Here is a 45,651-nt window from a genome sequence, read left to right on the forward strand (position 1 = left end):
CGCGATCAACAACCTGTTTGACTGCTTCAGTTTTAAACTCTTCGGGATAACGCTTACCGCTCATGGGCACCTCTCTTTAAGCCATCTTAAATGACTCTGAGGTGTCTGTTAAACCCGTGGCGATTCAGTTGCCAGATCGTAATAGCCCTGAGTTGAAAAACGATAGGTTGCCAGCGTCAGATTGGTACCCGTCCGGGGGATGAATTTTGAATAGCTGAGTCTGTAGCTCTGTCCGGATGACGTTTTATGGCTATACTCCTGACCGTTCGGGTTGCTCGCGAAAGAAGCGTGCGACTGGGTGATATCCAGAGAAATCGCCCCGGCCTGCGTTCCTAATGCCATACCTGCCTGAGCAGCATAATAACCGTCGCTTTGTTGCCAGCCAGTATAGCCCGTCAGGTAATTTGACAGTCCGTGCTGCCAGGTTGCCTCATAAAACTCTGGTTTATCTCTAAGGTTGAGCTGGCGTAATTTACCCGCCGTAAAGGAAAAGCGGTACGACCCCGGTCTAATGAGCTGGGGCATCGCGGTATATGGGACCAGAAAAAAGTTTTCATTGCCATCTGCCTCCCGGACGGTCACTGTCAGGTCACCACCAAATCCTGTCGGATAAAGATCGTTAATGACGAATTCACCCGGGGATACGGTAGTTTCGTAAATAATGGCGCTGTTCTGGCGTACAATGACTTTCGCATTCGTTCTGGCCATCCCCCTGATTTCAGGTGCATAACCCCGCAGCGAAGCCGGATACATGCGCTCATCACTGGCAATTTGCATACCGGAAAAGGGCAGTGAGTCAAAAACCCTGCCTGTAGTATTAGACTGGCCGACAAGTAAGCGGCCTTTAATGAACGGAATATCCCGCTGCGCATACGAGTTCAGAGACTGATAATCCTTTTTCCCGTCATCTGACCAGGAATAAGAGCCATTATGACGGAAATACCATGCTCCGAGATTGAAACCGGTATTCAGCGAGGCAAACAACGATTTATAATCGTAATGACTGGACTGACTTGTCCAGGCGTTAAGGCCATAGCTGAGAAATGCAGCAGGTATACCGCTATCCCAGAGCTCCGGGTTCACGAAACCACGCGCAGAACGATGGACATATTTTTGCGGCAACGTAATATCCAGTACCTGCTCTCCGGCATCGAACTCGACCCTGGCATTGGGGATGCGAGATAAGATCTCGGTGCAGCCATCAGCATTTGGCAGTCGCACTGTGTCGGTCTCATTGATTCTTTCCCAGGCCAGAGGGATCGCTTTCAGTAATTCAGGCGTTATACAGACATAACCAGAGTTATCCGCCCGGGTTTTAATCTCGATATTTTCATTCCCTACTTCACTCCCATTTACCCGAATAGAGGCATAATATTTCCCGGGTAAAAGAAAACCGCGCTTTGAAAAGCGGCTGATATCGACGGGTTGATTGTTTTGTAACATCAGTACATCACTGATAAATTCAACGTCCCCGGTCCCGGGGTCAGGTATCACTTCTGACAGAGGATTCTCAGGCTGCGCTCCTGTGTGTTCCATTGCTTCAGTTGAATGCGATATACTGCAAAAACCCGCAACAGCTGCTGCAAGAAAGCTCTTGCGGAAATATTTATTATGGTTTTTCACGTTATATTCCCTGTCAAACAGACGTTATTGAACAGCAGCAGATTTCGCAGTGACTGCGCCATAATCATTGACGGCGTCAAAGTGAATCGTTTGTCCATGCCTTACCTGCAACGGAAACGACTCAGCATCAAAAGGTGCTATCATTTTCCCTTCGGTCTTTTTTCCATTCGCTTTTACGCCAGAAATAGATACATTCCAGGGCGTTTTATTGATGGCCTGTAATTTCCCGTCTACGGTTTTCCATTCGAGCTTATCCGGAGCTTCAATGGATTTCCCCTGAAGCGCCTGCGGCCGATAAAAAAGTTTTATCCGGGTACGAAAAGCGATTTGTAAAAAATTATCATCTTTCTTTGCACTGTTACGTGCTGGCACTTCAAGCACGTTAAGCCAGAATACTGACTCTTTATCTGAAGGCAGGTGTTTTCCGGTAAAACTGATCTGTAGTGTCTGACCTTTGCCGGGATCAACACGGTTTATCGGGGGCGTCACAATAAAGGGGGCAGTGCTGGTATCCGGAGATTTACTCATAACTCCATCATCAACCCAGCTCTGGATAAGTACGGGGGATTTACCATTATTATTAAGTTTCACACTGACAGAGCGCTCGCCCTGAGAGTAAATCACCCGGGTACCGGTAATAACAATACTGGCTTTCACGGGCGCGCTAAGCAGCACCAGAAAAAGTATGCATAGTGTCTGAATAAAAAAAAAGGTATGCTTCCGCTGCATAGGCATAAATCCACCCTCTCTGAAAGGGGGCCGAAGCCCCCTGATTAATAAAGTACGTTGAATTACATGTACTGAATGGAGTAAACCACCTGGCTGATAACTGTCCCGGCAGTGGTTGCAGCATCAGCAAAATACTCAACTGAATAAGGCAGATTTGCACTGCCGGATGAAACATCAACATAAGTTGTGTTGGCAGCCTGATTGCCGTTACCCGCCACAATGACACCTCCAGTAGCAGAGGACTCATCACGCAGCTGCAGGCTGACGCCGGTTGCCGTTCCGGTCTTATTCAGCAGATGTCCGCTGGCTAAATCCACGGTCGGACCTGCTTCAAAGAACGCGGAGGCGTTTTGCAGAGTGCCCTGGCAATTAGTCAGGGCAATATTAAATCCCGTACGCCCCGCGGTCTGGCCTGCAGTAGTCAACTGGTTGGTACCAACGGTAGGCAGAATAACCGTTGCATCTGCACCCTGTGTATCAACGACGGCATCACAGGTAGTGGCAGTCAGTTGACCATTAAAGGTAATGGTTCCTGTCGATGCAGCATTCGCAGAATTTACAGTTGCACCCAGAACAGCAAACAGCGTTAACGCAATAGCACTTTTTTTCATGTCTATATCCTTAGATCATATTTATACACGATAGAGTTGTAATAAGGAGATGTGAAAACATCCTTATCAAACCCCTTACTTAGAATGGTGAAAATCACCAGGCACTACAAAAAAACATAAAGCGTTGAGTTATTAATTTTCAGTATTAAGCACTTCATCTGTTCAAACAAATGAATTTTGGCAATAAACAAACAGAGGTAAACCATGGGACAGCGGTTATAGCATCCCTGTTCTAATTTCACTTAATGCTTTCACTACAAAATGAGCTTCCCCATCACCATTAACCAACATTTTCTGATAAGCAGAACGTTTATAATGACTAATTTTCTTAACCCCAGTTTTATACTTAAAGGAACTAAACTGGGCACCGGTTAAGTTAAAATAGTTGAAAATCACCTGTTCCTCTTTTTGAGTAAGAGATATGCCAGGCATAAAACTTACCCTCTCGTACTTCTTAATTACATCTAACATCCGCGTTGATGAAAGGCATCTGTTGATTACCAGGGCGCCTTTATAACAAACCGCCATTTCTCTTTTACCAAGGGTTCTCAGAGAAAAGATAATATTAGTTCTAAAACGTGCAGCGAAATTTCTGATGAGATTCAAGTCATCCACTGCCAGTATAATGATGCTTTTTTCATTATGGACATCATAAGGAATACCATCAGAAAAACATTCCTGCTGGTTTTGATCTACATAATGACGAAAAACATTCAGATTATTTTCATTCTTTAATAAAAACCCCAACCCATTAAGGTAAAAATAATCATCGGAGATGATAAAAACTGTTTTTTTTACTGTCATGGTATCCGTCCTGTCAGCGGTAGTGTTTTATAAAATCACAAAAAGCAGCTACGGATAAAGGTCGTGAAAAAAAATACCCTTGCATATGTATGATGCCAGCCTTTTCCAGAGCTTCTTTTTGATGTTGATTTTCCACTCCTTCCGCAACAATATGCACCCCGCACAGAGAGGATACTTTTACGATGCCATCAATTAACTTCCGGTAAATTAGTTCAAAGTTCTCTTTTATCTGCGTAACCGAGCGATCCAGTTTTAGAATTGAAACATTACTTACGCCAAAAAATTTCATTGCAGCAGTGTTTATCCCAGCATCATCAATAGCGAACTTCACTCCGATAGAATTATAGAATGTGATTGCATTCAGAATATCACTGGTCGCATCAGTAATATTTCTTTCCACTATCTCAAGCAGGATCACCACGTCTGTTTTGAAATAACTCTTAAACCTCACCACCGCATTTCTGATAGTTTGAGAACTTATCTGACCACAGGTGATATTCAGAGAAAAAACAAAGCCCGATGGGATTTCGCCTGCGCCGTCATTTTTCCTTAACAGTTCTGCCGTTTTCAGTAAAAGCTCTCTTGCATAAAAATCTGCACGCTCAGGCACCTCAAGTTCTTCGATATGCAGCTGATTAAGTATGTATCCTTTTTTTGTTTTTACTCTACAGAGGATTTCTGCTCCCACGATACAGTTATCATAAGTATTAATAACAGGCTGAAGGAAAGGCGTAACATCCATTTCACAATTGTAAGAACATTTCTTTTCAAGTGTATCATTCATTATCAGCATGTTTCATACCCTTCTTTTATCTGTATCGCAGTGTTTATCCTTACTTTCGTTTGCTTCAGCGTGTCCGTCTGCAATGAAACAATCATAACTCTGACTTCTAATTTTTTATATAATATATTGCAAAATATATAAATATCAGACAATTCATCTGAGTATATATGTATTATTAATTTTTTTATTCTTTTATATAGAAATAAGGCTCATCATTGAGAGAGTTTTAAAAACCATCAGAATGTATATAAAACATTCATGTCGGAAGGAGAATTCTATATTTTGATATGATATTTATTGTAAATAACAAAACACTATCATATTCGCGTGACAGATATGTTTAATATGCTAAACTCAGCGCCAAAATCAGTTTCACTATTTCATACAGGTAAAAGTGCCGCAGGTAAGACCTGAAGGATAAGGACAGGTTATGCTCTATATTTTCAATGAGAATATTGTTTATGATGACGCTCAGTGTTCTTTAACTAACTGTAAGAGTTATGACTCGATCCTTCTTCCAGCAACGGCCTCAAGGTTGCTGTCTTTGTTTATCAGATATCAGGGGTCAACTTTAACCCGTGAAGAAATCCTCAATTGCGTATGGGATGAGTACGGTTATAAAGCGTCCAACAATACACTTACACAATATGTATCGTTGATTAGAAAAAATTTTCAGTTACTTGGTGAAACAGCCGATATCATCATCACTATTCCACGTACCGGTTTTGTGATGAACAAAGATGTAGAAGTGAAAATGATCGAACCCGGAGCAGAAAAACAAGACCTGTTGCTTCCGGATACCCGTTCATTCAGTGATGATTTTCTAGCTGACACGGTCGAACAGGGGATGTCTCTTACAGAGACTAATACAGATACAGGCACTGAAGAGGACAGTACGACTTCCATTACAAAAAACAGTAAAAGATTAGTATGGTTTCATGGCCTTAATGCATTGTCATTAATCATGTTCTTACTTATTTGTTATCATATTCAGCTTAAAACTAATGAGATGAAAGTATCCAGGGTATACCAGGTCGGTACGATTGACAGCTGCCCTGTATATATGTTTTTCAGAAGTGCGCATGAACTGCTTCCCGTGAGACTCACCTTAACTGAAAATATAGCCAGAGAATCAATACCCTGCCTCCCAGGAAGTTTTTATATCTCTCAGCAGGAAGACAGCCTGATTTTTGGTGAGACAGGCCGTTTATTCATTAGCAGATGCAGTTATCAGGCTGGCAACAAGAAAAAGTTATCCAGTTGCAAGAGCGTATATAGCCATGAATAAAAAATATAAATTATTAACAATTACTTTATTTGTGTTTTTCTCAGGCATCCTTGTCACTATCAGTAACATGACTAAAAGTGGCAATGTTAACTGCTCTGGAACCTTACAAATGAATTCACCGGGCGATCAAGAGTTTCTCTTTAATGGAACCATCAGTGTGGTGATACGACCGGGTACTGAAAGTATTATCAGTATCTTTGGTACTTCGGTATCAGCAAGACAGCCTTCCCCCATCAATACGCATCTCGTTAATCGGGATATAACATTCACGGTCCTGAGCAGAAACAAAAGCGATTTTTACCTGAGTGATATGAAGACAACAGCTCACCCCGGGGACAGCATGACCGAGACAGAGGCCTCTGGGCTGCTTTTCGATATGTTTGATCTGGAAAACAACAGGCTTACCGTTCGAAGATATCTCAATACCTTTGTTTTTGGCGATGTTCCTCTTCCTTTATTTATTTGTGTGAAAAAAAGATAAAATTTTATATCCCTTTAATCGGTTCAAAATGAAATAAGGTGATTTTCGGACGACCATCTTAACGTTGGTGATATGCACATCTCACGGCAGAGTTCAAACCAGAATCCGGTCAACTGGTCCTGCTCCATAACTTTGCGGTACGACATAACGTATGTCTGTGCTAAATACACTGTGCATATCTTGCCGTTATTCTCGACCTGTTCACAACAGAACGGATAACAAACCAGGCGGGGAGACAAACCAAAGCGATTAGGCGTTTAAATAGAACTTCAGATTGCAACCAAACGAATCCGAAAAGAGATGGCGGGAGAATTTGAAATGGTGCCGATAATAGGAGTCGAACCTACGACCTTCGCATTACGAATGCGCTGCTCTACCAACTGAGCTATATCGGCCCTGAGAGACCGGTTACGAGCGTAACCACGGGGCAAAAGAGTAGATCTAACCGGGTGATGCGTCAATGCCCTTTTGAATCAAACGGCTATTTTTGCATCACCCGAGATTATTTACGCACGAATGGTATCATCACCGAAGCCGATCCACTTGTAGGTGGTCAGCGCTTCCAGCCCCATCGGACCGCGGGCATGCAGCTTCTGAGTGCTCACAGCCACCTCCGCGCCAAGACCAAACTGGCCGCCGTCGGTGAAGCGCGTCGAGGCATTCACGTAAACCGCAGACGAATCCACTTCATTCACAAAACGATCGGCATTGCGCAGGGTGCGCGTCAGGATCGCGTCAGAATGCTGGGTTCCGTGTTCACGAATGTGCGCAATAGCGTCATCGAGATCCGCAACTACCTTCACGTTCAGATCCAGCGACAAATACTCATCGTCGTACTGCTCCGCGTTAACCGGAACGACCTTTGCCGGACCGTCTTTCAGCAGGGCGAGAGCCTTCTCGTCCGCATGCAGCGTAACGCCACTTTCCGCCATCTGCTTGCTCAGCGCTGGCAGGAAGGTACTGGCGATGCCCTGATGCACCAGCAGCGTTTCCACCGTATTACAGGTGCTTGGACGCTGAGTTTTAGCGTTGACGATAATCTTCAGTGCAGGTTCGATCTCCGCGGTGTCATCCACCACGATATGGCATACGCCGATACCGCCGGTAATGACCGGAATGGTGGAATGCTCACGGCACAGCTTGTGCAGGCCCGCGCCGCCGCGTGGGATGAGCATGTCGATGTGTTTGTCCATGCGCAGCATCTCGTTGACCAGCGCGCGGTCGGGGCTTTCAATCGCCTGCACGGCAGCCGCCGGTAAGCCGCACTCCTCCAGCGCCTGCTGAATGACGTTCACCGTCGCGGCGTTGGTGCGCCAGGTCTCTTTCCCGCCACGCAGGATAGCGGCGTTACCGGTTTTCAGGCACAGGGAGGCAACATCCACCGTCACGTTTGGACGCGCTTCGTAAATCACACCGATGACGCCGAGTGGCACACGACGACGCTCAAGGCGTAACCCGCTGTCGAGCACCCCACCGTCAATCACCTGCCCTACCGGGTCGGCGAGGTTGCACACCTGACGGACGTCGTCGGCGATACCTTTCAAACGCGCCGGGGTCAATGCCAGACGGTCGAGCATCGCTTCGCTCAAGCCGTTGCGACGCGCTTCCAGCAGATCCTGCTCGTTGGCGAGCAAAATTTCCTGCGACTGGGATTCCAGATAATCAGCGATTTTTTCCAGCACGCGGTTTTTCTCGCGGCTGGAAAGGAGCGCCAGTTTATACGAGGCGGCTTTCGCGGCTGCGCCCATTTGTTCCAGCATGTTCTGGCTCCTTAACGAATAATCATGTCGTCGCGATGCACGGCAACCGGGCCATATTCATAGCCCAGGATGGCGTCGATCTGCTGGGAATGGTGGCCAGCAATCCGACGCAGCGCGTCGCTGTTATAACGGCTTACGCCATGAGCGATGTCGCGACCTTCAAGGTTACGGATTCGGATCACTTCACCACGCGAGAAGTTGCCTGTCACGCTTTTAATTCCTTTTGGAAGCAACGAGCTTCCTCTTTCCAGAATAGCGGCGGTCGCGCCTTCATCCACGGTCAATTCACCAGCCGGGGGCGCGCCAAAGATCCAGCGTTTGCGGTTTTCCAGCGGGGACGCCTGGGCGTGGAAGCGTGTGCCCACAGAGATGCCTTCCATCACATCACCTATCACGCCCGGACGGCTGCCCGCGGCAATGATGGTGTCGATACCGGCCCGGCACGCCACGTCCGCGGCCTGGAGCTTGGTGCCCATACCGCCTGTCCCAAGACCAGAAACGCTGTCTCCCGCAATGGCACGCAGCGCATCGTCAATGCCGTGAACGTCTTTGATCAGTTCTGCCTGTGGATTGGAACGCGGGTCAGCGGTAAACAGCCCCTGCTGATCGGTCAGAAGCAGCAGCTTATCGGCCCCTGCCAGGATCGCCGCCAGCGCAGAGAGGTTATCGTTGTCGCCTACTTTGATTTCAGCGGTGGCAACAGCGTCGTTTTCGTTGATGACCGGAACGATATGGTTATCCAGCAGCGCGCGCAGCGTATCGCGGGCGTTCAGGAAACGTTCCCTGTCTTCCATATCCGCACGCGTCAGCAGCATCTGCCCGACGTGAATGCCATAAATGGAGAACAGTTGTTCCCAGAGCTGTATGAGTCGGCTTTGTCCTACGGCGGCCAGCAGCTGTTTGGAGGCGATCGTCGCGGGGAGTTCGGGGTAGCCCAGGTGTTCACGCCCGGCGGCAATCGCCCCGGAGGTCACAATCACAATACGATGCCCTGCGGCATGCAACTGAGCGCACTGACGTACAAGCTCAACGATATGGGCACGATTAAGGCGGCGTGATCCGCCTGTTAACACACTGGTACCGAGTTTTACCACCAGCGTCTGGCTGTCACTCATGATTCTCTGCCGTTCAACAATAAGGGAAAATGATGTCAGTCAGACGTTTTAACAGGTGTCAGCCCCGTTGCCAACTGCCTTAGCACATCACCCGTCACTTTGTTGCGCGGGATCAGGAAGCGTAGCGGCAGATTTTGACAATTTTATTACCGAAAAATTAAAACATACTTTTTTAGACATATTCTTACTTTGTCATAAAACGTTCACCCACTAACGATAAAACCCTTCCTGTTTTTCACGGGGTAATAAGTTGAATCTTATTGCTCAGCGAATATTAGCGCGTTTTTATAAAATCAGGATTGAAAATGAAAAAGAGCACTCTGGCATTAGTGGTAATGGGCGTAGTTGCATCCACATCTGTTCACGCAGCAGAAGTTTATAATAAAAACGGTAATAAACTGGACGTGTACGGCAAAGTAAAAGCAATGCACTACCTCAGTGATGATGACGCGAAGGATGGTGACCAGACTTACGTTCGTTTTGGCTTTAAGGGTGAAACGCAGATTAACGATCAGCTGACGGGCTACGGACGTTGGGAAGCAGAGTTCGCGGGTAACAAAGCAGAAAGCGACTCTTCTCAAAAAACGCGCCTGGCATTTGCGGGTATTAAACTGAAAGATTTTGGTTCTTTTGATTACGGTCGTAACCTGGGTGCGCTGTATGACGTCGCCGCATACACCGATATGTTCCCCGAGTTCGGCGGTGACGGCCTGGCGCAGACCGATAACTTCATGACGAAACGCGCTTCCGGTCTGGCCACATACCGTAATACCGATTTCTTTGGCATGGTTGACGGTCTTAATATGACCCTGCAATATCAGGGTAAAAATGAAAACCGCGACGTGAAGAAGCAAAACGGTGACGGCTTCGGTACCTCCCTGAGCTATGACTTCGGCGGCAGCGATTTCTCTGTGATTGGTGCGTATGCCAGCTCCGATCGCACCAATGAGCAAAACCTTCAGGCACGCGGCGAAGGTAAAAAAGCAGAAGGCTGGGCGACCGGTCTGAAATATGATGCCAACGATATATATCTGGCCACTCTCTATTCTGAAACCCGCAATATGGCCCCTATTTCCGGTGGCTTTGCAAATAAAGCGCAAAACTTCGAAGTGGTTGCGCAATATCAGTTTGACTTTGGTCTGCGCCCATCTCTGGGTTACGTGCAGTCTAAAGGCAAAGATATCGAAGGCATCGGCGATGAAGATATCGTGAAATACATCGATGTAGGTGCGACCTATTATTTCAACAAAAACATGTCTGCGTTTGTTGATTATAAAATCAACCAGATCGATGACGATAATAAACTGGGCGTAAGCAGCGATGATATCGTTGCGCTGGGCATGACCTACCAGTTCTGATGTTGTGGTAATAAAAAAACCGGCGCTGAGCCGGTTTTTTTGTGCCCGGTGACGCTGTGCTTACCGGACCTACGGAGTAATACGTTTTTAGGCCGGGTAAGGCGTAGCCGCCACCCGGCGCTGTGACATCATCAGGCTCTCAGTTTCACCGCTTCGCTGGAAAAATCGTCCGCAGGCTCCAGCTTCAGATCCAGTGTTGCCAGCAGGTCGCGAGCTCTGCCGTGAAATTCTTTTAGCGTATGCTCCAGGCGATCGATCACTTCCTGATCTTTGATGCTCGTCGCCTGCCAGTGCCCGTCTTTATTAAACAGGCCAAACTGATAGCTATAGGTAAAACGGTTTTCCTGTGCTTCCATTTCCATCCACCAGCCCCAGAACTCACGTTTTTCGGGTGCAGGCTTCACGTTGACGCAAACAGCCAGGCAGTCGAAAAAAAAGCGATTCTCTTCACACTGCTCTTCTCGAATATACGGGCCAAGAGCCATGAACTTCTTAATCAGTCTACTTTTCGGGTGTCCACTCGGTAACGTCATTGCGATCTCCTTTTGTGAAGCACTGTTTTACCAAACCAACGAAATTTAGCAAACTATTAACACAATCTCTGCGTGATCCAGCGTGTGATCTCTTTAAGCGCTTTGTCAAAATTCTGGTACACCGGGCTGAAGGGTACCTCCAGCAATTTGCCATCCGAAGATGACGAGGTGATTAAGCGTGACTCCTCTTCCGGGCTAAATGGATCGTTCTTCCAGAAACCGGACATCATCGGGGTTGGGCAACGGCGGCCCAGCAAGCCCTGCGTTTTTAATGAATACCGATTAAGTTCAATGCGCAACGCTTCATCTGAAGCATCATGCATGCCAAGTCGGCTCGCCAGCACGTCCAGATACATTTCAGGAACGCTACCCTGACGCGCAGGCTCGCTTAGCAGTGCATGCACTACCGGACCAAGACAGGCGACGGCCTTCAGGCGGGAAGATTCAAGGTAGGCCAGCCGTACCGCGACGTTAGCGCCAAAGCGGAAGCCAAACGCACCTACCCGGGTATGGTCAACCCAGGGGATATTCTCCAGCGCTTTTAATGCATGCTGGTGCAGCAGGCTGGAATCTTGCGTAAGTTTCCATTTGGATGAAAAACCAATTGATGGCATATCGAGCGTCAGCATGGCGATCCCGTTTGGGGCAAAGTAGCGCTCATACAGGCTGTAATAATCAATTTGTAACGAATCCAGGCCGCCGCACATCAGAACCGTCGGGAACGGGCCTTCCCCCTCCGGCATATGCAGGAATCCAGTCACCGGGCTACCGCCGGGAATGGCGAACTCAATTTCACGCATCCGGCCAGGCAGCCGCTGGGCGGCCTCTTCATAAGCCCGGTTTGCCAGCGCCTGGGCCTGCTCCGCCAGTTCGTCTCCTTTCAGATGCGGGTATGCAGCGATGCTGTAAAGGTTTGCCGCATGCAGCCAGTGTTTGCCGCTGAGAGTGGCATCTTCTTCCTGGCCCGCTTTTTGCTGCCAGAGCATGGCCTGCTTTGACCATTCGTAGATCCAGTTCCCGCCACGGTAGCCCACCACCGTGTCGTAGAGATCGCTGTCGGTGCGCTCAGACTCGCTCATCACGATACGCGCCTGCACGTCGAGGATTTCGCGCGGGTCGATACCGCGCCAGATCCACATCAGGCGATTAATCATGCGGTACCAGTGGGGCACGTTTTTACCATCTAACGCTGACTGTACAGCAGGCATGGTCCCCGGATTAAACCGACGCACCAGCGTCGAGGTTTCAGGGTGCTTGAAACGGGGTTTGAAAAGAGTTTCGGTGAGATTCGCCTGCGCCATTGCGTTGCCTCCATGGATACATCACTTGGAGACCATTGTAACGCGTGGCAGGCCAAAAAGAACAACGCCCGGCATAACCGGGCGTGTAAAGTTACGTACTGAAATTAACGGCCAGAAATAGGCGGTACGAAGACCACGCCCATATCCCAAGGCTGTTCAATCCAGGTATCCTGAGGGATATCAATGACGTAATCATCAACCAGGGGACGACCCGCTGGTTTCGCGAAGATAGTGACGAAGTGCGCTTTTGGATACATTTCGCGGATAGCCACAGCGGTACCGCCGGTGTCCACCAGATCGTCGATAACGATAAAGCCTTCACCGTCGCCTTCCGCGCGCTTCAGCACTTTCAGCTCACGCTGGTTATCGTGGTCATAGCTGGAGATACATACGGTATCGACATGACGAATACCCAGCTCACGTGCCAGCAGCGCCCCCGGTACCAAACCGCCACGGCTGACGGCAATAATGCCTTTCCACTGTTCGGAAGGCATCAGACGCGCAGCCAGTTTGCGTGCGTGAATCTGCAACATGTCCCAGGTGACGACGTATTTTTCGCTCATGTGAAGTGTCCCAGCCTGTTTATATACGGCTTAAAAAAATGAGGGTGAACCAGGTTGCGCGAGATTATAGAGATCTGACGCACTAAAAACCAGTGTTACGCGCCATGAGCCTGAGTTTTTACATGCTTAATGCTACCAGCCACGGGAGAAAGTGGTATTCTCAGATGCATCTCGCAAGCCCGTCTTGTGGTAACGATTAACCTGCTAACCCAGTGACCTGCAACATTGTTTTGCAGCGCAACGACAAGGAGACCTATCGTGTCTGAACTGTCTCAATTATCTCCACAGCCGCTGTGGGATATTTTTGCCAAAATCTGCTCCATTCCGCACCCTTCCTATCACGAAGAACAGCTTGCCGAACATATTATGGGCTGGGCAAAGGAAAAAGGTCTGCACGCTGAGCGCGACCAGGTTGGCAATATTCTCATCCGCAAACCTGCCACCGCAGGTATGGAAAACCGTAAGCCAGTGGTATTGCAGGCGCACCTGGACATGGTTCCGCAGAAAAACAACGACACCGTTCACGACTTCACAAAAGACCCGATTCAGCCGTACATCGACGGTGAGTGGGTGAAGGCGCGCGGCACGACCCTGGGCGCAGATAACGGTATTGGTATGGCTTCCGCGCTGGCCGTGCTGGCTGACGACAGCGTTGAACACGGTCCGCTGGAAGTGCTGCTGACCATGACTGAAGAAGCGGGCATGGATGGCGCGTTCGGTCTCCAGGCAAACTGGCTGCAAGCGGACATTCTGATCAACACCGACTCCGAAGAAGAAGGTGAGATCTACATGGGCTGCGCGGGCGGGATCGATTTCATCTCTACCCTGCAGCTGTCCCGCGAAGCGATCCCTGCTGGATTCGAGACCTTTAAGCTGACGCTGAAAGGGCTGAAAGGCGGTCACTCCGGCGGCGATATCCACCTGGGCCTGGGCAACGCCAACAAACTGCTGGCGCGTTTCCTGGCGGGCCATGCCGCTGAACTGGATCTGCGTCTGGTGGACTTCAACGGCGGCACTCTGCGTAACGCGATCCCTCGCGAAGCCTTCGCGACCGTGGCGGTGCCTGCGGCGAAAGCGGATGAGCTGAAAAACCTCTCCAGCCTGTATCTGGATATCCTGAAAAACGAGCTGTCTGAGAAAGAGAAAAACCTGACGGTGGTACTGGAGTCCGTTACAACGGATAAAGCCGCGCTGACCGCACAGTCTCGTGACACGTTCGTCCAGTTGCTGAACGCAACGCCAAACGGCGTGATCCGCAATTCTGACGTCGCAAAAGGCGTGGTTGAAACCTCCCTGAACGTGGGCGTAGTGACCATGGGCGACGACAGCGCAGAGATCATTTGCCTGATCCGTTCCCTGATCGACAGCGGTAAAGAGTACGTTGTGAGCATGCTGGAATCTCTGGGTACCCTGGCGGGCGCGAAAACGTCTGCAAAAGGCAGCTACCCTGGCTGGCAGCCGGATGCAAGTTCTCCGGTCATGGCACTGGTGCGTGAAACCTATCAGAGACTGTTCAACAGCACCCCGAACATTCAGGTTATTCACGCGGGTCTGGAATGTGGTCTGTTCAAGAAACCGTATCCGGATATGGACATGGTCTCCATCGGGCCGACCATTACGGGGCCGCACTCCCCGGATGAGCAGGTTCACATTGAAAGCGTCGGTCACTACTGGACGCTGCTGACTGAGCTGCTGAAAGCAATCCCTGTTAAGTAATAAGCCGTTTGATGCCCGGTGGCGCTTCGCTTACCGGGCCTACGATTAGCCTAATCTACAGTCCCAGCACCAGCTGACGCTCCAGCTGCGGATCCAGCAAGGTGACGTGCAGCCCCACCAGCCTTACCCCTCGTCCGCCCCGCCGCTCTTCCCATGCCTTTTTTGCGGTCGCAATAAGATCCTCTTTGTTGAGGCGTGGCCAGACGTGCTCCTGCGTCGTCTGCTGAAAATCGTTAAATTTCAGTTTGATGCCCTGCCGGGCAATAAGCAGATCTGGTTTGACCTTCAGTAAGCGTCGTTCAAGCTCAGGATAGAGTTGTTCCGTAATAATGGTTTCACACTCTGTCCAGTCATGGATATCTTCGCTCAGCGTGCGTTCAACGCCGACCGATTTACGCAGCCGTTCGTTGTTCACATCCCGGTCATCAATGCCCTGACTGCGTTCCCACAGTACGCGGCCAAACTTACCAAAACGCTTAAGCAGCAGCGCCAGATCGCTGCGCTGAACGTCTTCACAGGTGCGTAGCCCCATACTTTCCAGCTTTGCGGCGGAGACTTTGCCCACGCCGGGGATTTTGCTGAGCGGCAGCGTCTTTAAAAACGCCGGAACCTCTTCCGGGGTGATGACGTACTGGCCGTTGGGCTTATTTAAATCGGAGGCGATTTTGGCGAGAAATTTTATCGGCGCGACGCCTGCCGATGCCGTCAGGTTCAGCTCGTTAAAAATAGTCTGGCGGATCTCCTGCGCCATCAGGGTGGCGGAGCCGTGGCAGTGCACGCTGTGGGTGACATCCAGATAGGCTTCATCCAGCGATAACGGTTCAATCAGAGAGGTGTAGCGGGAGAAGATCTCCCGAATGTGGCTCGATGCTTCTTTATAGGCATCAAAACGTCCGGGCAAAAGAGTGAGATGCGGGCACAGTTTCAGCGCCATCGCTGTCGGCATGGCGCTGCGCACACCGTATTTGCGAGCAGGATAGTTGGCGGTGCTGATGACACCGCGCTGAACCCGGCTGCCGCCAATGGCGATGGGAATATCCCGCAGCGCCGGGTTGTCACGCATCTCCACTGCGGCAAAAAAGCAGTCCATATCGACATGGATTATTTTGCGCATAGTAAGCCCTCACTCATTACTGGATAAGTATACAGTAAACAAATGAGGGTTGAGAAGTATGCGTGGGAATTGTCGGGTGGCGGCGTTGCCTTACCCGACATACAAAACTAAATAATGCGTTGCTGCTCGCGAGCCATCCGTTTTTTTCGCGCATCGCACGGTTCCGGACAATCGCACACTTTTTCCATTCCGATGGAAGATATACCTCCACAGCTGCCCTGGATGCTTTTACGCTTGATGATCCAGCCTAAGGACATCCCGAATATCACCAGTACAAACACCGCAAAGGTCGCCAGAAAGGTCAGCATAATCAACCTCCGAAATCATCGAGCATGATGTTCTCATCTTCCACGCCAAGATCTTTTAGCATCTTAATCACGGCAGCGTTCATCATTGGCGGGCCACACATATAAAACTCGCAATCTTCCGGTGCCGGGTGCTGTTTGAGGTAATTTTCATACAGCACGTTGTGGATGAAGCCCGTATAACCTGTCCAGTTATCTTCCGGCTGCGGATCGGATAACGCCACATGGAAGGTAAAGTTAGGGTTATCACGCGCCAGTTGTTCAAACTCATCGTCATAGAACATTTCGCGCAGTGAACGCGCCCCGTACCAGAAGCTGATCTTGCGCTTGCTGCCAAGGCGTTTGAGCTGGTCAAAGATATGCGAACGCATCGGCGCCATACCCGCACCGCCGCCGATAAAGACCATTTCCGCGTCGGTGTCTTTGGCAAAGAATTCGCCGAACGGGCCGGAAATCGTCACTTTGTCGCCAGGCTTGAGGGACCAGATATAGGACGACATGACGCCAGGGGGTGCATCAGGCACATTCGGCGGCGGCGTGGCGATACGCACGTTGAGCATAATAATGCCCTTCTCTTCCGGATAGTTAGCCATGGAATAAGCGCGAAGCGCGGGCTCTTTTACTTCGGAAACAAAGCGGAAGAGGTTAAATTTATCCCAGTCGGCCCGGTACTCCTCGGGCACGTCGAAGTCAGCATACGCCACGGTGTGTGCCGGACAATCAATCTGAATATACCCACCCGCACGGAACGGGACGCTCTCCCCTTCAGGAACGCGCAGCTTGAGCTCTTTAATGAACGTGGCTTTATTATCGTTAGAGATAACTTCGCACTCCCATTTTTTCACGCCGAAGATCTCCTCCGGCAGCTCAATCTTCATGTTCTGGCGCACAGCGACCTGACACGCCAGACGGCAGCCCTCTTTAGCTTCACGCTTCGTGATATGCGACAGTTCTGTTGGCAGAATATCACCGCCTCCCTCTTTCACCGTCACACGGCACTGTCCACAGGAGCCACCGCCGCCACAGGCAGACGAGACAAAAATCCCGTTGCCGGAGAGCGTATTAAGCAGCTTATCCCCTGCCGGGGTACGGATCTGATTCTGCGGATCGTCATTGATATCAATGATCACATCCCCGGAATTCACCAGCTTCGCACGCGCTGCCAGGATCAGCCCTGACAGCACCAGTACTATCAGCGTGAACATCACCACGCCAAGAATAATTTCCATCTTTTAGCCCTTATAGCTGCACACCGGAGAAGGACATAAAGCCCAACGCCATCAGGCCGGTGGTGATAAAGGTGATCCCTAAGCCACGAAGCCCCGCAGGTACGTTGGCATATTTCATTTTTTCACGGATCCCCGCCATGGTAACAATCGCCAGCATCCAGCCGATACCGGAACCGAAACCATACACAACCGATTCACTGAAGTTGTAATCGCGCTGAACCATAAATGAGACGCCGCCGAAAATGGCGCAGTTCACCGCGATTAGCGGCAGGAAGATCCCCAGTGCGTTGTACAGCGACGGGAAGTATTTATCGAGGATCATCTCCAGGATCTGAACAAGCGCCGCAATCACCCCGATAAAGGTGATGAAGTTCAGGAAGCTAAGATCAACGCCCTCCACCAGCGCGCCATCGCGAAGCACGAAGTTGAACACCAGGTTGTTAATCGGAACGGAAAGCCCCAGCACAACAGTGACCGCCACACCCAGACCGAATGCCGTCGATACCTTCTTAGAAACAGCAAGGAACGTACACATGCCCAGGAAGAAAGCGAGCGCCATGTTTTCAACAAACACCGCGCGCACAAATAAACTCAGGTAATGAGCCATCGTCGGTTACTCCTTTTCCTGCTGTTCAGGCTTCAGCGTACGAATCAGCCAGATCAGCAAACCGATAATGAAAAATGCGCTTGGTGCCAGCAGGAACAAACCGTTCGGCAGATACCAGCCGCCGTTCTGTACCGTATCCAGCACCGGAATGCCAAACAGTTTGCCGCTGCCAATAAGTTCGCGCAGGAAACCAACCGTCAACAGGATCACACCGTAACCCAGCCCGTTGCCGATACCGTCCATAAAGCTCGCCAGTGGCGGCATTTTCATCGCATAGGCTTCAGCGCGCCCCATCACGATACAGTTGGTGATAATCAGGCCGACAAACACCGAAAGCTGCTTCGAGGTTTCATAAGCGAAGGCGCGCAGAAGCTGATCAACCACGATCACCAGCGAGGCGATGATCGCCATCTGGACAATGATCCTCACGCTGTTGGGTATGTGGTGGCGGATCATTGAGATAAACATGCTGGAAAACGCTGTCACCAGCGTTACCGCCAGCGTCATGACCACCGCCGTTTCCAGCTTGGTGGTTACCGCCAGAGCCGAGCATACACCCAGCACCTGAAGCGTTATCGGGTTATTGGCTAAAAGTGGGCCAATCAGCACCTTTTTAACTTCTTTCAGTTCACCCGTATCAGCCATTGTTCAGCGCTCCTTCACGTACATTCTTCAGGAAGGGACCAAAGCCCAGTTCACCCATCCAGAAATCAAAGCTGTGCTGCACCCCATTAGAAGTGAGCGTGGCGCCGGAAAGGCCATCAACGGCAAATTCATCACCGGGACGCGCTCCTCCTTTCACCACCTTCAGCGCAGGCTGGCCGTTGTCATCGAGCACTTTTTTACCGACAAACTGTGCCCGCCAGTTAGGGTTCTCAACTTCGCCCCCCAGCCCTGGTGTTTCGCCCTGATCGTAATATGTAATGCCTTTGACCGTACGGCCATCGGTATCCAGCGCCACAAAGGCGTACATCATTGACCATAAACCGTTGCCATAGATGGGCAACACGATTTCCTGGATGCGCTTTTGCTCGTCGCGGACGAGGTAAATCTCCGCGACATTGCTGCGGCGCTTAATGCCTGCCGGATCCTGCGAGGCGTCAAGCATGGTGCTCATCTGCGGATCTTTTAGCGCCAGCGCCTGGTTATATTTCGCCGGGTCTTTATCCATTAACTCCCCGGTTTTTAAATCCACCAGCCGTGCGGTAATGCGTTCGGCAAACACCGCTGCGACGTCATCCTTCGTCATGCCTTCCTGCATCAGCCCGGCAACGGCAAGGATGTTACGCTGTTTATCCAGCGCACGTTGCTCCTGCTGTAGCGGTTTCAACCCAACGGCAGAACCGGCCACGACAATGGAACAGACCAGACACAGTACCAGCACCACCAGCAGCGTTTTGCTGATACTGTCGTTATTTTTGATCTCAGCCACGCGCCTTCCTCCGCTTAATGTTGGCGCGCACGACCAGATAGTCGAACAGCGGCGCAAACAGATTGGCAAACAGAATGGCCAACATCATCCCTTCCGGATAGGCCGGGTTGACCACGCGAATCAGTACACACATCACCCCAATGAGCGCGCCGTAGCACCATTTTCCTCTGTCGGTAAACGAAGCCGAGACGGGATCGGTGGCCATGAACATCATGCCAAACGCAAAGCCTCCCAGCACGAGGTGCCAGTACCACGGCATGGAGAACATCGGGTTAGTGTCTGAACCAATGAAATTGAAAAGCGTGGCGGTGAGGACCATCCCAAGCATGACGCCAGCGACAATGCGCCAGGACGCCACGCGGCCAAAGAGGATGATGGCTCCGCCGATCAAAATCATCAGGGTAGACACTTCACCGATGGAGCCTGGAATATTGCCAATAAACGCATCAAACCAGGTGACAGGCTGTCCGGTTGCATTGTTAACCAGCGTTTCGCCGCCGCCAGCCGCCCACTGTGAAAGTGGCGTCGCGCCGGAGAATCCGTCTGCTGCCGTCCACACCAGGTCGCCCGAGATTTGCGCCGGATAAGCAAAGAACAGGAACGCGCGCCCTGCCAGTGCCGGGTTGAGGAAGTTGCGTCCGGTCCCGCCGAAGATCTCCTTGGCAATCACTACGCCAAAGCTGATCCCCATCGCCGCCTGCCAGAGCGGCAGCGTTGGCGGAACAATCAGCGCAAACAGAATAGAGGTAACAAAGAAGCCCTCGTTGATCTCATGTTTGCGAATAATAGCGAACAGAACCTCCCAGAAACCGCCCACAATAAAGACAGTCATATAGATGGGGAGGAAGAAGACAGCGCCCAGCGTCATCATGCTGATCCAGCCTGCATCTGCCGCAAAGCTCACCCCCAGCGACTGCGCCAGACGATAGTGCCAGTCAGACTGAATCACCTGCGCCAGCTGCTCTGCATCGTACATATGGTGCAGCGCCGGAATAGTCTGCAACCCAACGTTATACATCCCCCAGAACATGGCCGGGAAGACCGCAAACCAGACCAGAATCATCATTCGCTTGAGGTCGATGGCGTCGCGAACGTGCGCCGCGCCTTTCGTCACCAGACCCGGGGTGTAGAAAATGGTCGTTGTCGCTTCATACAGCGGGTAGTACTTTTTGAGCTTCCCTTCGGTAAAGTGCGGCTCAATTTTTTCAAAGAGGTGTTTTAAGCCCATGGTTATCCTTCCTGCTCAATGCGGGTTAACACCTCGCGCAATACGGGTCCATATTCGTATTTACCTGGACACACATAGGTACACAGCGCCAGATCTTCCTCGTCCAGCTCCAGACAGCCCAGCGCTTGGGCACCGTCGGTATCGCCGGCCAGCAGATCGCGCAGCAGCACAGTGGGCAGAATATCCAGCGGCATCACGCGTTCGTAGTTGCCAATCGGGACCATGGCGCGCTCACCGCCGTTGGTGCTGGTGGAGAAGTTAAACAGCTTACGACGCAAAAAGTGGCCGAGCGTGGTACGGGTTACCGAGTATTTTTCTGCGCCAGGCAGCACCCAGCCGAACAGCTCTTTCTCGCGCCCTTCAAGCACCACGCTCACCTGAAGATGGAAACGACCCAGCCAGGCCATCGGGCCTGTCGCGTGTCTGCCGCTCAGCACCGAACCGGAAATAATGCGGTTTTCACCTTCTTTCGTTTCGCCAGCCAACAGCGCCGTCAGGTCTGCCCCAAGCAGCGTGCGAACCAGACGCGGTTGGGTTGCCTGAGGGCCGCCGATGGCAATAATGCGTTCTGCGCACAGCTCACCCGTGGTGAAGAGCTTACCGATAGCGATCACGTCCTGATAATTAAGATGCCAGACCTGTTTCGTCAGGCTTACCGGCTCCAGGAAATGAATATGCGTTCCCACCAGTCCGGCCGGATGCGGGCCGGCAAATTCATTAAAGGCGACCTGCCCTTGAGGATGCCCGCCCAGCTTACCGCCGCTGGCCTGGCAGACATGAACTTTGCCCGGCGTCAGGCGCGTTAACACGGTGAGGCCGGCATCGAAAGCTTTGCGTTCCGCCAGGATAAGAGGCTGCGGATCCGCGCTGAGCGGGTTGGTGTCGATGGCCGTAACGAAGATAGCGGCTGGCACAGTGCCAGGTACGGGCGTTTTGCTATAGGGACGCGTGCGAAGCGCCGTCCACAGTCCTGACTCCAGCAGTTGCGTCTGCACCGCGTCGTGGCTGAGGGTAGCGAGATCGGCGGCGTCAAAACGCGCAAACTCGCGTTTCTCATCGCCTTCAATTTGAATAACTACCGATTGCAGAACGCGACGCTCACCACGATGGATGGCGGCAACGGTGCCGCTGGCAGGGGCTGTAAACATAACGCCAGGATTTTTTTTATCCTCGAAGAGTGCCTGGCCTTTTATTACACGATCGCCTTCCTGTACAAGCATCGCGGGGCGCATGCCCACGTAATCATCACCCACAATAGCGACATGATGAATACTGGCGCCGGTCGTTACGTGCTGTTCAGGCACGCCAGAGATTGGCAGATCGAGTCCTTTTCTGATTCTAAACATGTGGTTAGCAGGTATCCATGAACAACAATCCAGAGAGGCCGGAGTGTACCATTTTCGGCCCTGCCAAGGGCAGTAAATCCGCCGTCTGGCGCGCCGAAATGCGAGCTATTGCGCAAAGTTCCTGGAGTCAGGACGATATGAATGGGTTATAAAGTAAAACTAATTTGTAAACGCAAAGGTTGGCTCTTGCGAAAATCTCCATCGGTGCTAATGTGAGCGCTCCTGTCCAGATTAGTCTGATTTCGGGTGTCTTTTGCCGTTCTGGCAAGTTGGTCATTGTTTTATCAAGGAACCAGTAGTATGCGTAAAATCGCATTGTTCATTGCGATGCTTCTGATACCGTGCATGTCGTTTGCCGGGCTGCTTGGCAGTAATAGTTCAACGACGCCGGTCAGCAAAGAGTATAAACAGCAGTTGATGGGATCCCCTGTTTATATTCAAATCTTCAAGGAAGAGCGCACACTCGATCTGTTTGTCAAAATGGGCGAGACGTATCAACTGCTCGATAGCTACAAAATCTGTAACTATTCTGGCGGACTGGGGCCGAAACAGCGCCAGGGTGACTTCAAAAGTCCGGAAGGGTTTTACAACGTTCAGCGTAACCAGCTAAAACCGGACAGCCGCTTCTATAAAGCGATTAACATCGGTTTCCCCAATGCCTTCGACCGTGCGCACGGTTACGAAGGGAAATACCTGATGATCCACGGCGCCTGCGTGTCTGTCGGCTGTTATGCGATGACGGATTCCGGCATTGATGAAATCTTCCAGTTTGTCACGGGCGCACTGGTCTTCGGCCAGCCGAATGTTCAGGTCAGCATCTATCCGTTCCGTATGACGGATGCCAACATGGCGCGCCATAAGTACTCTGTTTACACAGATTTCTGGAAACAGCTAAAACCGGGTTATGACTACTTCGAGCAGACCCATAAGCCGCCGGTGGTGTCCATCGTCAATGGCCGTTACGTGGTGAGTAAACCGCTCAGCCATGAAGTGGTTCAGCCTCAGCTGGCGTCAAATTACGCGGTCCCCGAGACAAAATAGCGCCCACTCGCCTGGCATGATCTTTTGCCAGGTTTCATTGCCCGTCAGCGGCTGCGTTGCAATGACAGTGACCACATCGTTCGGTGTGGTCTCCTTCTGAAAATCAATTTCCACATCCTGATCGAGCAGCGTGGCGACGCCAAACGGCGCACGTCGGGTGATCCAGAACAGATTCGTCGAGCAGAATGCCATCACGTAGCGTCCGTCAGACAGCAGCATATTAAACACGCCCTTCTCGCGTAACTCAGACGCCAGTGACGCTATGTACTTAAATACTGCGGTCATGTTGCCGGGCGTACGGGGGTAGCGCTCGGTCAGCTTGTGCAGCAGCCAGCAAAATGCTTTTTCGCTGTCCGTTTCACCGACAGGACGAAAATTGCCGGTTTCCAGTGATTTATAGCCCGAGAGCTGCCCGTTGTGCGCATAGGTCCAGTTACGTCCCCACAGTTCACGGGTAAACGGATGGGTATTTTCCAGCGCCACTTCGCCGCGATTGGCCTGGCGGATATGGGCGATCACCGAACAGGATTTAATAGGATAGTCCTGCACCAGTCTGGCAATGGGTGAGTTAAAGCTGGGCTGTGGATCTTTAAACGTGCGACATCCTTTGCCTTCGTAGAAGGTAATGCCCCAGCCGTCTTTATGCGGCCCGGTTCCTCCACCGCGCTGAACCAGCCCGGTGAAACTAAAGCAGATATCGGTTGGCACATTGGCGCTCATCCCGAGCAGTTCGCACATAGAACACCTCCACAACAGCGGGGGGCACCGGCGCCCCCCAGCGAAGTCTTACTTAACCATCTCTTTTTCGATCAGTTGGATCAGGATGTGGATCACTTTGATGTGAATTTCCTGAACGCGATCCGCATAACCGAAGTGTGGTACACGGATTTCAATGTCCGCTGTACCGTCCATCTTACCGCCATCTTTCCCGGTCAGGGTGATCACTTTCATGCCCTTCTCACGCGCGGCGGCGATCGCTTTGATCACGTTAGCGGAGTTACCGGACGTGGAGATCCCCAGCAGCACGTCGCCTTCACGGCCTACGGCTTCAACGTAGCGGGAAAAGATATGGTCGTAACCGAAGTCGTTGCCTACACAGGAGATGTGGCTCACGTCGGAAATCGCAATCGCCGGGTAGCCCGGACGGTTTTCGCGATAGCGTCCGGTCAGCTCTTCGGCGAAGTGCATGGCGTCACAGTGGGAACCGCCGTTACCGCAGGAGAGCACTTTACCGCCGGCTTTGAAACTGTCGGCAAGCAGGACCGCCGCGCGCTGAATAGCGTGAATATTGGCATCATCTTTCAGAAAATTCGCCAGCGTTTCCGCCGCTTCGTTCAGTTCGTTACGAATAAGATCCTGGTACATGAGGATAATCCTTCAGTATTGATGAAATAACACAGTGGAGTGTACCGGATAGCAGTAAAAGCGAGAAGCTAAAGCCATGCGAATCGTCCGGCGTTTTGATTTTTTGTGCCGACTAAAACGCGAACAATGTGAACCAGGTTGTAATTATTTTGTAAACACATTGCTAAAGGAAATGACATCAACTACAACCATATCATCACAAGTGGTCAGACCTCCTACAAGCAAGGGAGCTTTTCTTTATGATGATTTTGAGCATTTTCGCAACCGTTGTGCTGCTCGGGGTGTTGTTCTATCACCGTGTCAGTTTATTCCTGAGTAGCCTGATTCTTCTGGCCTGGACGGCTGCACTTGGCGTCGCTGGCCTGTGGAATATCTGGGTACTTGTTCCCCTGGCAATCATTTTGCTGCCGTTTAACCTGACGCCGATGCGTAAGTCGATGATCTCCGCGCCGGTGTTCAAGGGATTCCGTAAAGTGATGCCGCCGATGTCGCGCACGGAGAAAGAAGCGATTGATGCGGGCACGACCTGGTGGGAAGGCGATCTGTTCCAGGGCAACCCGGACTGGAAAAAGCTGCACAACTACCCGCAGCCGCGTCTGACCGCCGAAGAACAAGCCTTTATTGACGGCCCGGTGGAAGAAGCCTGCCGCATGGCGAACGATTTTGCCATCACTCACGAAATGGCCGACCTGCCGCCTGAGCTGTGGGCATATCTGAAAGAGCATCGCTTCTTCGCGATGATCATTAAGAAAGAGTACGGCGGTCTGGAATTCTCCGCTTACGCTCAGGCTCGCGTCCTGCAAAAACTGGCGGGTGTTTCCGGGATCCTGGCGATCACCGTTGGCGTGCCAAACTCCTTAGGCCCGGGCGAGCTGTTACAGCATTACGGTACGGAAGAGCAGAAAGATCACTATCTGCCGCGTCTGGCGCGTGGTCAGGAAATTCCGTGCTTCGCGCTGACCAGCCCGGAAGCCGGTTCTGATGCCGGTGCGATCCCGGATACTGGCGTGGTCTGCATGGGCGAATGGCAGGGCGAACAGGTGCTGGGCATGCGCCTGACCTGGAACAAACGTTATATCACCCTGGCGCCTATCGCCACCGTACTCGGTCTGGCGTTCAAACTTTCTGACCCGGAAAAATTGCTGGGCGGTGAAGAAGATCTGGGCATTACCTGTGCGCTGATCCCAACCTCGACCCCGGGGGTTGAAATTGGTCGTCGTCATTTCCCGCTGAACGTACCGTTCCAGAACGGCCCGACTCGCGGTCAGGATATCTTTGTGCCGATTGACTACATCATCGGTGGACCGAAAATGGCCGGTCAGGGCTGGCGTATGCTGGTGGAATGTCTGTCGGTGGGCCGCGGCATTACCCTGCCGTCGAACTCTACCGGCGGTCTGAAATCGGTGGCGATGGGGATTGGGGCTTACGCGCATATCCGCCGTCAGTTCAAAATCTCCATCGGCAAGATGGAAGGTATCGAAGAGCCGCTGGCGCGTATTGCGGGCAATGCCTACGTGATGGACGCCGCAGCCTCGCTGATTACCTACGGTATTATGCTGGGCGAGAAACCCGCCGTGCTGTCGGCAATTGTGAAGTACCACTGTACCCACCGTGCACAGCAGTCAATTATTGATGCAATGGATATCGCAGGCGGTAAAGGCATTATGCTTGGCGAAGGCAACTTCCTGGCACGCGGCTATCAGGGCGCACCGATTGCCATCACCGTGGAAGGGGCAAACATCCTGACCCGTAGCATGATGATCTTCGGCCAGGGGGCGATTCGTTGCCATCCGTACGTGCTGGAAGAGATGGCCGCCGCGCAGAATAACGACGTGGATGCCTTCGACAAGCTGCTGTTCAAACATATCGGCCACGTTGGCAGCAATGAAGTTCGCAGCTTCTGGCTCGGCCTGACGCGGGGGCTGACCAGCGCGACGCCGACCCGCGATGCAACCAAACGTTATTACCAACACCTGAACCGTCTGAGCGCTAACCTGGCGCTGCTGTCTGACGTCTCCATGGCCGTTCTGGGCGGAAGCCTGAAGCGTCGCGAACGCATCTCCGCCCGTCTGGGTGATGTGCTGAGCCAGATCTTCCTGGCCTCTGCGGTGCTGAAACGCTACGACGATGAAGGCCGTCAGGAAGCGGATCTGCCGCTGGTGCACTGGGGCGTGCAGGATGCGATGTATCAGGCGGAACAGGCGATTGACGACCTGCTGGCAAACTTCCCGAACCGCTTCGTGGCGGGCGCCCTGCGCGCGGTGATCTTCCCGACCGGTCGTCACCATCTGGCACCGTCTGACAAGCTGGATCATAAAGTGGCGAAGATCCTCCAGGTACCAAGCGCAACCCGTTCCCGTATTGGCCGTGGTCAATACCTGGAACCTACCCCGCATAACCCGGTAGGTTTGCTGGAAGAAGCGCTGCTTGACGTGATGGCCGCCGACCCGATTCACCAGAAGATCTGCAAACAGCTGGGCAAAAACCTGCCGTTTACACGACTGGATGAGCTGGCAAAACAGGCGCTGGCGGGTGGCATCATCGACAACAGCGAAGCTGCGATTCTGGTGAAAGCCGAAGAGAGCCGTCTGCGCAGTATTAACGTGGATGATTTCGAACCAGAAGAGCTGGCGACTCAGCCGGTAAAGCTGCCAGAGAAGCACCGTAAACCTGAAGCGGCATAAGGTATTTTGCTCTCACAAACCCCGCCCCGCGCGGGGTTTTTTATTGCCACATTTTCTGGTAATGACGTGCTACAGTGTCAAAAAGTGTTTATTAAGGAGCCTGTATCGTGCCTGGTTTAAAGATTTCTGTTTTGCAGCAACCTTTAGTGTGGATGGACGGCCCCGCCAACCTTCGCCATTTTGATCGCCAGCTGGAAGAGATTACCGGACGCGATGTGATTGTCCTGCCGGAGATGTTCACCACAGGTTTCGCGATGGAGGCAGCAAAACAGTCCATGCCGCAGGACGAGGTGGTGGCCTGGATGCACGCCAGGGCGCAGGAAACAAACGCGCTGATTGCCGGCAGCGTCGCGCTCCAGACCGGGCGCGGACCGGTCAATCGCTTCCTGCTGGTCGAGCCGGAAGGAAACGTCCATTTCTACGATAAGCGCCACCTGTTCCGCATGGCGGATGAACATCAACATTATGAAGCCGGAAACGAACGCGTGGTATTTGAATGGCGCGGCTGGCGTATTCTGCCGCTAGTCTGCTATGACCTGCGCTTCCCGGTGTGGTCGCGCAACCGCAACGATTATGACCTGGCGTTGTACGTCGCCAACTGGCCCGCCCCACGCTCCCTGCACTGGCAGGCTTTACTGACCGCGCGCGCGATTGAAAATCAGGCTTATGTCGTTGGCTGTAACCGTGTAGGAACGGACGGCAACGGGCATCACTATCGCGGTGACAGCCGGGTGATCAGTCCGCAGGGTGAGATTATTGCCACCGCCGAGCCGCATCAGGCGACACGAATTGACGCTGAGATCTCGTTAACGGCGTTAAAGGAGTATCGGGAGAAGTTTCCGGCCTGGCAGGATGCAGATCCATTTAGCATTGGATAAGAAAAAGCCGGGTGGCGGCTGCGCCTTACCCGGCCTACAAATCAGCTCACCAACGCCTGCCCGTCTTTGCGGCTCTCCGTCGCAGCCACGTAGTGCCCTTCCGGCATACGGTAAATCACCTGCGCGCCGCCAAAATTGTAATCCTGAAGCGGATCTTCCACCACTATCTGGTGTCCGCGCTCGCGCAGCGCCGCGATGGTATTGCGATCGAAGGTCGATTCAACAACCACTTCCCTGCCCTGCACCACGCGCCAGCGCGGGGCGTCAATCGCCGCTTGCGGGTTTTGCCCGTGCAGCATAATGCGCAGCGCCATCTGCATGTGCCCCTGCGCCTGCATCGGGCCGCCCATCACGCCGAAGGACATCAGCGGTTTGCCGTTACCGTCCATCGCAAAGCCCGGAATGATGGTGTGGAAAGGACGCTTGCTGCCCGCCAGCGCGTTCGGGTGTTTGGGATCGAGTACAAAGCCGCAGCCGCGGTTTTGCAGGCTGATCCCCGTATCCGGCACCACGATCCCTGAACCGAAGCCCATAAAATTGGACTGGATAAAGGAGATCATCATCCCGCTGGAATCCGCTGCGCTGAGGTAAACCGTCCCACTTTGCGTCGGCGATCCGTACACAAAATCAGAGGCTTTATCGTGGTTGATAAGCGCGGCGCGCGACTTCAGATAATGGTCGCTCAGCAGCGCTTTGGCGGCAAACTCCATATGCTCTTCATCCGCAACGTAGCGATCGAGATCCGCCAGCGCCAGCTTCATTGCCTCTATAGAGAGGTGCAGCCCCTGCACGGAATCCGGGTGATGTTTCTCGATGCCGCACTGCTCCAGAATGCCGAGCGCAATCAGGGTGGCGATCCCCTGACCGTTTGGCGGCAATTCCTGCACCGAACCGCCCGCGAAGTCGCGCGATAGCAGTTCCACCCAGTCCACACGGTGATTCGCCAGGTCTGCTTCGGTCAGGTGTGCACCATGTGCTTTGGCGAAGGCGGCAATTTTCTGCGCCAGTTCGCCACGGTAAAACGCGTCGCCGTTGGTTTTGGCGATCAGCTCCAGTGAGTTCGCCTGCGCCGGGTTACGGAAGATCTCCCCCACGCGCGGCGCGCAGCCTTCCGGCGCAAAGCAGGCACTAAACCCGGGCTGATCTTTCAGCTTGTTGTAGCCGCGCTGCCAGAGATGGCCGATCAGCGGCGAGACCGGGAAACCGTTGCGCGCGTAATCAATGGCTGGCTGCGCGAGCGTGGTCAGCGGCAGCGTGCCAAAACGTTCAGCCAGCGCCACCCAGCCCGACACCGCACCCGGCACGGTCACCGCGTCCCAGCCGATTTCCGGTACGGCGGTTTTTCCGGCAAACAGATCCGCATGCCAGCTGGCTGGCGAACGACCGGACGCATTCAGACCGTGAAGTTTTTCACCGTCCCAGACAATGGCAAAAGCATCGCTGCCGATGCCGTTGCCGGTCGGCTCGACAACGGTCAGCGCCATGGCGGTCGCAACCGCCGCATCAACGGCATTTCCGCCCAGCTGTAGCATCTTCATTCCCGCCTGTGCCGCCAGCGGCTGCGAGGTAGCAACGGCGTTATGGCCCATCATCGGCGGGCGTCGTGAATCGTAACCGGTTGTAAAATCGAGCGCTTTGGTCATCATGACTCCTTAGTCGTGGCGCGGATCGAGCGCATCGCGCAGCCCGTCGCCGAGTAAATTAAAGCCCTGAACGGCAAGGAAAATCGCCACGCCGGGGAAAACCGACATCCACGGCGCCTGTTCGAGAAACCCTTTTGCGGTGTTGAGCATGGAGCCCCAGGATGGGTTCGGCGGCTGTTGGCCTAACCCTAAAAACGAAAGGCTGGCTTCGGCGATAATCGCCGAGGCAATGGCCAGCGTGGCCTGCACCAGGATAGGTGACATCACGTTGGGCAGAACGTATTTAATGATGACCCAGCGGTCCGGCAGGCCAATCGCCCGCGCGCCGTCGATGTACTCTTCGTTGCGAATGGCGATCACCTGGCCGCGCGTCAGGCGGGCGAAGATCGGCATTGCCGAGAGTCCAATAGCGATCATGGCATTCGTCAGGCTTGGGCCTAAGAATGCCCCCAGCGCGATCGCCATGATCAGGAATGGACAGGCCAGCAGTGCCTCAATAAAGCGGGAGATCACCCCGTCCCACATCTTCTGGAAATAACCCGCCACCAGCCCCAGCGGCACGCCGATGACAACCGCGATCGCCACCGACATACAGCCCGCCATCAGCGAGGTTCTCGCCCCCCAGATAATGCGGGACAAGATATCGCGCCCCAGCTCGTCGGTGCCGAACCAGTACATCGCCGATGGCGCTTTGCGCACCGCGAGGAAGTTAGCTTTGACCGGGTCAAATGGCGCGATCCACGGCGCCAGCAGCGCCACCAGCACAAAAAAGCCCACCACAATCGCGCCAATCACCGCACTTTTATTAGCGAGGAATTTTTTCAGCACCCGGTTTTGCGCGCGCGGTAGCGCGGGCGCCACGGTTTGCGTCGTCAGTTCCGCCATGGTTAACCTCGCATTTTCGGGTTGATAAGGACGTAGAGCACGTCAGCCAGCAGGTTGAGCATCAGGAAACCGATCGCCACGATCAGCACTACGCCCTGCACCACCGCGTAGTCGCGGTTGAACACCGAGTCGACGATCATTTTGCCGAAGCCCGGAATGGTGAACACCTGCTCGGTCAGCACCGCCCCGCCCAGCAGCTCGCCGAACAGCAACGTGGTGAGGGTGATCACCGGCACCAGCGCATTGCGAAAGGCGTGCTTCAGGATCACCGCTTTCGGCAGCAGCCCCTTAGCGCGCGCGGTGCGGATGTAATCCGCTTTCAGCACCGCAATCATCGACGCGCGGGTATGGCGCATCAGCGTCGCCGCCAGGCCGGTTCCGAGCACGGACGCGGGCAGCAGCAATGTCCGCAGGTTCTGGATCGGATCTTCACTGAACGGCACATAACCGGACGCAGGCAACCATTGCAGGTTTACTGAAAAGACCAGAATCAGCAGGATCCCCAGCCAGAAGTGCGGTATTGAGATCCCCGAGATCGCCACAAAGTTCGCCCCGTGATCGACCCAGCTGTTTTTGTTCACCGCCGCGAGGATCCCCATGCTGATACCAAACACCAGCGCGATAATCATCGCCAGCAGCGACAGTTCCAGCGTGACCGGCAGCTTGCTGGCAATCAGTTGCGTGACCGGCTCATGAGTGCGTAAGGAGACACCCAGATCGCCTTGCAGCGCCCGCGTCAGCCAGTTGAAATACTGCACGGGGATCGGCTCGTCCAGATTCAGCTCAGCACGCAGCTGGGCGATCACCGCCGGATCGCGCTCCTCCCCGGCCATGGCAATCAGCGGATCGCCAGGCAGCAGCTTTTGCAGGCCGAACACCATCATGCTCACCAGCAGCAGAGTGGGTATAGCCAGCAGCAGACGTTTGCAAATCAGTTCCAGCATGGGTTCTCCTCAGGAGGTTTATTTCGCCAGCGTTAAGCCAGCCAGACGCACAATGCCGTCCGGGTACGCTTTAAAGCCCTGCACGCGCTTGTTCAGGCCAAAAATGCGCGGTTCGAAGTAAAGGTATGCAATCGGCATATCGGTCTGAAGCTGCTTCACAACCTTGTCATACAGCGGCTGGCGGGCGGCCTGATCGGTGCTCTGACGCGCCTGCGTTAGCCATTCATCCACCTGAGCATTGCTGTAGCGGCCGTCGTTGAGGGTGCCTTTGCTGTTGATAAAGCCGTAGATGCTGCCATCTGGATCCGGGCGACCCGACCAGCCGGAGAAGCTCAACTGGTAGTCACCGCTCTGCTGGCGATCCAGCAGCGTGGCGAACTCGGTCATTTGCAGGTTCAGGTTAAAGCCCGCCTCTGCCACCATCGCCTGCAATACCTGGCCCACCTGCTGCGAGGTTGGGTTGTTCGGCACCAGTAGATTGACGGTCAGCGGCGCGGTGACGCCTGCGGCTTTCAGCAGCGCTTTGGCTTTGTCGACGTCACGCGGGGGAACCGGAAGATTGACGTGATACGGGCTTACCGGCGAAAACGCCTGGTTTGCCGGAGTGTAAAGCCCTTCGAACACTACCTGGTTTAAAGCATCGCGATCGATGGCCTGGGAAAATGCTTCACGCACGCGGGCATCTTTGAAGGGATCGTTCGCCGGGACTTTGCCATTGTTAATATTGAAGGTGATGCCCTGGTATCCGAGGCCCGTCACCTTCGCCAGCGCCAGCTTGCTGTCGGCTTCGACGGTTTTGACGTCGCTGGCGGCAATGCCTTCGGTCAGGTCGAGATCGCCCGCGCGCAGGTTCGCCAGGCGCACGGAGGCATCCGGGATCGGCAGATAGATAATTTTATCGAAGTGGTAGGCGTCTTTGTTCCAGTAGTTGTCGAAGCGGGTCAGCACAATGCGGTCCTGCGACACGCGGCTGTCGAATTTATACGGGCCGGAACAGACCGGATGGGCGGCAAAATCGGCTTTTTTCGCGGCTTCCGGCGCCATCATTGCGCCTGCGCGATCGGTGAGCTGCATCAGAAGTGCGGCATCCGGCGTTTTCAGGTGCAGGGCTATCTGCATCGGGCCGGTGACCTCCACCGACTCAACGGAAGAGAGTTCACTTTTACGCAGAGAGCCTTTTAGCGTCAGGGCCCGGTCGAGGTTGTATTTCGCGGCGGCGGCATCGAATTTTTCACCGTCGTGGAAGGCCACGCCTTCACGGAGATCCAGGGTCAGCGTTTTGCCGTCATCGCTCCACGCCCAGGATTTCGCCAGTCCCGGCACCACCTTGAGGTGCTCGTCCACGTCCACCAGCCGGTCACACAGGGAGGCAAAGACGAAGCGGCCATAATAGGTACGCGCCAGATGCGGGTCCAGCATGTCCGGATCTGCACCCAGGCCGATTCGCAGCACGCTTTCAGAATGGGCGGGCAGCGCCGCACCAAGCAACATAACACTTCCCAGTACGGTCAAAAGAGAATTACGCATTGTCATTATCATGAGTTCCTTGAAGGAAGGGAGGAGTGAGTAGCCGCGTGTTCAAACAGCGCGCGGCGGCGCAAAAATGCGGCGGATGGCGGTGCGATCTGTATAACGCTGCGATCGCGATTAATCTCCTGCCAGCGGTGGCAGGCGACCTGACGTCCGCCGTCGATTACCTGATGAATCGGCTCAACCTGACGACATTCATCGCTAACATAGGGGCAACGGGTGTGGAAACGGCAGCCGGAGGGCGGATTAGCCGGGTTCGGTAAATCACCCTGCAACAGCGGCGCATCCCGCGCTACGCCTGGCTGCATTTGCGGCGCAGAGGCAATTAATGCCTGGGTATAAGGATGCAGCGGCGCGTCGAAGATATCGTCGACGGTGGCCAGCTCGACGATTTGCCCAAGATACATCACCGCCACGCGGTCGCTCATATGACGGATAACCGCCAGACCGTGGGCGACGATCACCATCGTTAGCCCCAACTGGTGCTTCAGGCTTTCCAGTAAATTGACCACCTGTGCCTGGACGGAAACATCCAGTGCGGAAACCGGTTCATCGCCCAGCAGCAGCTTTGGGCCTGACGCCAGCGCGCGCGCAATGCCGATACGCTGACGCTGCCCGCCGGAAAATTCGTGCGGATAACGTCCGGCCCAGGCCGCGGGCAAGCCGACCGTCCTGAGCAGCTCGGCGACGTGGTACTGGCGATCCGCTTTTTTCATGTTCTGGTGCAGCCACAGCGGCTCACCGACAATCTGTTCTACCGTCATGCGCGGGTTCAGCGAGGCGAAGGGATCCTGAAAGATGATCTGTAGCTCACGCCGGAGCTGGTTCAGACGTGCGCCTGAGGCGTGGGTGATCTCCTCACCCTGATAAAATACGCGCCCTTCGCTGGCGCCCAGCAGGCGCAGCAGCAGCCGGCCGAGGGTGGATTTCCCGGAACCTGATTCGCCGACAATAGCCAGCGTTTCGCCTGGCAGCACCGACAGTGAAACGCGGTCAACAGCCGTGACAAAGCGGGCCGGCGTAAACAGTTTTTTCGGGCCGGGGAAAAGCTTGCTCAGATCCCGGGCTTCAAGAATGGGCGTGGTCATGCAATTTCTCCCAGGGCAATGTGTTGTTCCAGCGGCACGCGGAAGCAGGCAACCTGATGACCCGTGCCGAGCATAGTGAGCGGTGGTTTTTCAGCATGACAGCGCGTCTGCGCGAAGGGACATCGGGTGGCAAAGCGGCAGCCTTGAGGCATGGATTCCGGCAGCGGGACCGATCCGGGAATGGTGGAAAGCTGGCCCTTGCGTACGCCAAGGGAGGGGATCGAGCCCATCAGGCCAATTGTGTACGGGTGCTGCGGGTCGGCAAATATCGCCTCGACGCTTCCCTGCTCTACTACCTGGCCGGCATACATCACCGCCACCTGCTGTGCCACTTCGGCCACCACGCCTAAATCGTGGGTGATCATCAGCACCGCCGTGCCCGTTTCTTCTTTTAAGGTATTGAGCAGAGCGAGAATTTGCGCCTGAATGGTCACGTCCAGAGCGGTAGTGGGTTCGTCAGCGATCAGTAATTTGGGATGGTTTATCAGCGCCATCGCAATCATCACGCGCTGGCGCATACCGCCGGAAAGCTGATGCGGGTAAACCTTAAGGCGCATCTCTGCGGCCGGGATCTGCACCTTCTCCAGGATCTGTAGCGCAACCGTCATCGCCTCAGCCCGGGAGATCGTTTGATGGCGCATCACCGCTTCACTGAGCTGATCGCCAAGCGTGAAAGCCGGGTTGAGCGAGGTCATGGGCTCCTGGAATATCATCGCCAGCTCGCTGCCGCGCAGATTGGCATACTCGCGCGGCGAGAGCTTGCGCAGATCGTGGCGGCGGAAGTGCATCTCCCCACTGACGATCCTGGCGCTGGCAGGCAATAACCCCATCAGCGCCAGGGAAGTGATGCTTTTACCGCAGCCGGACTCGCCCACCAGCGCCAGCGTCTCTCCCGCCCTGACCGTCAGCGAGATGTCTTCGAGCACGCTTACCGGCGAGCCCGCGAATTTAACGTTGAGGTTTTGCAGCCGCAGTACGGGCATGGAGTCCTTAAAGGGTATCGTCGTCATAGCGTGGAATCGTCCTCAAGGTGGATAGCCTGAATCAGGGCGGTTTGCAGGCTGAGCAGGTGTTCGCGCATGGCGGCGGCTGCTTCATTAGGCTGGCGATGAATAATCGCTGACATGATTTTGTGATGGTGGTCGTTATAGTTGTCGACACGTTCGGGGGTGCGGGCAAGCTCGCGTAAATACTGCCAGCCGGGCTCCCGGCGGACGGCATCTATCGCATCGAAAAGCCCTAGCATGAGGCGGTTGCCGGCTGCTTCCGCAATGGCGCGATGAAAGGCGCTATCCCACAGTTCGTTAAGATCGCGGTCATCCGGGCTGACCTTGTCAATGCGTTCCAGCATGCGCTGCATGAGCGCGAGGTTTTCCCTGGTGGCACGCAGTGCCGCAAGTCGGGCTAACCCGGGTTCGAGCTGTAGTCGAGCTTCCATGACTTCCAGCAGGTTGGTTTGCTGAACCAATCCCTGAAGCGCCAACGGCTCAACAGGGGCAGCCGGACCAATGAAGGTACCTTTGCCCTGCTTGCGCCAGATCCGCCCTTCTTCTTCCAGCACGTCCAGCGCGCGACGCACTTCGCGTCGTCCTACGCCGAGTGTTTCCGATAGCTCACGTTCAGTGGGCAGCGGAGTGCCTGGTGTTGACTCGTGCTGGTTGATAAGCCCGCGCAACTGGTCAAGCGCGGTGCTGGAATTTGCTAAAACCCGTGAAGGTTTTTCCATATTGGTTCGCTCGCTTTCATCATGACTTTATTTTTATTAACGATAAGTTATTGATATGACGGACTACTTATCGTGCTAATGATTAAGCAATAAGCGAACCAATAGCGTATTGGTTCAGATCTTTTCTGAAAAATGATCGGTAACCGAATGATTTCTTATGAATTATTTTTACATAATTATTACATAACTAAGTGAGGTTCGGAGAGGGGATGGGCAAACAATGCACAAAAGCAGTGCAAATAACGCACTAAAACCGTGCAAATGTTAATAAATTGCACTGATTATATTAACTTTTTGTTAACGAAAATAAGAAGAGAGATAAGCGAGTGTAGGAAGTATAAAACGACGAAAGCCTGAATCATTTCTGATTCAGGCTTTCTGAATAGTGGCGGAACGGACGGGACTCGAACCCGCGACCCCCTGCGTGACAGGCAGGTATTCTAACCGACTGAACTACCGCTCCACTGTTCCCGTTTGGGGAACGAGGCGAATATTACGGTTTGCCTCTGAACTCGTCAACGCTTTTTCTCAGGTTTTGAATCGTTTGCTGCAAAAATCACCCAAACGGCGATTTAACAAACGTTTCCGCCTTTTTTCATCCACGCCACAGACAGCTTCCGCCCTTCTTCTGCACTAAATCGAGGCGAGATTCGTGGTTCATTAGCTCTTCATCACTGGCTAAAACAACCCGCAGGCGATTCGCCTGACGCACGACCCGCTGAATACCGCCTTCGTCCCGCGTCTGCTGGGATTCATTTTCCATACTGAATTTTATCGATGTTTGCCCGCCGGTCATGGTCAGGTAAACATCGGCCAGGATCTGGGCATCGAGCAATGCGCCGTGCAGGGTTCGCTTGGTGTTGTCTATCTCATAGCGAGAGCACAGGGCATCAAGGCTGTTACGCTTGCCGGGAAACATCTTCCTTGCCAGCGCCAGGCTATCCGTAACTTTACAGAACGTATTGGTCTTAGGAATATCGCGGTTGAGCTTGCTGAACTCATAGTCCATAAAGCCGATATCGAACGATGCGTTATGAATGACAAGTTCTGCACCTCTGATGTAGTCGAGAAATTCATCCGCGACATCGGCGAAGGTGGGCTTATCCAGCAAAAACTCATCGGCAATCCCGTGAACGCCGAACGCTTCCGGATCAACCAGCCGATCGGGTTTGAGGTAAACGTGGAAGTTGTTGCCCGTAAGACGACGGTTCACTACTTCAACGGCACCAATCTCAATGATTTTGTGCCCTTCGTAGTGGGCGCCAATCTGGTTCATACCGGTAGTTTCGGTATCAAGAACAATCTGGCGAGTAATTGCAGTGCTCATAGCGGTCATTTATGTCAGACTTATCGTTTTACTGAACGTTTCAAATACAGGAAGTCTACCAGAGATGCGTAAACAGGTAGAAATTTTCACCGATGGATCTTGTCTCGGTAACCCAGGGCCCGGCGGCTATGGCGCCATTATGCGCTATCGCCAGCATGAAAAAACATTTAGTGAAGGCTATTTCCTGACCACCAACAACCGCATGGAGTTGATGGCGGCCATCGTGGCGCTGGAAGCCTTAAAAGAACATTGTGACGTGGTGCTGAGTACCGACAGCCAGTATGTTCGCCAGGGCATTACCCAATGGATCCACAACTGGAAAAAGCGCGGCTGGAAAACGGCAGAGAAAAAACCCGTCAAGAATGTCGATCTCTGGAAGCGTCTTGATGCCGCCCTCGGTCAGCACGAAATCAAATGGGAGTGGGTAAAGGGGCACGCCGGTCACCCTGAAAACGAACGCTGTGACGAGCTGGCTCGCGCGGCGGCATCAAACCCAACCCATGAGGATGCAGGTTATCAACCTGAATCCTGATCACGGTTTTTTGTACTGCCGCGTGGCACCCACGGTCTGGCGGATCCGCGTTTTTGATTTGCTTTGCTTCATTGGGTTGAGCGTAAGTGGGATCGTCCTTTTACGCGCGACAATAAATTGCATGCAGCCCAGCGCGGGTAAATGGGTACTTAATAAGACCCCGCCTTTACGCGTCCAGGGGATGACCTGAAAACCCCCGTAGCTCAGCACTTCGAAATTTAACAGTGAAAGCCAGTCCAGCTGGCGCATCATGGTAAACATCCGGCTGTTATATGGCGGCTTGCGGCGCAGAACGGGCGTCAGTTTACGTAGCCCGATCAGACTCAGCGGATTAAAACCGCTCAGGATCAGCCAGCCGTCATCAATCAAAACGCGGTCGGCTTCCCGCAGCAGACGATGGGGATCGCTGCACCAGGGCAGCGTGTGAGCGAGCAGACAGGCATCAATGGATTTTTCCGCAAAAGGCAAATGCAGCGGATCAGCCTTCACCTGAACCGGGGAGCCATTAAGCGATACGCTAACCTGATGCGAGATAGCGCAGCTTTCGGTATTGATTTCTGCGCTCAGATTGCCAATCTTAAGCAGGTGAAAACCATACATTTTCGCGAGCCAGGGTTTAAGCTGAAGTTCTAAGGCCTCGCGATAATATTCACCCCAGGGCAACTCTGCCCAACGTTCCGGTGGTGCGACAGTCTGAGGTATCCTTGCCGGTTTCATCAAAACACCCGCCACGCTATAAGAGGTAATGCATGAATCTTATCAGTATTTCCGCCTTTCAGGACAATTACATCTGGGTTTTAGTCGATGACGATCGCAGATGCATCATTGTTGATCCCGGCGAATCCGTACCGATCCTGCACGCGATAGAAGAAAACGACTGGCAGCCTGAAGCGATCCTCCTTACCCATCACCATCACGATCATGTCGGCGGTGCTCCCGATCTCCTTGCGCGCTATCCCCATATTCCCGTCTACGGACCAGCAGAGACACAGGATAAGGGTACGACGCAAGTTATCGAAGAAGGCGAAAGTATCTTCATCCTCGGGTGCGAGTTTTCCGTATTTGCTACGCCAGGTCACACTTCCGGTCATCTCTGTTTCTACAGCAAACCTTATCTTTTTTGTGGCGACACGCTGTTTTCCGGCGGCTGTGGAAGGCTGTTTGAAGGCACGCCAGAACAGATGTATCAATCTTTACAAAAAATTAATGCGCTGCCAGCCGACACCGTAATTTGTTGCGCACATGAGTATACATTAGGGAATATGAAGTTTGCTGCAAGCGTACTACCAGAGGATCGGGCGATTCAGGATTATTACCAGAAAGTGAAGGAGTTACGTGCAAAAAACCAAAAAACACTCCCCGTAATTCTGAAAAATGAGCGACAAATAAATTTATTTTTAAGAACAAATGACGTTGATTTAATTAATAAAATTAATCAAGAAACAAATTTGTTACAACCTGAAGCGCGATTTGCATGGTTAAGGTCAAAGAAAGATAACTTCAGATAATTGCGGGTTGCCTTTTCAAAATTTCGCCGTTATCATCGCTCGTCTTTTAAGCAACTATTGACACACACATGAAGGCAAAAGCGATATTACTCGCCTCTGTCCTGCTTGTAGGTTGCCAGTCACAAAACGGCAGCAACGTACAACAGCACGCACAGAGCCTTTCTGCGGCTGGTCAAGGGGAAGCAGGGAAGTTTACGAGTCAGGCGCGATGGTTGGACGATGGGACATCCTTCGCGCAGGAACAAGACTTGTGGGCCTCTATTGGCGACGAGCTAAAGATGGGAATTCCGGAAAACAGCCGGATTCGCGAACAGAAACAGAAGTATTTGAGAAATAAGAGCTATCTCCACGATGTAACATTACGGGCAGAGCCGTATATGTACTGGATAGCAGGGCAAGTTAAGAAACGTAACATGCCTATGGAACTGGTACTACTACCCATAGTGGAGAGCGCTTTTGACCCGCACGCGACGTCTGGCGCCAATGCAGCAGGCATCTGGCAGATCATTCCGAGCACAGGGCGAAATTATGGTTTAAAGCAGACCCGCAACTACGATGCGCGTCGTGATGTTGTCGCTTCAACGACAGCCGCTCTCGACATGATGCAACGTCTGAACAAGATGTTTGACGGCGACTGGTTATTGACTGTCGCGGCGTATAACAGTGGTGAAGGTCGTGTACTGAAGGCAATGAAAGCGAATAAAGCGCGTGGAAAATCCACAGACTTCTGGTCGCTCTCACTGCCACAGGAAACAAAGATTTACGTACCGAAAATGCTGGCACTGAGTGACATTCTCAAGAACAGCAAACGTTACGGTGTACAACTGCCAACACCAGACGAAAGTCGTGCACTGGCGCGTGTCCGCCTCAGCAGCCCTGTTGATATTCAACAGGTTGCTGATATGACGGGTATGTCGGTAAGTAAGCTTAAAACCTTTAATGCAGGTGTTAAAGGCTCCACGCTGGGTGCAAGCGGCCCGCGCTATGTGATGGTTCCGCAGAAACACGCGGAGCAGTTACGTGAGTCTTTAGCTTCGGGTGAAATTGCAGCCGTTCAGTCTACGCTGATTGCTGATACGTCGCCTGTAAGCAGCCGCAGCTATAAGGTGCGTTCAGGTGATACGCTTTCAGGTATTGCATCACGTCTTGGCGTGAATACGAAAGATCTCCAGCAGTGGAATAATCTGCGCGGATCCGGTCTGAAAGTGGGTCAAACGCTGACCGTAGGTGCAGGTAGCAGCGCACAGCGTCTCGCTAAAAACAGCGATAGCATTACCTATCGCGTACGTAAAGGCGACTCGCTGTCCAGTATTGCTAAGCGTCACGGCGTAAACATCAAAGATGTGATGCGCTGGAACAACGATACTGACAACCTGCAACCTGGCGACCAGCTGACGTTGTTTGTGAAAAACAGCGCTACGCCAGATTCCTGATAGTACGATCGCTTATTAAAAAGGCACCGATTCCCCTCGGTGCCTTTTTTGTTTATCCCGCTTTTTGCGCTTCAGCCATAATGGTGTCGCTGGTAAACGATCCATCGTCATGCAATTCAAAGTACGCCTTGACGTCAGCAGAGGCACTCTCCTGATACAATCGGATCGCCTGAGTTAATGCCTCCGGTGTGCGCATCCGTGCAATCCATGACGTGAACTCCAGCGGCAAACGGTCGGTTATCAATGAGCGTGAAATCAAGCCAGCTTCGGTGATAAACGTAAGCCACTCTCCACTGGAGTAGTTTTGCACGTGCGAGGTATCACGCAGCGCTTCAACCGTCTGGAGCCAGATATTCCGTACCGGATGCCCGGGAGACATCACGTCCATGATGATGAATATTCCGCCCGGTTTGAGCACGCGTTTCACTTCCCGTAATGCCTGCCCCACATCATGCCAGTGGTGTGCAGAGTAACGGCTAATCACAGCCTCAAAGGATGCATCCTCAAAGGGTAAAGATTCAGCGTAGCCCTGTCGCGTCGTGACGTTATTCAGCCCTTTCGCTTTCGCCGCTTCAGCAACCACATCCAGCATCTGGCTCGATAAGTCATACGCCGTCACCTGAGCAACCTGCTGTGCGGCGGTAAAACTGGCGTGCCCCGCTCCGCAGCCTAAGTCCAGCACGTGCGCGTCAGGAAACGCGGCGAGCCGTTCGCCGAGACGTACCAGATCGCGGCCAGAGGCATGTACGGCACTGCTCAGGTAGGCACTTGCCTGAGAACCAAACTGTTTTTCGACGTTGTCATGATGGGAGTGTGTTGTTGTCATGTTGCTGTCCTTTTATGGGTTAAAAAATAAAGGGCAGCACCCGCACAGGCCTGCCCCACGGCAGACCTGACGCACCATTATTTATCAGGTTTGCCGGGACTGAATTCGACTAGTAGAGGATTATGATCGGAGGCGCGCGTCACCAGAACGGAGGCGTCGTGCACGCTTAAACCCCGATAGAAGACAAAATCGAGAGGACGACCAAACGCTTTCTTGCGCTGGTCATCGTTAAAACGAACTTCACGCAGCGACATTTCACGCGCGAAGCGGTACAACGCGTTCATACGCGGACGGCTCCAGGCATTGAAGTCCCCGGCCATAATGATCGGCCCACTGTGATGAGCAATCTGATCGCCGATGGGAAGTAACTGCTTACTGTACACATCAACACCCAGGCTGAAGTTCACCGCATGAATGTTTACCACCATCAGCAGACGGGTGTCGGGCAACGGATAGACCGTGACCAGCGCTGATTTTGCCAGACGCAGGATCGGCTCACGTTCACGCAGCGGGCAGCAATAGACCGGATGTGCGGCTGAAAGGGTCATCACCCCGGAAGGATGCTGTGGCAGAACAAAGGCAGGCACCTGATCGGCTGCAAGATAGTTCGTCGTTGCAAACCTGACCAGTTCAGGCGTGGTTTGCGCCTCCTGTAACAGAACCAGATGCGCATCTTTACCAAAATTTTGAAGTACGGATAACCACTCCGCACGCTGTTGCTTAAAGATGTTCCACACCAGTACGCGAATTTTTTCGTCACTGCTTAATGGAGTGCCCGCTGGTAATGCCTGGCTAAGGCTCGCAAACGACCCCGGAGGCAAGATCCTCTCCGCAGGCATTCCGGCAACATAACGCATGGCATAGGTATTTTTTCGCACTTTTGGAAACGGCCTCTGTAACATGAACCAGCCCGGAAAACGGACTGGTTCTAATGTTATAGGGATTTTAGGTCACACTTTCAACGCAATTACTGAGAAACCGCTTTCCAGTTTTGTAAGCAAGCACTTACTGATACTTATCCAAGTGCGACGCGAGCGGGTTTATCAAGCCGTCCACTGAGACCAATAAGGAGGAAAGCGATAAGCACAATTACCGCACCAATCCATGGCGTTTGGGTTAATCCAACATGTTCAACCACCAGCCCACCGATAACCGAACCGAGTGCGATACCGATATTAAATGCGGCGATATTCAGCCCAGATGCGACATCCACCGCATTAGGCGTATAACGTTCGGCTTTCTGCACAACATATACCTGCAATCCCGGCACATTACCAAAAGCGAATATCCCCATAACCAACACCGTTACCAGCGCGGCGTATTGCATCGATGCGGTGAACTGGAAAATCATCAGCAGGGCAACCAGGGCGGCGAAGATGAATTTCAGCGCCGGTACCGCACCATGCTTATCCGCAAGCTTGCCGCCCCAGATATTGCCGATTGCGACGGAGATACCGTAGCCCAGTAAAATCCAGCTCACCGCGCCCGGAGAAAAACCAGCCAGTTCCTGCATCATCGGTGCAAGGAAGGTGAACGCAGTGAACACACCTCCATAACCCAGGGCCGTAACGGCATAGATCAGCAGCAGGCGCGGGTGTGTCAGAACCTTAACCTGATCGCTCAGGCTGACGCTCGCGCGCCCCGGAATACTGGAGGGCACCAGCAGCAGGCTGGCTACCAGAGCAATCACGCCCAACAGCGATACCGCGAGGAAGGTTTCACGCCAGCCAAAATGTTGTCCGATAAACGTTCCTAACGGCACGCCGGTGACCAGCGCGACGGTTAAGCCACCAAACATAATCGCAATGGCTGACGCCGCTTTCTCTTTTGGCACCAGGCTGGTTGCAATCGTGGAACCGATGGAGAAGAAGACACCGTGCGCGAGGCCTGTCAGCAGGCGGGCAATGACCAGCGTGGAGTAATCCGGTGACTGCCACGCCAGAATATTGCCAGCGGTGAAGAGCACCATCAGGGCAACTAACAGTTGTTTACGTGGAAAGCGTCCAGTCAGTGCGGTCAGCACAGGCGCCCCAACAGCGACGCCTAACGCGTAAATAGATACCAGCAGCCCGGCAGAAGGCAGCGAGATAGCGAGTTGTTCAGCAATGGTAGGAACAAGTCCTACAATAACAAATTCGGTCGTGCCAATTGCGAAGGCACTGATCGTCAGGGCAAGAAGCGCCAGTGGCATAAAATACTCCGTCTCTTCAGGATTAAGATGACAGGCAGTATGCGCCAGTGTTTAAATAACAAAAATGGTTAGAATCTCAATAGAATTTTGCAGGTGATGCAATAATGAAAGCCACATCGGAAGAACTGACTGTCTTCGTTGCCGTTGTTGAAAGCGGCAGCTTCAGCCGTGCTGCCGAACAGCTCGGACAGGCGAACTCCGCCATCAGCCGCTCGGTGAAAAAGCTGGAGATGAAGCTCGGGGTGAGTCTGCTCAACAGAACAACGCGGCAGCTCAGCCTGACGGAAGAAGGTGAACGTTATTTTCGACGCGTGCAGTCCGTTTTGCAGGAGATAGCGGCAGCAGAAACGGAAATCATGGAATCACGCAGCACGCCGCGTGGGCTGCTGCGCATAGATGCGGCGACGCCGGTCGTGCTGCATTTCCTGATGCCGTTGATTAAACCCTTCCGCGAACGCTACCCGGAGATGACCCTGTCTCTGGTCTCCTCTGAGACGTTCATTAACCTGATTGAGCGTAAAGTTGACGTGGCGATCCGCGCGGGAACCCTGACGGATTCAAGTTTACGCGCTCGCCCTCTGTTCACCAGCTACCGCAAAATTATCGCGTCACCGCAATATATTGCAGAGCATGGCAAACCTGAGACCGTTGAGGAGCTGAAGCAGCACCTGTGCCTGGGCTTTACGGAGCCTGTCTCGCTGAACACCTGGCCCGTGGCCTGTCATGACGGACAACTTCATGAGATCACCTGCGGACTTTCGTCTAATAGCGGGGAAACGCTGAAACAGCTATGTCTTGAAGGAAACGGGATCGCCTGTTTATCAGACTATATGATTGATAAGGAAATAGCCGCGGGCCAGCTAGTTGAGCTAATGGCTGACAAACGCTTACCTGTAGAGATGCCTTTTAGCGCGGTGTATTACAGTGACAGAGCAGTAAGTACGCGCATACGCGCATTTATCGACTTCCTTAGTGAGCATATAAAAACAGCTCCCGGAGGAGCTGTATGAGGGTTTAAAGGCACAGAGGGAGGGTTTTAATTAATCCCAGTTAGGTGCTAACCCTTCGGGGCTGACCAGACGATCGTTGCATTCCAGTGCAGCGATCGCTTTTTTATCTTCATCATCGAGCTGGAGATCCCACGCTAACAGGTTACTTGCCAGGTTTTCACGTTTGGTTGAAGACGGGATCACGGCATATCCTTCACCTATCGCCCATGCCAGGATCACCTGTGCAGCTGTTGCATTGTGTTTTTCAGCGATGCGCGCAATCACTTCATCTTTCAGGGCCTTACCATATGCCAGCGTCATGTACGAGGTGATGTGAATGCCATGCTGTTTCGCCCAGTCCACAACTTTGCGGTTTTGCAGGTAAGGAGAGAGTTCAATCTGGTTAGTAGCAATATTCTCTTTACCCACTGCGGCAATGGCTTTTTCCATCAATGGGATAGTGAAATTCGAGATACCAATTTCACGCGTCAAGCCCTGCTCTTTTGCTTCCAGCAGCGCCTGCATGAACTCTTCTACGGAGACGGCATCGCCAGGTGATGGCCAGTGGATCAGCGTCAGATCAACATAGTCAGTACGCAGCTTTTTCAGACTTTCCTTCAGGCTTGGGATCAGCTTGTCTTTGCTGAGGTTCTCAATCCAGATTTTGGTGGTGATGAAAAGCTCATGGCGCGGTACGCCGCTCTCCTCGATAGCCTGACCTACGGCAGCTTCGTTGTCATAAATCTGCGCCGTATCAATAGCGCGATAGCCCAACTCGAGTGCGGTTTTAACAGATGCGATAACAACGTCGTCCTTCAGGCGAAAAGTGCCCAGACCCAGTGCAGGGATAGTCATATCATTCCTCAATCGTTATGTTCGTAAACTGAGGAGGATTATCGCTGTGGTTGTTATATCGAAAAAGATCGTAAAATGCAGAGGATTTTTGCTAATTTCGCAATAGTAAAACGACAGATAAGAAAAAAGCCCTGAGCGTTAGCTCAGGGCTTTTAATAAGTGGCGGAACGGACGGGACTCGAACCCGCGACCCCCTGCGTGACAGGCAGGTATTCTAACCGACTGAACTACCGCTCCACCGAATACTTCTGTAACCACCGGATTAATGCACCGGCTTAC

Annotated in this window: 44 protein-coding genes and 3 tRNA genes; 11 read left to right on the forward strand and 36 right to left on the reverse strand. The window is 53.0% G+C overall.

Going from position 1 to position 45,651, the window contains the following annotated elements; translation table 11 throughout:
* Positions 1 to 108: 108 nt before the first annotated feature.
* From C3451_RS20175 to C3451_RS20195, 5 genes are all read right to left on the reverse strand, one after another.
* Positions 109 to 1,623, reverse strand: coding sequence for a fimbria/pilus outer membrane usher protein (locus C3451_RS20175; protein ID WP_240034221.1), 1,515 nt, complete (start codon positions 1,621 to 1,623; stop codon positions 109 to 111).
* A gap of 24 nt (positions 1,624 to 1,647) precedes the next feature.
* Positions 1,648 to 2,352 (reverse strand): fimbria/pilus periplasmic chaperone, encoded by a 705-nt coding sequence (locus C3451_RS20180; protein WP_233161256.1) that lies wholly within the window; start codon positions 2,350 to 2,352, stop codon positions 1,648 to 1,650.
* Positions 2,353 to 2,414: 62 nt separating this feature from the next.
* A complete protein-coding gene (locus C3451_RS20185) occupies positions 2,415 to 2,963 on the reverse strand; it encodes a fimbrial protein (RefSeq protein WP_045622410.1) in 549 nt (182 codons plus the stop codon).
* A 216-nt stretch (positions 2,964 to 3,179) separates the two neighbouring features.
* Positions 3,180 to 3,767 carry a hypothetical protein gene (locus tag C3451_RS20190; protein ID WP_045622412.1) on the reverse strand — a complete coding sequence of 196 codons (588 nt, stop codon included), beginning with the start codon at positions 3,765 to 3,767 and terminating at the stop codon, positions 3,180 to 3,182.
* A gap of 13 nt (positions 3,768 to 3,780) precedes the next feature.
* On the reverse strand, positions 3,781 to 4,560 hold the full coding sequence (locus C3451_RS20195; protein ID WP_045622414.1) for an EAL domain-containing protein: 780 nt from the start codon (positions 4,558 to 4,560) through the stop codon (positions 3,781 to 3,783).
* A 421-nt stretch (positions 4,561 to 4,981) separates the two neighbouring features.
* On the opposite strand from C3451_RS20195, the gene C3451_RS20200 reads away from it, so the two are divergent.
* Positions 4,982 to 5,839 carry a winged helix-turn-helix domain-containing protein gene (locus C3451_RS20200; protein ID WP_063139313.1) on the forward strand — a complete coding sequence of 286 codons (858 nt, stop codon included), beginning with the start codon at positions 4,982 to 4,984 and terminating at the stop codon, positions 5,837 to 5,839.
* Positions 5,832 to 6,320 carry a hypothetical protein gene (locus tag C3451_RS20205; RefSeq protein WP_022647174.1) on the forward strand — a complete coding sequence of 163 codons (489 nt, stop codon included), beginning with the start codon at positions 5,832 to 5,834 and terminating at the stop codon, positions 6,318 to 6,320. Before C3451_RS20200 ends, C3451_RS20205 begins: the two co-directional genes overlap by 8 nt.
* A 319-nt stretch (positions 6,321 to 6,639) precedes the next feature.
* Here the strand turns inward: C3451_RS20205 and C3451_RS20210 are convergent.
* The 3 genes from C3451_RS20210 to proB form a co-directional block, all read right to left on the reverse strand.
* Positions 6,640 to 6,715: transfer RNA gene (locus tag C3451_RS20210), tRNA-Thr, on the reverse strand.
* Between the two features lie 111 nt (positions 6,716 to 6,826).
* Positions 6,827 to 8,080, reverse strand: a complete 1,254-nt coding sequence (proA, locus tag C3451_RS20215; protein ID WP_022647151.1) for a glutamate-5-semialdehyde dehydrogenase — start codon at positions 8,078 to 8,080, stop codon at positions 6,827 to 6,829.
* A gap of 11 nt (positions 8,081 to 8,091) precedes the next feature.
* Positions 8,092 to 9,195: a glutamate 5-kinase gene (proB, locus tag C3451_RS20220; RefSeq protein WP_015571369.1), complete on the reverse strand. Its 1,104-nt coding sequence runs from the start codon at positions 9,193 to 9,195 to the stop codon at positions 8,092 to 8,094.
* Between the two features lie 305 nt (positions 9,196 to 9,500).
* Here proB and phoE point away from each other — a divergent pair, with 305 nt between their 5' ends.
* Entirely contained in the window at positions 9,501 to 10,553 is a 1,053-nt protein-coding gene (phoE, locus tag C3451_RS20225) for a phosphoporin PhoE (protein WP_022647150.1), read from the forward strand.
* Between the two features lie 131 nt (positions 10,554 to 10,684).
* Here phoE and crl read toward each other — a convergent pair whose 3' ends face one another.
* The 3 genes from crl to gpt form a co-directional block, all read right to left on the reverse strand.
* A complete protein-coding gene (crl, locus tag C3451_RS20230; protein ID WP_022647149.1) occupies positions 10,685 to 11,086 on the reverse strand; it encodes a sigma factor-binding protein Crl in 402 nt (133 codons plus the stop codon).
* Between the two features lie 56 nt (positions 11,087 to 11,142).
* Positions 11,143 to 12,387 (reverse strand): esterase FrsA, encoded by a 1,245-nt coding sequence (frsA, locus tag C3451_RS20235; RefSeq protein WP_045622397.1) that lies wholly within the window; start codon positions 12,385 to 12,387, stop codon positions 11,143 to 11,145.
* A 104-nt stretch (positions 12,388 to 12,491) separates the two neighbouring features.
* A complete protein-coding gene (gene gpt, locus C3451_RS20240) occupies positions 12,492 to 12,950 on the reverse strand; it encodes a xanthine phosphoribosyltransferase (RefSeq protein WP_003863205.1) in 459 nt (152 codons plus the stop codon).
* A 258-nt stretch (positions 12,951 to 13,208) separates the two neighbouring features.
* On the opposite strand from gpt, the gene pepD reads away from it, so the two are divergent.
* Positions 13,209 to 14,666 (forward strand): cytosol nonspecific dipeptidase, encoded by a 1,458-nt coding sequence (gene pepD / locus C3451_RS20245; protein ID WP_045622398.1) that lies wholly within the window; start codon positions 13,209 to 13,211, stop codon positions 14,664 to 14,666.
* A 55-nt stretch (positions 14,667 to 14,721) separates the two neighbouring features.
* Here the strand turns inward: pepD and dinB are convergent, their stop codons facing one another.
* From dinB to C3451_RS20285, 8 genes are all read right to left on the reverse strand, one after another.
* A complete protein-coding gene (dinB, locus tag C3451_RS20250) occupies positions 14,722 to 15,780 on the reverse strand; it encodes a DNA polymerase IV (protein WP_032624796.1) in 1,059 nt (352 codons plus the stop codon).
* Positions 15,781 to 15,887: 107 nt separating this feature from the next.
* Positions 15,888 to 16,088 carry a (Na+)-NQR maturation NqrM gene (gene nqrM / locus C3451_RS20255; protein WP_003863212.1) on the reverse strand — a complete coding sequence of 67 codons (201 nt, stop codon included), beginning with the start codon at positions 16,086 to 16,088 and terminating at the stop codon, positions 15,888 to 15,890.
* 2 nt (positions 16,089 to 16,090) lie between these two features.
* Entirely contained in the window at positions 16,091 to 17,314 is a 1,224-nt protein-coding gene (gene nqrF / locus C3451_RS20260) for an NADH:ubiquinone reductase (Na(+)-transporting) subunit F (RefSeq protein ID WP_015571374.1), read from the reverse strand.
* Between the two features lie 10 nt (positions 17,315 to 17,324).
* Positions 17,325 to 17,921: an NADH:ubiquinone reductase (Na(+)-transporting) subunit E gene (nqrE, locus tag C3451_RS20265; RefSeq protein WP_003863217.1), complete on the reverse strand. Its 597-nt coding sequence runs from the start codon at positions 17,919 to 17,921 to the stop codon at positions 17,325 to 17,327.
* A 6-nt stretch (positions 17,922 to 17,927) separates the two neighbouring features.
* A complete protein-coding gene (locus tag C3451_RS20270; RefSeq protein WP_003863219.1) occupies positions 17,928 to 18,566 on the reverse strand; it encodes an NADH:ubiquinone reductase (Na(+)-transporting) subunit D in 639 nt (212 codons plus the stop codon).
* Positions 18,559 to 19,353 carry a Na(+)-translocating NADH-quinone reductase subunit C gene (locus tag C3451_RS20275; RefSeq protein ID WP_022647144.1) on the reverse strand — a complete coding sequence of 265 codons (795 nt, stop codon included), beginning with the start codon at positions 19,351 to 19,353 and terminating at the stop codon, positions 18,559 to 18,561. Before C3451_RS20275 ends, C3451_RS20270 begins: the two co-directional genes overlap by 8 nt.
* A complete protein-coding gene (locus tag C3451_RS20280; RefSeq protein WP_022647143.1) occupies positions 19,346 to 20,581 on the reverse strand; it encodes an NADH:ubiquinone reductase (Na(+)-transporting) subunit B in 1,236 nt (411 codons plus the stop codon). Before C3451_RS20280 ends, C3451_RS20275 begins: the two co-directional genes overlap by 8 nt.
* A 2-nt stretch (positions 20,582 to 20,583) precedes the next feature.
* Positions 20,584 to 21,927 carry a Na(+)-translocating NADH-quinone reductase subunit A gene (locus tag C3451_RS20285; RefSeq protein ID WP_022647142.1) on the reverse strand — a complete coding sequence of 448 codons (1,344 nt, stop codon included), beginning with the start codon at positions 21,925 to 21,927 and terminating at the stop codon, positions 20,584 to 20,586.
* A 300-nt stretch (positions 21,928 to 22,227) separates the two neighbouring features.
* On the opposite strand from C3451_RS20285, the gene dpaA reads away from it, so the two are divergent.
* Positions 22,228 to 22,968: a peptidoglycan meso-diaminopimelic acid protein amidase gene (gene dpaA, locus C3451_RS20290; RefSeq protein WP_006810008.1), complete on the forward strand. Its 741-nt coding sequence runs from the start codon at positions 22,228 to 22,230 to the stop codon at positions 22,966 to 22,968.
* On the opposite strand, the gene C3451_RS20295 is transcribed toward dpaA, so the two are convergent.
* Both C3451_RS20295 and lpcA read right to left on the reverse strand, forming a co-directional pair.
* A complete protein-coding gene (locus C3451_RS20295; protein WP_017383120.1) occupies positions 22,939 to 23,706 on the reverse strand; it encodes a class II glutamine amidotransferase in 768 nt (255 codons plus the stop codon). The two genes, dpaA and C3451_RS20295, sit on opposite strands and share 30 nt — an antisense overlap.
* 48 nt (positions 23,707 to 23,754) lie before the next feature.
* The gene (lpcA, locus tag C3451_RS20300) at positions 23,755 to 24,333 is read right to left on the reverse strand and encodes a D-sedoheptulose 7-phosphate isomerase (RefSeq protein ID WP_003863232.1); all 579 of its coding nucleotides are present in this window, start codon (positions 24,331 to 24,333) and stop codon (positions 23,755 to 23,757) included.
* Between the two features lie 239 nt (positions 24,334 to 24,572).
* Here lpcA and fadE point away from each other — a divergent pair, with 239 nt between their 5' ends.
* A complete protein-coding gene (fadE, locus tag C3451_RS20305; protein WP_023299388.1) occupies positions 24,573 to 27,017 on the forward strand; it encodes an acyl-CoA dehydrogenase FadE in 2,445 nt (814 codons plus the stop codon).
* A gap of 107 nt (positions 27,018 to 27,124) precedes the next feature.
* Complete coding sequence (locus tag C3451_RS20310; RefSeq protein WP_023305484.1) at positions 27,125 to 27,895, forward strand: amidohydrolase; 771 nt, start codon at positions 27,125 to 27,127, stop codon at positions 27,893 to 27,895.
* A gap of 41 nt (positions 27,896 to 27,936) precedes the next feature.
* Here C3451_RS20310 and C3451_RS20315 read toward each other — a convergent pair whose 3' ends face one another.
* The 9 genes from C3451_RS20315 to dnaQ all read right to left on the reverse strand — a co-directional run bounded on the left by C3451_RS20315 (position 27,937) and on the right by dnaQ (position 37,038).
* Entirely contained in the window at positions 27,937 to 29,538 is a 1,602-nt protein-coding gene (locus C3451_RS20315) for a gamma-glutamyltransferase family protein (RefSeq protein ID WP_045623439.1), read from the reverse strand.
* A 9-nt stretch (positions 29,539 to 29,547) separates the two neighbouring features.
* Entirely contained in the window at positions 29,548 to 30,423 is an 876-nt protein-coding gene (locus tag C3451_RS20320; protein ID WP_045623441.1) for an ABC transporter permease, read from the reverse strand.
* Positions 30,424 to 30,425: 2 nt separating this feature from the next.
* A complete protein-coding gene (locus C3451_RS20325) occupies positions 30,426 to 31,367 on the reverse strand; it encodes an ABC transporter permease (protein ID WP_045308938.1) in 942 nt (313 codons plus the stop codon).
* Positions 31,368 to 31,385: 18 nt separating this feature from the next.
* Positions 31,386 to 32,900 (reverse strand): ABC transporter substrate-binding protein, encoded by a 1,515-nt coding sequence (locus C3451_RS20330; protein WP_023299385.1) that lies wholly within the window; start codon positions 32,898 to 32,900, stop codon positions 31,386 to 31,388.
* A gap of 2 nt (positions 32,901 to 32,902) precedes the next feature.
* A complete protein-coding gene (locus C3451_RS20335) occupies positions 32,903 to 33,985 on the reverse strand; it encodes an oligopeptide/dipeptide ABC transporter ATP-binding protein (RefSeq protein WP_022647134.1) in 1,083 nt (360 codons plus the stop codon).
* Complete coding sequence (locus C3451_RS20340; protein WP_045623443.1) at positions 33,982 to 34,995, reverse strand: ABC transporter ATP-binding protein; 1,014 nt, start codon at positions 34,993 to 34,995, stop codon at positions 33,982 to 33,984. The genes C3451_RS20335 and C3451_RS20340 overlap by 4 nt, the downstream gene beginning before the upstream one ends.
* Positions 34,992 to 35,711, reverse strand: a complete 720-nt coding sequence (locus C3451_RS20345; RefSeq protein ID WP_022647132.1) for a FadR/GntR family transcriptional regulator — start codon at positions 35,709 to 35,711, stop codon at positions 34,992 to 34,994. Before C3451_RS20345 ends, C3451_RS20340 begins: the two co-directional genes overlap by 4 nt.
* 386 nt (positions 35,712 to 36,097) lie before the next feature.
* Positions 36,098 to 36,174: transfer RNA gene (locus C3451_RS20350), tRNA-Asp, on the reverse strand.
* Positions 36,175 to 36,306: 132 nt separating this feature from the next.
* On the reverse strand, positions 36,307 to 37,038 hold the full coding sequence (gene dnaQ, locus C3451_RS20355) for a DNA polymerase III subunit epsilon (protein ID WP_072201000.1): 732 nt from the start codon (positions 37,036 to 37,038) through the stop codon (positions 36,307 to 36,309).
* 64 nt (positions 37,039 to 37,102) lie between these two features.
* Between dnaQ and rnhA the strand changes: the two genes are divergently transcribed.
* Positions 37,103 to 37,570: a ribonuclease HI gene (gene rnhA, locus C3451_RS20360; RefSeq protein WP_003863238.1), complete on the forward strand. Its 468-nt coding sequence runs from the start codon at positions 37,103 to 37,105 to the stop codon at positions 37,568 to 37,570.
* Here rnhA and C3451_RS20365 read toward each other — a convergent pair whose 3' ends face one another.
* Positions 37,571 to 38,287, reverse strand: a complete 717-nt coding sequence (locus tag C3451_RS20365; RefSeq protein WP_063139387.1) for a class I SAM-dependent methyltransferase — start codon at positions 38,285 to 38,287, stop codon at positions 37,571 to 37,573.
* A gap of 32 nt (positions 38,288 to 38,319) precedes the next feature.
* On the opposite strand from C3451_RS20365, the gene gloB reads away from it, so the two are divergent.
* Together gloB and mltD are read left to right on the forward strand one after the other, a co-directional pair.
* A complete protein-coding gene (gene gloB / locus C3451_RS20370; RefSeq protein ID WP_045623446.1) occupies positions 38,320 to 39,078 on the forward strand; it encodes a hydroxyacylglutathione hydrolase in 759 nt (252 codons plus the stop codon).
* 68 nt (positions 39,079 to 39,146) lie between these two features.
* Positions 39,147 to 40,511, forward strand: coding sequence for a murein transglycosylase D (gene mltD, locus C3451_RS20375; protein ID WP_022647128.1), 1,365 nt, complete (start codon positions 39,147 to 39,149; stop codon positions 40,509 to 40,511).
* 52 nt (positions 40,512 to 40,563) lie between these two features.
* On the opposite strand, the gene C3451_RS20380 is transcribed toward mltD, so the two are convergent.
* The 3 genes from C3451_RS20380 to C3451_RS20390 form a co-directional block, all read right to left on the reverse strand.
* Complete coding sequence (locus tag C3451_RS20380; protein ID WP_022647127.1) at positions 40,564 to 41,337, reverse strand: class I SAM-dependent methyltransferase; 774 nt, start codon at positions 41,335 to 41,337, stop codon at positions 40,564 to 40,566.
* Positions 41,338 to 41,414: 77 nt separating this feature from the next.
* Positions 41,415 to 42,215, reverse strand: a complete 801-nt coding sequence (locus tag C3451_RS20385; protein WP_032621812.1) for an endonuclease/exonuclease/phosphatase family protein — start codon at positions 42,213 to 42,215, stop codon at positions 41,415 to 41,417.
* 137 nt (positions 42,216 to 42,352) lie between these two features.
* Positions 42,353 to 43,528: an MFS transporter gene (locus C3451_RS20390; RefSeq protein WP_045623448.1), complete on the reverse strand. Its 1,176-nt coding sequence runs from the start codon at positions 43,526 to 43,528 to the stop codon at positions 42,353 to 42,355.
* 104 nt (positions 43,529 to 43,632) lie between these two features.
* Here C3451_RS20390 and yafC point away from each other — a divergent pair, with 104 nt between their 5' ends.
* Positions 43,633 to 44,538 carry a DNA-binding transcriptional regulator YafC gene (gene yafC, locus C3451_RS20395; protein WP_045623450.1) on the forward strand — a complete coding sequence of 302 codons (906 nt, stop codon included), beginning with the start codon at positions 43,633 to 43,635 and terminating at the stop codon, positions 44,536 to 44,538.
* A gap of 30 nt (positions 44,539 to 44,568) precedes the next feature.
* Here the strand turns inward: yafC and dkgB are convergent, their stop codons facing one another.
* Both dkgB and C3451_RS20405 read right to left on the reverse strand, forming a co-directional pair.
* Positions 44,569 to 45,372: a 2,5-didehydrogluconate reductase DkgB gene (gene dkgB / locus C3451_RS20400; protein WP_045308946.1), complete on the reverse strand. Its 804-nt coding sequence runs from the start codon at positions 45,370 to 45,372 to the stop codon at positions 44,569 to 44,571.
* 160 nt (positions 45,373 to 45,532) lie between these two features.
* Positions 45,533 to 45,609, reverse strand: a tRNA-Asp gene (locus C3451_RS20405).
* Positions 45,610 to 45,651 lie beyond the last annotated feature (42 nt).

The organism is Enterobacter sp. 301B, from assembly GCF_003850715.1.
GTDB lineage: Bacteria > Pseudomonadota > Gammaproteobacteria > Enterobacterales > Enterobacteriaceae > Enterobacter > Enterobacter intestinihominis.

What these genes read in the sequence shown, in the direction of transcription:
- C3451_RS20180 (WP_233161256.1), bottom strand. Translation starts at nt 2,352, where the DNA reads ATGCAGCGGAAGCATACCTTTTTTTTTATTCAGACACTATGCATACTT.
- C3451_RS20185 (WP_045622410.1), bottom strand. Translation starts at nt 2,963, where the DNA reads ATGAAAAAAAGTGCTATTGCGTTAACGCTGTTTGCTGTTCTGGGTGCA.
- C3451_RS20190 (WP_045622412.1), bottom strand. Translation starts at nt 3,767, where the DNA reads ATGACAGTAAAAAAAACAGTTTTTATCATCTCCGATGATTATTTTTAC.
- C3451_RS20195 (WP_045622414.1), bottom strand. Translation starts at nt 4,560, where the DNA reads ATGCTGATAATGAATGATACACTTGAAAAGAAATGTTCTTACAATTGT.
- C3451_RS20200 (WP_063139313.1), top strand. Translation starts at nt 4,982, where the DNA reads ATGCTCTATATTTTCAATGAGAATATTGTTTATGATGACGCTCAGTGT.
- C3451_RS20205 (WP_022647174.1), top strand. Translation starts at nt 5,832, where the DNA reads ATGAATAAAAAATATAAATTATTAACAATTACTTTATTTGTGTTTTTC.
- proA (WP_022647151.1), bottom strand. Translation starts at nt 8,080, where the DNA reads ATGCTGGAACAAATGGGCGCAGCCGCGAAAGCCGCCTCGTATAAACTG.
- proB (WP_015571369.1), bottom strand. Translation starts at nt 9,195, where the DNA reads ATGAGTGACAGCCAGACGCTGGTGGTAAAACTCGGTACCAGTGTGTTA.
- phoE (WP_022647150.1), top strand. Translation starts at nt 9,501, where the DNA reads ATGAAAAAGAGCACTCTGGCATTAGTGGTAATGGGCGTAGTTGCATCC.
- crl (WP_022647149.1), bottom strand. Translation starts at nt 11,086, where the DNA reads ATGACGTTACCGAGTGGACACCCGAAAAGTAGACTGATTAAGAAGTTC.
- frsA (WP_045622397.1), bottom strand. Translation starts at nt 12,387, where the DNA reads ATGGCGCAGGCGAATCTCACCGAAACTCTTTTCAAACCCCGTTTCAAG.
- gpt (WP_003863205.1), bottom strand. Translation starts at nt 12,950, where the DNA reads ATGAGCGAAAAATACGTCGTCACCTGGGACATGTTGCAGATTCACGCA.
- dinB (WP_032624796.1), bottom strand. Translation starts at nt 15,780, where the DNA reads ATGCGCAAAATAATCCATGTCGATATGGACTGCTTTTTTGCCGCAGTG.
- nqrM (WP_003863212.1), bottom strand. Translation starts at nt 16,088, where the DNA reads ATGCTGACCTTTCTGGCGACCTTTGCGGTGTTTGTACTGGTGATATTC.
- nqrF (WP_015571374.1), bottom strand. Translation starts at nt 17,314, where the DNA reads ATGGAAATTATTCTTGGCGTGGTGATGTTCACGCTGATAGTACTGGTG.
- nqrE (WP_003863217.1), bottom strand. Translation starts at nt 17,921, where the DNA reads ATGGCTCATTACCTGAGTTTATTTGTGCGCGCGGTGTTTGTTGAAAAC.
- C3451_RS20270 (WP_003863219.1), bottom strand. Translation starts at nt 18,566, where the DNA reads ATGGCTGATACGGGTGAACTGAAAGAAGTTAAAAAGGTGCTGATTGGC.
- C3451_RS20280 (WP_022647143.1), bottom strand. Translation starts at nt 20,581, where the DNA reads ATGGGCTTAAAACACCTCTTTGAAAAAATTGAGCCGCACTTTACCGAA.
- C3451_RS20285 (WP_022647142.1), bottom strand. Translation starts at nt 21,927, where the DNA reads ATGTTTAGAATCAGAAAAGGACTCGATCTGCCAATCTCTGGCGTGCCT.
- dpaA (WP_006810008.1), top strand. Translation starts at nt 22,228, where the DNA reads ATGCGTAAAATCGCATTGTTCATTGCGATGCTTCTGATACCGTGCATG.
- C3451_RS20295 (WP_017383120.1), bottom strand. Translation starts at nt 23,706, where the DNA reads ATGTGCGAACTGCTCGGGATGAGCGCCAATGTGCCAACCGATATCTGC.
- lpcA (WP_003863232.1), bottom strand. Translation starts at nt 24,333, where the DNA reads ATGTACCAGGATCTTATTCGTAACGAACTGAACGAAGCGGCGGAAACG.
- fadE (WP_023299388.1), top strand. Translation starts at nt 24,573, where the DNA reads ATGATGATTTTGAGCATTTTCGCAACCGTTGTGCTGCTCGGGGTGTTG.
- C3451_RS20315 (WP_045623439.1), bottom strand. Translation starts at nt 29,538, where the DNA reads ATGACCAAAGCGCTCGATTTTACAACCGGTTACGATTCACGACGCCCG.
- C3451_RS20320 (WP_045623441.1), bottom strand. Translation starts at nt 30,423, where the DNA reads ATGGCGGAACTGACGACGCAAACCGTGGCGCCCGCGCTACCGCGCGCG.
- C3451_RS20325 (WP_045308938.1), bottom strand. Translation starts at nt 31,367, where the DNA reads ATGCTGGAACTGATTTGCAAACGTCTGCTGCTGGCTATACCCACTCTG.
- C3451_RS20330 (WP_023299385.1), bottom strand. Translation starts at nt 32,900, where the DNA reads ATGACAATGCGTAATTCTCTTTTGACCGTACTGGGAAGTGTTATGTTG.
- C3451_RS20335 (WP_022647134.1), bottom strand. Translation starts at nt 33,985, where the DNA reads ATGACCACGCCCATTCTTGAAGCCCGGGATCTGAGCAAGCTTTTCCCC.
- C3451_RS20340 (WP_045623443.1), bottom strand. Translation starts at nt 34,995, where the DNA reads ATGACGACGATACCCTTTAAGGACTCCATGCCCGTACTGCGGCTGCAA.
- C3451_RS20345 (WP_022647132.1), bottom strand. Translation starts at nt 35,711, where the DNA reads ATGGAAAAACCTTCACGGGTTTTAGCAAATTCCAGCACCGCGCTTGAC.
- dnaQ (WP_072201000.1), bottom strand. Translation starts at nt 37,038, where the DNA reads ATGAGCACTGCAATTACTCGCCAGATTGTTCTTGATACCGAAACTACC.
- rnhA (WP_003863238.1), top strand. Translation starts at nt 37,103, where the DNA reads ATGCGTAAACAGGTAGAAATTTTCACCGATGGATCTTGTCTCGGTAAC.
- C3451_RS20365 (WP_063139387.1), bottom strand. Translation starts at nt 38,287, where the DNA reads ATGAAACCGGCAAGGATACCTCAGACTGTCGCACCACCGGAACGTTGG.
- gloB (WP_045623446.1), top strand. Translation starts at nt 38,320, where the DNA reads ATGAATCTTATCAGTATTTCCGCCTTTCAGGACAATTACATCTGGGTT.
- mltD (WP_022647128.1), top strand. Translation starts at nt 39,147, where the DNA reads ATGAAGGCAAAAGCGATATTACTCGCCTCTGTCCTGCTTGTAGGTTGC.
- C3451_RS20380 (WP_022647127.1), bottom strand. Translation starts at nt 41,337, where the DNA reads ATGACAACAACACACTCCCATCATGACAACGTCGAAAAACAGTTTGGT.
- C3451_RS20390 (WP_045623448.1), bottom strand. Translation starts at nt 43,528, where the DNA reads ATGCCACTGGCGCTTCTTGCCCTGACGATCAGTGCCTTCGCAATTGGC.
- yafC (WP_045623450.1), top strand. Translation starts at nt 43,633, where the DNA reads ATGAAAGCCACATCGGAAGAACTGACTGTCTTCGTTGCCGTTGTTGAA.
- dkgB (WP_045308946.1), bottom strand. Translation starts at nt 45,372, where the DNA reads ATGACTATCCCTGCACTGGGTCTGGGCACTTTTCGCCTGAAGGACGAC.